We start from the raw sequence: 55,861 nt of genomic DNA on the forward strand, positions 1-55,861 counted from the left end.
TGCTGCCCCGGCTGTGGCCCGATTTCGCTGCCACATAACCCTTCTCGAACATCTCGGCGCGCCCGATGTTCGGGTAGTGCCGCCGTTTCGTCCGGCCGTCGTCGGGCTCCCTCGACCAGCGCACGAACCGGTCCACGGCGCGTTGCGGACGATAACCGTCCCACAGGAGCAGTCCGAAGCCGAGGGACGCGGCCTTCTCGTGCGCACTTGTCAGAGCCGCGCACAACGCCGTGGTGCCGACGATGCGATTGACCAGGTACCCGTCCACGGGCTTGCCGGTGAAGTTGTCCCAGGTGGCGTACTTGGCGTCCCAGCGGATTCCCGGCACCACCTCGTCGACGAAGGCGAAGTCCTCGTTCACTGGACCTTCCCCGTCATCGCCAGCGACACGGCCCGGTCGAGCACCTCGGCGAACGACAGGCCCGCGGCCGCCATCATCCGCGGGTAGCGGCTGTAGGCGGTCAGTCCGGGGAAGGTGTTGACCTCGTTGAGGGCCACCGTGCCGTCGTCGGTGAGGAACATGTCCACCCGTGCCAGGCCCCGGCATGCGAGGGCGCGATAGATCGCCTTCGCCGTCTCCTGCACCAACTCGCGCGCGTCCGGCGAGATGTCGGCCGGCACGGTCACCGTCGAGTTCTCGGAACCACTTTCCGGGTCGACTTCCTGGTGGATCCGGAAGAACCCGTGCGACAGCGTGATCTGGTCCACTTCACCGACGGTCAGCTCCAGCTCGTTCCCCAGCACCGCACACCCGACCTCGCTGCCGACGACGGCGTCCTCGATGAGCACCTTCTCGTCGTACTTCCGCGCGACTTCGACGGCACTCGCCAGCTCTTCGGGCCCGGACACCTTGCTGACCCCGAACGACGACCCCGACCGGGCCGGCTTGACGAACACGGGGTAGTTCAGCTCGCCGGGGTTTTGGTGTTCGGCGGCAACCCGGCACGTCGGCGTCGCGATCCCCGCCGCCGCGACGACGGTGTAGGCCAACGACTTGTCGATACACAGCACGGAACTGGGCACGTCACACCCCACGTACGGGATGCCGGACAGCTCCAGCAACCCTTGCATCGCCCCGTCCTCGCCGTGACGGCCGTGCAGAACCGGCAGCACGACGTCCAGGTCGATCACCTCGTAGCGCCCCTCCTCCAGCACGTGCAACCCGGGCACGCTCCGATCGGGCGACAACGTGACGGGGCGGTATCCGCCCGTTTCCCAGCCGTCACCGGGGCCCGCGCACAGCCGCCACGCGCCACCCTGGGTGATCCCGATCCAGAACGCCTCGTACTTGTCGGCGTCCAGGTTCCTGGCCACCTCCTGCGCGGATTTGATCGACACGGGGTGTTCTTCGGACGTGCCCCCGAAGATGATGCCGATTCTGATTCTGTTCACGCCACGTCCCCGCTTTCGAAGTTCAAGCAATTGGCCAGACTGTTCTCGACGGTGTCGCTCAGCGCGTGATCCGTGTAATAGGCGGTGTGCGGACTGATCAGCACATTCGGCATGCGCTGCAACCGCACCAGCGCTTCGCTTTCGATCACCTTGTCCCGGCAATCGGCGTAGAACACTCCCTCTTCCCCTTCGAGGACGTCCAGCGCCGCACCACCCAACCTGCCACCTTCCAGCGCCGCGAGCAGCGCGGCGGTTTCGATCAAGGCCCCTCTCCCGGTGTTGACCACAACCGCGCCACACTTCAGCTGCGCGATCCGCGCCCGGTCCAGCAGGTGATACGTCCCCGCATCCAGGGGCGTGTGCAACGTGACGATGTCGCTCAACCCCAGCAACTCCTCCAGCGGCACGTAATCCGCCGAACTCCGCGGCCGGCTGTCATACGCGATGACGTTGCCCCCGAACCCGCGCAACCGATCGATCACCGCCGCCCCGATCCGCCCCGTCCCGATCACCCCGACGGTCAGATCCCGCAGCTCTTTCCCCCGCACCTCGGCCAGCCGATAATCATGCACATCCGCCCGCCTGATCACGGCTTTCGCATTCCGCACCGCCATCAACATCAGCATCACCGCGTAATCGGCCACGCTGTCCGGCGAATACGCCACGCCCTCCACGGTGATCCCGACGCTCTTCGCATACTCCACGTCAATGTGGTCGAACCCCACACTCCGCGTCGACACATACCTCACCCCGGCCCGGCTCAACGCGAGCAACGCGGAATTCTGAACCTTCGTCTTGTGCCCCACGCTGACACACCGATTCCCCACCGCCAGCGCCGTATTGGCTTCGCTGAGTGCCTCCGCCGTGATCCCCAGCGCCACCCCGCACTTCTCCGCCAACGCCCGGAACAACGCCGCCTCATCCGGCTCACACCCGTAAACGGCAACCCCGGTCCCCACCGCGGCAGCCGCCCCCGGCCGCACCGCTTCCCTGTGCCTCATGCGGCCCAGTCAACGCACCCCCACGTTGCGGCCCCGTATCCACTTTCCGATACACCGGCGATACACCGAGGCCCGCGCCGCTCCCCCCGTCACGACCCTGTGACATGCAACCACCATCGCCGCACTTCGAAGCTGTCCGCAACGATGCCGTCGCAGGCGGGCTGCCCGAACTGGGTAGCCGACGGAACAATCCCTGACACTCAAATGGGAAGCCGCGCAAACCACCACGACTTACCTCCCCGACGCAACCGCAGCGGGGGGTCCGGGGGGCGAAGCCCTCCCCGGGCGGGGCCTGGGGGTTTGCACCCCCAGAAAACAAAACGGAGCGAGCCAGTTCGCGTTTTCAGCGAACACAACTCGCCCCGAGTGACATGGAGCTGAGGGGAATCGAACCCCTGACCTTCTCGATGCGAACTATCAGCACGAACGCCGTTGCCGGTCTTTGCCGAGGTCAGAGGGTCGTCGCTGGTCGATCGCGGGCGCTGAGCGTCGGTGCGGTTGCTGTACTTCGCTGCTGTACGGCAACGAACCGACCCGGGAAGCAACTCTGGGTCGGACGGAGGTAGGTGGGCGAGCTGCCCTGGTGACGCGGGTGGCCGGCAGGGTTCGAGCCATGGCGGGCGGAGTCACCGCCACGCTGCTCGTCGTGGGGCCGGTCTGAGAAGGCCGGTGAACAACCGGGGATGTGGACACCGCGTCGGTGATCACTACTAACCTCGGTGTAGCTGTGGCCACTCGAGCAGGAAGGCACGACATGCCGGCAGACGCTGCTGACTTGAACACTCCGGTCGGGGTCGATCCGCATCGGGCCAGCGTGGCGCGGATGTACGACTACGCAATGGGGGGCAAGGACTGGTACGAGGTCGACCGCCTCGAGCTCGAGCGGCTCAAGACGGTCATGCCGGAAGCGGTGGACCTTGCGCTGGAGAACCGGCGGTTCCTGATCCGGATGTGCCGGTTCCTCGCGGAGCAGGCGGGGCTCACGCAGTACCTGGACCTGGGATCCGGTCTGCCCACGGCGGAGAACGTGCACCAGGTGGTGCAGCGGGTCGACCCGCTGTCGAAGGTCGTCTACGTCGACCACGACCCGGTCGTGACCGCGCACGGCCGGGCGTTGCTCGAGGAGAACGACAACACCCGCTACATCGCCGGCGACATCTTCGATCCGCGCGGCATCCTCGAGGACGAGACCGTGCGCAGCCACCTCGACTGGAACCGGCCGATCGGGCTGCTGTTCATCGCGAGCCTGCACCACTTCAAGGGTGACCGGGCGCGCCCGGCCGAGGTCACCGGCGAGTTCATCGATGCACTGCCTTCAGGTTCCTACGTGGCGATCTCGCATGCCTTCAACCCCGGTGACGGTGCGGACAGCGAAGCGATGCGGGCATTCGAAGCGGCCGTCGCCCGCGGCTCGCTCGGCGGCGTCACGGCACGGACCGCGGAGGAGATCGTCGAGCTGTTCCACGGGCTCGAACTCGTCGAACCCGGGCTGGTCGAGCTGGTCAACTGGTGGCCCTCTGGGCCGCGCCTGAAGCCGTTGAACGTCGCCCAGCGACTGATGGCCGGAGCCGTCGCCCGCAAGCCCTGACCGACTCCGCGCCGATTCTCCGGTGTGGCGGCACCGCTTTAGGAGAGCGGTGCCGCCGAACGGCCGGTAGCGCCTCTGACCAGGGATAACGCCGCGTTCTAGCCGCCCGGGGAGGTCATTTCGGGGTGTCCTCGCGGTAGCAAGGCCGCCTTGCGCCCGGTCAGCACCCCAGCGCAGAACGAGTGGGAGCGCCGCCACCGCGCGAACGCCATCACCGGAATCCCTCACGGCGCGTGTGGTAGCCGAGATCGAAGCCAGTCACGGGTGAGATTTCTGCCATCCAGAGCCGGACCAAGGTCGAGTATCCCGCGCACGTCCCGATCGCAGGCGTCGCCGGTCAGCGGCGCGCAGCGTAGATGCGGTTGCTCACCGTTTCCGCCGCCAGGGTCCACGTGCGCAGGCCTGATTCGGCGGCAATAGCGCGCATAGCGTCCTCGCCGGCGTGGTTGCCGAGGGCGTGCGGGCCCTTCTGGGCCAGCGCGGCGGGCAGGCAAACGGCGACGGAGGTCGCGGCGAAGGAACGGCCCACGGGGTTGATGGTGTCCTCGACGTTGCCGGACACGTTGGGTTCGACGATCATGCAGGTGCCGTCGTCGGCGAGGGCCCGCTCGGTGCGGCGGAGGGCGGCGCCGGGGTCGCCGAGGTCGTGCAGGCAGTCGAAAAACGTGATCAGGTCGTACCGCTCGCCGGGAAAGTCCCCCGCCGCGGCGACGTCGAAGGTGGCGCGGCCGCCGAGGCCTCGTTCGGCGGCCAGTTTCCGCGCCGCCTCGATGGACGGACCGTGGAAGTCGTAGCCGTGGAACTCCGACCGCGGGAAGGCTTCGGCCATCAGCAGCGCGGAATACCCGTGCCCGCAACCGATATCGGCCACCGACGCCCCACGTTCCAGCTTCTCGACGACACCTCCGAGCGCCGGGAGCCACTCCTGCACGAGTGACGCCGTGTAGCCCGGCCGGAAGAACGCCGCGACTCCCTCGAACAGCTCCGGCGCGTGCTGCGCCCAGCCGACGCCCTCGCCGGTGCGGAACGCCTCTGCGAGCGCGTCCTCGGTGGCGAACAGCGCCTTCAGCATGGTGAACGTGCCCATGGCATAGGTCGGCGAGGACGCGTCCGCGAGGACGGCCGCGTGCTCGTCCGGGAGCTCATACGTGGCGCCACCCGGGTCGTAGCGGACGTACTCTCCGGCGACCTGGACGGCCAGCCACTCGCGCACGTACCGCTCGACCAGACCCGATCTTTCGGCCAGCTGCGCGGACGTCAGTGGTCCGGCGCCGGCCATTGCCGAATACAGGCCGAGCCGCCCACCGAGCGACGTGGACAACCCCGCCTTTGCCGCGCCGCTGTCAACGACGACCCGCCGCTGGAAATCCGCCACACGGTCCTGATCCAACGAACCTGCGTCGGTCATGTCAGTCATCTCCTGTCTGCGCCAGGTCGGGCTTGCCCAACTCACGTTACGCAGCTGCCCACAGCCGAGCGCACAGCTGCGCAATAGGTTCACCACGTCCGGCCACGCGCTCGAGCCGGACAAACCCGGCTGGTCGTCCTCGCGGTTGGTGCGCCGCGCCGCCGAGGCCAAAAGATCAGATCAGCCCAGGGAACGGCGGATCTCGCAACGACGTGACCAGGAATTACGCACCGCCCACGGCCTGCACGACGCACTCCAGGCGCTCATAACAGCAGGCACGGTCGCGGTGTTTCCTCTGCTGGGTATGAGCGGCGATCAGGCTGTCCCGCCGGCGCAACGTCCGGGTCCCGCGGCATGAGCAAGCTCACCCACGAGACGCTGTTGATCCCGTCGTTTTGACGCGTCCGCAAGGTGGTGGGCAGGTCGCCGGTCGAGGACCGGGCTGTGTTCACGGCGGCGGTGTACGTGCTGACCAGCGGGTGCGCGTGGCGGATGCTGCCACCGTCGCTCGGGGTCACGGTGCCGACCGCACATCGCGGGTTCGCCGAGTGGACCAAAGCCGGTCTATGGCCCCGCCTTCACCGGTTCGTCCTGGACGACCGCGCAGGCCTGCCCCTGGCGGTCGCGGTGTCCGCCGCCAATACCAACGACTCCTACGCCCTAGGTCCATTAAGGACGGCGGAAATCGTCGAGTCCTGCCTGCTTGGGTTGACGAATACATCAATCGACTCGTGGAGGAAGCGGCCCGATATGGCGAGCAAGGGACGCGCCAACGGCGAGGGGTCGATTTACCCGTTCCGCAACGGGTTTGCCGCGTATGTGTGGGGTCACCACTCCGACCGGCGAAAGGAAGCGCAAGTACGCGTACGGCCCGACGCGCGAACTGGTCCACGAGAAGTGGCTCAAGCTTCATCGGACGGCCAAGAACGGCCCTGTGGCGACCTCGGTGCCGCGCTTGCGCGAGTATCTGAACCACTGGTTGACGGAGGTGATCAAGCCGAACCGCGCGCCTCTGACGTACGTCAACTACGAGCTGTTCACCCGGCTCTACATCAACCCGGCATTGGGCGACCAACGGCTGGACAAACTCGGTGTGCGCTGAGCGCTCGCCTGTGCTGCAAGGACGCGCCGTCTGCCCGGACGGTCTCCGACATCCGCGCGTGCCTGCGCGCGGCGCTGAACCACGCAATCCGCGAGGAGTTGATCAGCAGGAACGTCGCGGAGCTGGTGACGCTCCCGACCGTCCGCAAGCGCAAACGAACAGCCTGGACGAGCGAGGAGGCTCGGAGGTTTCTCGAATCGGCCCGAGACGCCCGGGACGCGATGTACGCCGGGTACGTGCTCGCCGTTGTCCTGGGCCTGCGCAAGGGCGAGATCCTGGGGCTCACGTGGGACGCACTCGACTTCGACAACGGCGAGCTGGCCGTCAGTCACCAGCTCCAGCGGGCCAGCGGCGAGCTGCTACACCCGGAGACGAAGACCGCCGCCTCGGACGACACCGTGCCGCTGCCGTCCATCGTCGTCGCCGCCCTGGAGAAGCGGCGGCGGGAGCAGCGGGCAGACCAGAAGGAGGCTGAGCTGGCCTGGCACCCGAACGACCTGGTGTTCACCACGAAGTACGGGCTGCCGATCGACCCCCCGAACTTCAACCGATCCTGGGACAACCGAGTCACGCTCAGGGGTTCGGAAGATCACCGTGCACGATGGACGGCGATCCTGCGGCACGCTGCTGGTCGACCTGGACGTGCACCCCCGGGTGATCATGCGCATCCTGCGGCACGCGCAGTTCTCGATGACGATGGAGATCTACTCGCAGGCGTCCTCGAAGAAGACGCGGGACGCGCTCAAACGTCTTGGCGAGAGCCTCGACGAGTAGCGCCATTGCTGTACTTTGCTGCTATCAAGGCAACAAAAGAGGCCGTCCACTCTACAGTGGACGGCCTCTGACCTGCGGTGGAGCTGAGGGGAATCGAACCCCTGACCTTCTCGATGCGAACGAGACGCGCTACCAACTGCGCTACAGCCCCTTGTTCAGTGCTCGTAGAGCGTATCAGCTACCCCAAGAGCACCGAACGCCGGGGGTCACTCCCCGACCGCCCGGCGGTACGGGCTGGTCCCCGGCTCGTCGAGTTCCTCGAAGGCCGGGTCTTCGTCGTCGAGGTCGACCACGACGGCCTGGCGGCGGATGCGGGACATGGGGGACGGCTTGCGTTCCACGATCTCGCGGGGCGCCGGCGAGACGACCTCGACGTGGTCGTCCTCCTCTGAAGCAACCGAAGCCGCCGGAGCCGAAGCCGAGGCCGAAGCAGCAGGACGCCGCGGCGCCGGAAGGGGCTCGCGAGCTTCTCGAGAGCCTTCCCGCGCATACCGCGCCATCCGCCGCTGCCGGATGTCGTTTTCGATGCGGACCTGGCGGCGCAGGTACGCGAGGTAGCCGACCAGGATCACGTCGACCACGGCGTTGCCCCACCACACCACCGACATCACGAAGCCCGCGAAGGCGGCCGACGCGACGGCGAGGATCAGCAGGATCACGACGATCCGCTGGCGGAACGCGTACTTCGCCCGCGCGGCGATCTCTGCCGCTTCCGGGTCGAAGCCGCCGCGGCCCGGGCGGTAGCCGGGGCGCGAGCGGGCGGGCTCGTCGCGCACTTCGGCGGCCGGCTGGGGCAGCGGCTCGGGTTCCGGTTCTTCCTCTTCGAGGTCGGCATCGAGCTCCGCCTCGAGTTCGGCGAGGTCGTCCTCCACCGAAGGTTTCGCACTTTCGGACACGGCGAACTCCTCCTGTCCTTCATTGCGAGCTCCCCCGCTGCGCACGACGCGCGCTGCGAGCGCGGACGACGGCGTCCGTGCAACCTGCTGGCGCTTGCGAGCCACCATGGGCACGAGAACGACGAGCCATGCCGCGGCGAGCGCGACGATGATCACCGAGCTGGGCATCTCCCGTCACCTCCCCCGATCCTCTGCTGTAGTCACGCTAGCCACAACAGTCACACAGGAGACGCAGACTCGCCGGGTTCGATCACGAAATTGCGTCACCGGATTAGGTGAATCTCACAGTATGTGGTAACGCGTGATCGGAACCGGACCCGTAGTCACCATCAGAGCAGGTCGGCGCGTCCCATGGCCACGAGCCGGGAGACGAGGCCGTCGCCGATCTCCTCTTTCGTCACGGCGAAGCAGAGGTGGTCGCGCCAGGCGCCGGCGACGTCGAGGTAACGCTCGAACATGCCCTCCTGCCGGTAGCCGGCCTTGGTGAGGACGCGGATGCTCGCGTTGTTCTCCGGCCGCACGGTCGCCTCGAGCCGGTGCAAGCCGGACGCTTCGAAGGCGTGATCCGTCACGAGGGCGACAGCCGCCGTGGCAACCCCGCCGCGCACGATGTCCGACGACACCCAGTACCCGATCCAGGCCGATCGCAGCGAGGCACGGATGACGTTACCCACCGTGATCTGCCCCGCGAACTTTCCGTCGACCGTGATCGTGAACGGCAGGCACTGCCCGCGCCGCGCGAGGCCGCGCAGGGCCGCCCACTGCGAGGGCCACGACCAGAACGCGTTGCGGTCGGGCCACGGCCCGATCCCCGTCGGCTCCCACTGTTCGAGGTGGTCGCGGTCGCGCAGGCGGATGCGGCTCCACTCGCCGGCGTCGCGCAGCCGTACCGGTCGCACACTGACGACCCCGGCCGGCACGCGCAGCCCACCGAGCTTCGCGGGCCAGCCCGGGTGGCGGCTTTCGACCGGGTACGAGTACGAGCCCACTACGCCCGCTGCGCGAGGAACGTGACCTTCACCTGCTCGCCCGCGGCCACCTCGGTGAGGTCCTCGTCCACGGTGATCAGGCAGTTCGCCTCCGCCAGCGACGCCAGCAGGTGCGCACCCGACGTGCCGAGCGGCTGCACGAGGTACTCGCCGTTGGCCTCGTCGCGCAGCAGCTGGCCGCGCAGGTAGCCGCGCCGGCCCTTCGTCGACGTGATGGGCGACAGCAGCCGCGCGCCGACGATGCGCCGGTGGGGGTTACGCGTGCCGCGCGCGGCCCGGATCAGCGGCCGGACCAGGACCTCGAACACCACCAGGGCGCTCATCGGGTTGCCGGGGATGAGGAACGTCGGCACGGAGTCCGGGCCGAGCCGCCCGAAGCCCTGCACCGAGCCCGGGTGCATCGCCACGCGCGTCATGTCGATGTGGCCGAGGTCGGACAACGCGGCGTGCACCTCGTCGCCGGAAGCGCCACCCGCACCGCCCGCGACCACCACGATCTCCGACATCAGCAGCCGGCCCTCGACGATCTCGCGCAGCCGCTTCGGGTCGCTCGGCACGATGCCGACGCGGCTCACCTCGGCGCCGGCGTCGCGCGCGGCCGCGGCCAGCGCGTAGGAGTTGACGTCGTAGACCTGCCCCACGGACGGCGTGCGGTCGACGTCCACGAGCTCGTCGCCCACGGACACGATCGACACGCGCGGACGCGGGTAGACCAGCACCTTCGCACGCCCGACGGCGGCGAGCAGGCCCACCTGCGCGGACCCGATGGTGTCGCCCTTTCGTACGGCGACGTCGCCGATCTGCACGTCTTCGCCCGCGCGGCGCACGTACGCGGCCGACGGCACGGACTTGTGCACGGTGAGCTTGGCCTGGTGCCCGTCGGTGTACGCGGTGGGCACGACGGCATCGGCGAGCGTCGGCAGCGGCGCGCCGGTGTCCACGCGCACCGCCTGCCCGGGCTGCAGCCGCCGCGGCTGGCGGGAGCCGGCCTGGATCTCGCCGACCACCGGCAGCTGCACCGGCTCGTCGCCGGCGGCGCGGACGTCGACGCTGCGCACCGCGTAACCGTCCACGGCGGCCTGGTCGAAGCCGGGCAGGGCGTGCTCGGCGACCACCTCCTCCGCGCACAGCAGGCCCTGCGCCTCGGAGATCGCCACGCGGACCGGCCGCGGCCGGACGGCGGCGTCCAGCGTCAGCGCGATCTGCGCGTCGACAGAGCGCAGCTCCGCCTCCGCGGGTTCCGGGGCCTCTTCGGCCGGGGCAGCGTCGAGGGAGTCCGTCATGGGCGTTCGGTCCCGATCCGTTCGGTCAGCCACGTCCGTAACGATGGCCCGTATTCGGGCGTTTCAAGCGCGAAATCGACGGCGGCGCGCAGGAAACCACCCGGATTACCCAGGTCGTGTCGTCCGCCGCGGTGCACGACCACGTGAACGGGGTGGCCTTCCTTGATCAGCAGCGCCACGGCGTCGGTCAGCTGGAGCTCGCCGCCGGAGCCCGGCTCGATCCGGCGCAGTGCGTCGAAGATCGCGCGGTCGAGCAGGTACCGCCCGGCCGCCGCGTAGGTCGACGGCGCGTCTTCCGGCCGCGGCTTCTCGACCATGCCGTGAACCTGCTTCACGTCCGGGTCGTCGGTGTCGGAGACGTCGAACACGCCGTAGGGCGAGATCTGCTCCTTGGGGATGTCGAACGCGCAGAGCACGCTGCCCCCGTGCTGCGCGCGGACGGCCGACATGCGGTTGAGCACGCCGGTGGGCAGTACGAGGTCGTCGGGCAGCAGCACGGCGACGGCCTCGTCCTCGTCGGTCAGGTTCGGCTCGGCCTGGGCGACGGCGTGGCCCAGGCCCAGCGCCTGCTCCTGGATGGCGACCTCGACGTCGAGCAGCCCCGGCCCGCGCCGCACCTTCTCGAGCAGCTCGGTCTTGCCCTTGGCCTCGAGCGTCTTCTCCAGCTCGGGCTGCGCCTCGAAGTACTTGACGACGGCGTCCTTGCCGGGCGAGGTCACGATCACCAGGCGTTTCGCCCCCGCGGCCGCGGCTTCGCTCGCGACGAGCTCGATGCCCGGCGTGTCGACCACGGGCAGCAGCTCTTTCGGTACCGCTTTCGTCGTCGGCAGGAATCGGGTCCCGAGTCCGGCCGCAGGCACGATGGCTGTTCTGAACGTCTGGGAGGTTGAGGCGCCCGTCATGGGCGCAAAGCCTAACGTGGTCGCATGCTGGCACCGGGCAATGAGCACCTGAGCAAGGCGGAGTGGCGTGCACGAGTTCTTCAGGCGCGCGCCTCAGTGAGCCCTGCGGAGCACGCGGCGGAGGCCGAGGCGCTGGCTTCGGCGGCCGCTTCGGTGGCCGCGGGGACGGTGTGCGCGTACGTGCCGTTCGACACCGAGCCGGGGTCCGTTTCGCTGCTCAACGCCCTGGTCAAGGCCGGTTCGCGCGTGTTGCTGCCGGTGATCCCGGATGTCGTCGGGCCGCTCGACTGGGCTGTCTACTCGGACGAGTCGACGCTGGTGCCCGGCCGGCTGCGCGGCATCCTCGAGCCGTCGGGGCCGAGGTTGGGGGTCGGCGCCGTGTCGGAGGCCGACGTGGTGCTGGTGCCCGCGCTCGCCGTCGACCGCCGCGGGGTGCGGCTCGGACGTGGCGCTGGTCACTATGACCGTTCGCTCACTTCGGGCGGCGCGGACCGGTTCGCCGTGGTCCGGGCCGAGGAGCTGGTGGATTCGCTCCCAGGTGAGGCGCACGACGTCCCGATGACCGGGGCATTGACCCCCGCCGGTCTGGTCCGGTTGCCCGCTCTCACAGTGATGTGACGCAGGGGGAATTGCGCACGGGGAATGCCGTCCAGCACAATTGGGTTGGCACTCTTGTCTCACGAGTGCCAGTTGCATGAAGGAGCTCCAGTGCCCACGTACCAGTACGCCTGCAAGGAATGCGACCACCGCTTCGAGGCGGTGCAGTCCTTTTCCGACGCCAGCCTGACCGTCTGCCCCCAGTGCTCCGGTCCGCTGCGCAAGGTCTTCAGCTCGGTCGGCGTGGTCTTCAAGGGCAGCGGGTTCTACCGCACCGACTCGCGCGACTCGTCGAAGTCTTCGACCACGGCCGCCGCGCCGGCGAAGTCCGAGACCAAGACGGAGACGAAGAGCGAGTCGAAGACGGACTCTTCATCGTCCTCCTCCACCACGACGAAAACCGCTTCCACCGCCTCCTGACCCCTGAGTTGTCCACAAGGGGGTAGTTGTCCACAGGTCGCGGAAGTTCCTCTTTCCGCTGGTCACCACCGTCCCTAACGTCGGTTTCGTGCGGCACCGCGCCGCACGGGATCCGACGAGGGGACGACCGTGGACACCCTGCTCATCCGCCTGACCGATCTGCACTTGCTGCGCGGCAGGCGCGCCCGGCTGCTTCGCCGGTTCCTGGCCGCGGCCCTGCTGCTGGCCGGCGTGCTCGTCCTTCTGCACCCAGCTTCGGCGCGTGGTGCACCTTCCACAGCCACCGTGGTGGCCGCGCGGGATCTGCCCGCGGGCTCCGTGCTGCGCGCCGCCGATCTCCGGCTGGCCGACCTTCCCGACGACGTCCGGCCCGCCGGCGCGCTCGGCGACGTCGGCGCGGCCGTCGGCCGGCTGCTGTCCGGCGCTGCCCGTGCGGGTGAGCCGCTGACGGACGTCCGCCTGTTGGGGACGGCCCTCCCCGCGAAGGGGGATTCCGGCACGGTCACGGTCGCCGTCCGGCTGGCTGACGCGGGCGTCGCGGAGCTGTTGCGGCCGGGTCAGCACGTCGGCGTCGTGGCGGCTCCCGATGCGACGCACACCGCCGCTGAGCTGGTGAAGGACGCCACGGTGGTCACTGTGCACCGTCCCGACAGTGGGGGTCAGGGGGTGATCGCACCCGACAAAGGCCCACTGGTGCTCCTCGCGCTGCCCGTGAGCGTGGCCAACGAGGTCGCTGCGACGTCGCTGGAACGACCCGTTACGGTTACTCTCCGCTAACCCGTCCCTGTTCCGATGGGCGACGGACCCCCCGTCTGAACCTCTCGAGGAGTGGCACATGCTGAAGGGCTTCAAAGACTTCCTGATGCGCGGCAACGTCGTGGACCTCGCGGTCGCGGTCGTGATCGGCGCCGCGTTCACGGCGATCGTCACGGCGTTCACCAACGGTTTGATCAAGCCACTGATCAACGCCATCGGCGGCAGCGACGCCGCGCAGGGTCTGGGGTTCTACATCTTCAGCGGCAACAAGGGCACGTTCCTGGACTTCGGATCCGTGATCAACGCGGCGATCAACTTCGTGATCGTGGCCGCGATCGTGTACTTCCTGTTCGTGCTGCCGGTGAAGCACCTGCAGGAGCGTCGCAAGCGCGGTCAGGAGCCGGGTCCGTCGGAGCCCACCGATGTCGAGCTGCTCACCGAGATCCGTGACCTGCTGCGCGAGCAGGCCACCAGGTCGGACGTCTGAGGGTCAGCGGTCGTGGTGCGGTGGCCGGTTCTCCAGGTACCAGGAGTCCGGGGTGTCCCCGCTCAGGCCTCGCTCGTCCGAGGTGGTCTCAGGCAGCACGTCACCGAAGATCTCGTCGACCCGGCGGCGCTCGGCCGCGGTGTCGGAGGGGCGGGATTCTTCACGTGGCATGACCCCATCGTCCCACCCGCTGTTTGACAACTGCAGAGAGATGCGAATCGCCTGGCCCTCGTCGTGGCGGGCCAGGCGGGGCGGCCGGGGTTCAGACCTCTTCGAGGCCGGAGAGCTCGTCGATCACGTGCGGCACGAGCGAGGACAGGGTCGCCATGCCGTCGCGCACCGCGGCGCGCGAGCCGGCGAGGTTGACCACCAGCGTGCTGCCCGACACCCCTGCGAGGCCCCGGGAGATGCCGGCGTCGACCGCACCCGCGGCGAGGCCCGACGCGCGCAGCGCCTCGCCGATGCCCGGGATCGGCCGGTCGAGCACGCCGGCGGTGGCGTCGGGCGTGCGGTCCCGCGGCGAGACACCGGTACCGCCGACGGTGATCACGAGGTCGGCACCGCCGATCACGGCGGTGTTGAGCGCGTTGCGGATGCCGGCGGTCTCGGCCTCGACCACCACGACGCCGTCGACGATGAAGCCGGCCTCTTCGAGCAGCTCGGTGACGAGCGGTCCGGTGTTGTCCTCGTGCTCCCCGTGGGCGACCCGGTCGTCCACGATCACCACGAGGGCCCGGCCCAGCCGCTGTGCGCTCCGTTCCATGCCGACACCGTATCCGGTGACGGCACCCGGCCGCCGCCGTGGGCGGGTGATTCCTGACGATTCGGTGACGTGGTCCGGCCGGGGCGGGCGTGGTCCGGTCCGTGCGCCCTAGCGTCGGCAGGGTGCGAGTACTGATCACCGGTGGAGCCGGGTTCATCGGGTCCCACATCGCCGACCGGCTGGCCGACGCGGGCGACGAGGTCGTCGTGCTGGACACCCTCCTGCCCACCGCCCACGGCACGCCCACGCCGCCGGAGTACACGGGCCGCCACCGGTTCGTGCGCGGCGACGTCACCGACCCGGACGAGGTCGCCGAGCTGCTCCGGGGCATCGACGCGGTGTGTCACCAGGCGGCCGTCGTCGGGCACGGCGTGGACCCGTCGGACGCGCCTTCGTATGCGCTGAACAACGACTACGGCACGGCGGTGCTGCTGGCCGGGATGCACGCGGCCGACGTCCGCAAGCTCGTGCTGGCGTCGTCGATGGTGGTCTACGGCGAAGGCCGCTACTCGTGCCCTCGCCACGGGATCGTGCCGCCGTCGCCGCGACGGCAGTCCGATGTGGACGCCGGCCGGTTCGAGCCCACATGCGGCGACTGCGGTGCGGAACTGCACTGGCAACTTGTGCCCGAAGGTGCACCTCTTCTGCCCAGGAGTACGTACGCCGCAACGAAACTGGCGCAGGAGCACCTCGCCGGCGCGTGGGCACGGCAGACGGGCGGCACGGTGTGGGCGTTGCGCTACCACAACGTGTACGGCCCGCGGATGCCGCAGAACACGCCGTACGCCGGGGTGGCGTCGCTGTTCCGTTCGTCGCTCGAGCGCGGTGAGGCGCCGACCGTGCTGGAGGACGGGCGGCAGCAACGGGATTTCGTCCACGTCCACGATGTCGCCCGCATCAACGCCCTGGCGCTGCACGCCGACGGGCCGAGCGGGGACATCACGCCGCTCAACGTCTGCTCGGGTGACCCGCACACGGTAGGCGACCTCGCCCGCGAGCTGGCGCGCGCGTACGGCGGGCCGGAGCCGCGGATCGTCGGCGGCGCGCGGCCCGCGGACGTCCGGCACGTGGTCGCCGATCCGGCGCTGGCCAGGAAATTGCTGGGATTCACGGCGGAAACCACGTTCGAGGACGGCATCACCTCGTTCGCCACCGCGGAGTTGCGCGCGCCCGTCGGCGCCTGAGATCCCGCTTGAGACGAAGGTCACTTCCCGGAATTATTTCCTGCCACCGTGATCTTGGTCGTGTGCATGCGGTCCATCGAGGTGGGGAACATCGAGATCCATGCGCTGGCCGACGGCCGGATCCGGCTGCTGGCGCCGTTCTTCCCGGGACTCGACGCGGGGAGACATCCCGGCGCGTTCGCGGAAGACGGCACCGTCCACGTGCCCACGGGTGCGTTCCTCGTCCGCGGCAACGGCCGGACGATCCTCGTCGACGCGGGGCTCGGCCCGCGCGAGATCGAGTTCCCGGAGGGCCTGCGGCCCGACGACGGTGACATGGGCGCGGGCGGCGGCCTGCCCGTCGCGCTCGCCGAGGCCGGATGCTCGCCGGCCGACATCGACACGGTTCTGTTGACGCACCTGCATTCCGACCACGTCGGCTGGCTGGCGCCGCAGGGGAAGCCGTACTTCCCGAACGCCACGGTGCTCTACGGCGCGCAGGACTGGGCCGCGCTCGTGGAGCCGGTCGGGCGCCACGACTGGACGCGGATCGGGCTGGAAACCGTGCGTGGCCACGGACACCTGCGTGCGCTGAACGGCGACGTGGAGATCGCGCCGGGCATCACCGCGCGGCACGCGCCCGGGCACACGCCGGGTCACTACGTCGTGGACATCACCGCGGACGACCGCCGGGTCGTACTGCTCGGCGACGTGCTCCACACGCCGGCGCAGCTGGTCGACTCGAACATCCGGTTCATCAGCGACAGCGATCCGTCGCTCGCGCTGCTGACGCGTCAGCAGTGGCTGCGGCAGGTCGCGGGCACCGACACGATCGTCGCGCCCGCGCACTTCCCGGGGATGCAGTTCTTCCGCGTGACCGCGGACCGGGTGGCGGAGCCGGTGGAGGCCGTCACCGTCGGCTGAACTCGTCCGTCCACTATGGCCGGACGGTGGTGGCCGGACGGTCAGACGGAAGCGGCGATCTTGGCCAGCGGCAGCCGGACCTCGAACCGGCAGCCGGGGCCGTGGTTGTGCACCCCGATGTGACCGCGGTGGGCCTCGACGAGGCCCTTGGCGATCGCCAGGCCGAGGCCACCGCCGGAGGTCGTGCCGCTGCGGTCGGGGGTGCGGGCCTGGGTGCCGCGGAACGCGACGTCGAAGACGCGGCCGATCTCGTCGTCCGGGATGCCGCCGCAGGAGTCGTCGACGGCGAGGATGGCCTGGTCGCCGTCGATGTCGAGCTGCACGGCGACCGTGCCGTCGGGCGGGGTGTGGCGGATGGCGTTGGAGACGAGGTTGCGCACGATCCGCGCGAGCTCCGGGTCGCTGCCGGACACGACCGGCCACGCCTCGGCGTTCTCCAGCACGCGCACGCGTTTGCGCTCGGCCACGGGTGACTGCGCGGCGACCGCGTCGCTCACGACGTCGCGGAGCGGCACGGCGGACATGGTGAGTTCGAGTGCGCCCGCGGTGATCCGGGAAAGCTCGAACAGGTCGCCCACCATGCCGGAGAGCCGCGTGGTCTCACCGCTGATGCGCTGGGCGTAGTCGGCGACCTCGTCGCGCTCGGAGACCACGCCGTCGGCCAGCGCCTCCGCCATGGCCTGGATGCCGGCGAGCGGGCTTCGCAGGTCGTGGCTGATCCACGCGACGAGCTCGCGCCGGGACGCTTCGGCGGCGCGTTCGCGGTCGCGCGCTTCGCGTTCCCACACGCTGCGGCGCGCGATCGCGCGGCCGAGCACGATCGCGGCGGGCACCGTCACCAGGGCGACGAGCAGGCACACCAGCAGCTCCGTCATCAGGGCCTCGGTGAACATGAAGCCGCTGATGCCGATGACGCCGACGAGCAGGGCGATCACCGGGATGAGCACGAGCACCGTCATCGTGGTGGCGAGCGAGCGGTTGCGCAGCGTGTAGAGAACCAGCCCGCCCACCGCGGCCACCGGAAGCGCGAACAGCAGCGCGAACGGCAGGATGTGCAGAACGTGGATGAGCATGTCCAGGGCGGATTCACCGGTGTTGATCATGACTGCTCCCGGTCGTAGCGGTAGCCGACGCCCCAGACGGTGGCGACCCGCGTCGGCTTGGCCGGGTCGCGTTCGATCTTTTCGCGCAGCCGTCGCACGTGGACGGTCACCGTGGACTGGTCGCCGAAGTCCCAGCCCCACACCTTCTCGAGCAGGTCGGCGCGGGAGAAGGCCACGCCCGGGTGGCCGAGGAAAAACGCGAGCAGGTCGAACTCGCGCGTGGTCAGCGGCAGCTCGGCCCCGCCGAGGGTGGCCTGGCGGGCGGTCATCTGCAGGCGCAGGTCGCCGTCGACGAGCTCGGGTGCGGGAGGCGCGGCGCGCGGCATCCGGGCGCGGCGCAGCACCGAGGCCACGCGCAGCGCCAGCTCCTTGGGGCTGAAGGGTTTGGTGACGTAGTCGTCGGCGCCCAGCTGGAGGCCGGCGATGCGGTTCTCCTCCTCGCCGAGGGCGGTGAGCATCACGATGGGTACGTGGCTCACCTGACGCAGGCGGCGGCAGACCTCGAGGCCGTTGATGCCCGGCATCATCACGTCGAGCACCACGAGGTCGGGGTTGCGCTCGGCGAACAGGGCGAGGCCCGCGGCGCCGTCACCCGCGACGTCGACCGTGAAGCCGGCGACCTCGAGGTAGCGCCGGACGACATCGCGCACCGTCTCGTCGTCGTCGACCACGAGCACGCGCCCGGCCTGGTCCTCCATGCCTCACCTCACCAGCTCGTCAGAAGAAGATGGTTGACCGCCAGCGCGGTCACCGCCTGCCCGGCCAGCCACCAGCGGCGGCCGGGTGCGGGCAGCAGGGCCGTCATCGGCAGCAGCCACGCGCCGAACGGTAGCCAGATGCGTTCCACCTCCGCCTTCGACAGGCCGGACACGTCGGCGAACACGATCGTGACCACGGCGGCGATGCCGAGTAGCAGCACCGGGTCGCGCAGCAGGCCGCGACGCGACTCGGGCAGGAACGCCCCGGTGACCCCGCGGCGAGCGGCGGCGACCACCGCCGGGCCGGCAGCGACGGCGACGGCGGCCAGGTCGGCCCACACCCAGTACGAGTATGGCCGAAGCGTGGCGATGCCCTGGTAATAGCGCTCGACGACGAGGTGGTAGCCGTCGAGCCACCAGAACCCGGCCAGCGCGAAGGCGGCCACCACGGCCAGTGCGCCGACCACGGCGAGGGCGGTGGCGCGCCACTGGCGGCCGAGCACGGCGACGGCGAGCGCGACGAGGCCCAGCAGCACGAGGCCGTAGGAGAGGAAGGCGCCGTAGCCGAGGAGCACACCCGACGCCAGCGCGGTGGGCACGGCGTAGCGGCGGCCGCGGGTGAAGCCGACGGAGGCCAGGGCGAGCAGGGCGATGCCAGTCGCCGTGACGCCGGCGAAGAGGCCGTCGGCGGAGACGCCCAGCCACACCGCGCCCGGGGAGAGCACGGCGAACGGGAGCACGGCGCGCGCCGCGCTCTGGCGGCCGAGCAGGGCGACCGTGGCCGGCACGGCGACGGCGACGAGGGCGGCGACCAGGATCACGGCGGTGGAGGCCCAGGCGCCGCCGCGCAGGCCGAGGTGGTCGAGCCAGACGAATACCAGCGTCGCGCCCGGCGGGTGGCCGGAGACGTGCGTGGTCCACGAGTTCGGCTGGAAGTCGAGGATGCGGGAGCTGAACTCGCGCAGGAACCGCGGGATGTCCGTGATGCCGGGCACCTCGTGGAGGTACTCCTGCGGGGTGGTCAGGCGGCCGGTGAAGCCGCGCGACCAGCCGTCGATCATGGCGAGGGAGAAGATCCAGGCGAGTGAAGTCGCGTACCCGGCGGCGAGGGCCCGTCGCCAGGACAGCCGGGTCGCGACCGCGGGGCCCCACAGGACCACGGCGGCCGCGACCAGCACGGCGAACACCGAGCCCGGGCCCACGTGGGGCAGCCAGTGGGCGAAGATCGGCGCGGTGGGCGCGTAGATCACCACGCCGGAGTTCGGCCGGTTGTAGTAGAGCCCGACGGCGGCTGCGGTGGCGACCAGCACGAGGGCGGCGCCGACCGCGATCGCGTCGCCGCGCGTACCGGCGCGGCGGGGCTCGGGTGGTGGCGCGGGCGGCTCGGCGAGCCGGGCAGCCGAAGTCGACTCGCTCATCGACCGCACGATAACCCCCGTCGCGGTCTCGCACGGGGCTGGAAGACGCAGCCGTGAGAACTCGGTAAGAAGTGGGCTCGCGTCATGATTCGGTAAGCACCACAAGGGTTCTCGACCGTCCTTTACGGACCTAGCGTACGCCTGGTGAGCGATCTTCAGGTAGACGTCGTGCTCCCGTGTCTCGACGAGGCGGGCGCGCTGCCCGGTGTGCTGGCCGCGCTGCCGGCGGGGTTCCGCGCGATCGTGGTGGACAACGGTTCGTCGGACGGCTCGCCCGACGTGGCGGCCGCGCTCGGCGCGAAGGTGGTGGACGAGCCCCGCCGCGGGTACGGCGCGGCCGTGCACACGGGGCTCGAGGCCGCGACGGCGGACATCGTGTGCTTCGCCGACGCCGACGGTTCCCTCGACCTCGGTGACCTGCCGCGCCTGGTGGCCGCGGTGGAAGGCGGCGCGGACCTCGCCGTGGGGCGCCGGGTGCCGACGCACGCGGGTGTGTGGCCGTGGCACGCGCGGGCGGGCAATGCGGTGCTTTCGCTGTTGCTGCGCAGCCGCGGGCTGCCGGTGCGGGACATCGCGCCGCTGCGCGCGGTGCGGCGGGACGCGTTGCTGGGGCTGGGCGTGACCGATCGCGCCTTTGGTTATCCGCTGGAGCTGCTGATCCGCGCGCAACGTGCGGGCTGGCGGGTGCGGGAGTTCGACGTGACCTACGGGGAGCGCGCGAAGGGCACGAAGTCGAAGGTGTCCGGGTCGGTGCGGGGCACGCTGCGCGCGGTGCGCGACTTCGGGCGGGTGCTGGCCCGATGACCTCCCGGTTCTGCGTGCTCGTGGTCGCCAAGGCGCCCGTGCCCGGCTTCGCGAAGACCCGCCTGTGCCCGCCCGCAACGGCGCGGCAGGCCGCGGAGATCGCCGCGGCGGCGTTGCTGGACACGCTCGACGCCGTGTGCGCGACGCCCGGCGCGCTGCTGGTGGTCGCGATGACCGGCGACCTCGGCTCCGCCGCGCGCGGGAGCGAGATCGGCCGGTCGCTGCGGCGGGCGACGGTGATCGCCCAGCGCGGCTGGGACTTCGGGGCGCGGCTGGCCAACGCGCACGCCGACACGGCGTCGGTGCACGCCGGGTTGCCGGTGCTGCAGATCGGCATGGACACGCCGCAGGTGTCGCCGGAGCTGCTGGGCTCGTCGATCGAGCCCGTGCTGCGCCGCATGCACGACGCGGTGCTGGGGCCGGCCGAAGACGGCGGCTGGTGGGGGCTCGGACTCAGGGACCCGCGCCATGCGCAGGTGCTGGCGGGCGTGCCGATGTCGCAAGCGGACACGGGCGTTCGCACGGTTCGGGCGCTGGCATCGGTCGGCCTGTCGGCGGGGCCGCTGCCAGAACTGTCCGATGTGGACACGATGGGTGACGCCGTGCGCGTGGCCGCGGAGGCGCCCCGCGGGCGGTTCGCGGCGGCCGTGCGCGCGGTCGAGAGACGGGAAGTGGCGTGAGGAAACTGAGTACCGGCACGGAGTTCGACCGCGGGCTGCTGGGGCAGCACTGCTGGCTGGAGCTCGCCAACGGCGACCGGGTCGACCTGCCCGTCGACCGCTGGACCGAGGGCTGCGACCTGGGCGACACCGTGCTGCTCGACGCGTGCGACGGCCCGACACTCGACATCGGCTGCGGCCCGGGCCGGCTCACGGCGGCGTTGGCGAAACGCGGTGTGGTGGCGATGGGAGTGGACAGCTCGCCCACCGCCGTGCGGCTGACGCAGGAGCGGGGCGCGGTGGCGTTGCGGCGCGACGTCTTCCAGCCGCTGCCCGGCGAGGGGCGCTGGCACCACGCGTTGCTGGCCGACGGGAACATCGGGATCGGGGGTGACCCGGTTGTGCTGCTGGACCGGATGCGCGAGCTGATCGCGCCGGACGGGGACGTGCTGGTGGAGCTGGAGCCGCCGGGGCGGGGCGTACGGCGGGAGGCCGTGCGGCTGCTGCCGGGTTCGTCGGGGCCGTGGTTCGGCTGGGCGTGGGTCGGGGCCGACGCGATCGCGGAAGTGGCCATGCGCGCGGGGTTCCACGTGGACTGGACCACGAGCCGGGGCCACCGCTGGTTCGCCAGGCTGGAGCGGGCATGACCGACGAGAAGCCCACCGACGACACTTCGCCGGACGGCATCTGGACAGAAGGCTCCGTGGACACCGAAGAGCCCGAGGCGCCGCGGGAGCACCGGCTCGCCGCGGCATGGAAGCGCTTCGACGAGCGCGTGTCCGAGGCACAGGTGCGGTTCGGTGAGCGGGCCGCGCAAGCGCGGGCGGGAGCGGCGCGCGCGAAAGTGCGGGCGGAGCAAGCGAAAGCGCGCGTGGACGAGCGGATCGAGAAGCTGCCGATCCCGCGTGAGGAGCAGTTCAAGGGCGGCGCGCACGGCGAACGCGTGACGGCGCGGATCGGCGCGCTGCTGGGGCTGGCGTTCCTCATCTGCTTCGTCACGGGCCTGCTCAGCCACCTGATCCAGCACCCGCCGGGGTGGTTCTTCTGGCCGAGCCGTCCGGTGTGGCTGTACCGGCTGACGCAGGGCGCGCACGTGATCTCGGGTATCGCGGCGATCCCGTTGCTGCTGGCGAAGCTGTGGAGCGTCTTCCCGAAGCTGTTTGAGCGGCCGTTGGTGAAGTCGTTGCCGCACGCCCTGGAGCGGGTGTCGATCCTGGTGCTGTCGGGGTCGGCGTTCTTCGAGCTGAGCTCAGGGTTGCTGAACGTCGCGCAGAACTACCCGTGGAACTTCTACTTCCCGGAAGTGCACTACGCGGTGGCGTGGGTGGCGATCGGGTCGGTGGTGGTGCACGTGGCGGTGAAGCTGCCGATCGTGCGGCGGGCGTTGACCCGCGAGACGCTGCCGGCAGCGCAGGCCGAACAACCGCCGGCCAAGAAGCCGGTCTACGGGTTCACCCGCCGTGGTTTCCTGCGGACCACGTGGATCGCGACGGGGGTGGCGGTGCTGTCCACAGCGGGCGCGACGGTGCCGTGGCTGAAGGACATCTCCGGGCTGTCGTGGAAGACCGACAAGGGCCTGCAGAAGCTGCCGGTGAACCGCACGGCCGTCGCGGCGCGCGTGACGCGGACGGCGGTCGACCCGAACTGGCGGCTGTCGGTGGTGACGCGGGGCGGGACGAAGCAGTTCACGCTGGCCGACCTGCGGGCGCTGCCGCAGGTGAGCGCGGATCTGCCGATCGCGTGCGTCGAGGGCTGGAGCCAGATGGCGAGCTGGCGCGGGATCTCGTTCCCGACGCTGCTGCGCGCGGTCGGGGCCGAGCCGGGCGCGGAGGTGCGGGTGTCGTCGCTCGACAAGACCGGTCTGTACGGCGCCAGCACGCTCCCGGGCGAGCACACGGCCGACGACCTGACCCTGCTGGCGCTGGAGCTCAACGGTGAGGTGCTCGACGTCGACCACGGCTACCCGTGCCGGGTGATCGCGCCGAGCCGTCCGGGCGTGCTCCAGACGAAGTGGGTCGAAAAGCTGGAGGTGCTGTGAAGGTCATCCGGATCCTGCTCGCACTGGCAGGCCTGGCGGCGCTGGGCTTCGGCGCGTCACTGTTCGTCGACTACGCGGCACCCGCGTGGCCGGAGAGCTTCAAGACCGTGCTGTGGATCGGCGGCGGCCCGATCGTCAACGACGCCGTGTTCGCGCCGGTGGCCGGCGTGCTCGGCCTGCTGCTCTCGCGGGTGCTGCCGGCGGCGTGGCGGGCGCCCGTGCAGGTGGGCGCGGTGCTGACGGCTGTGCTCGGGTTCATCGCGTTCCCGTTGCTGTGGCGCACCTACGGCGTCATCCCCAAGCCGGGCCTGCACGACGGCAACACGTGGGCGGGCCTGCTGCTGACGCTGGCCGTGGTGTGGGCCGTCGTGATCCTCACCGGCGCGGCCCGCACGGTGCTCGCGCACCGCAAGCCGCGCCGCCCCGCGACGAAGAGCGCTGCCGCCCAGTAGGCCGGGAAGACGCCGGAGACCTCTCCGTACCGCCTCCGACTCGGTACGGAGAGGTCTCCGTGGGGCGTGAGGTGCCCACGAGGTGCGCGGGCCAAACGTCGATAACCCACGAATTTTCCTTACCGGGCAAAGAGCCTGGTCACAGTGTTGGAATTCGCTGAGGAATCTTCCGGACAACGCGTTCGGCCGCGCGTGGAGCGCCCGCAGCCGAGCGCGGCCGTACCGCTCGCGGTGACCGGATAACCACGCCGGCTTGGCCGGCCAAGGGTTCTTCGAGCCGCCGAACGCAGCGGGCCGCGAAGCCCCGGGCCCGCGCGCCGGTCCGGCAGCGGCCGGCAACCTCAGCGAGGCCGCTGGCCCGAGGCCTCTGAAAGCCCCGCCAACGCGCCCCCGCTTGGAGCGCTGCAAGCCGGGTGCAGCCCTGCCGCTCGCGGCGACCGGATGACCGTATCGAGCTTGCCGGCCAAGGGTTCTTCAAGCCGCCAAGCACATCAGGCCGCGAAGCCCCACGACCTCGCGCGGGTCCGGCAGCGACCGGCAACCTCAGCGAGGCCGCCGGCCCGAGGCTTTGAAACCCCGGCAACGCGGCCAGCCACGCTTGGAGCGCCGCGAGCCGGGTGCAGCCCTGCCGCTCGCGGCGACCGACGAAGAGGCCGGCCAAGCTTGCCGGCCGAAGGTTTCTTGAGCCGCAGGCGCATCGCCCACAACGACCTAGGATCGCGCGCCGGTCCGGCAGCGACCGGCAACCGCAGCGACGCCGACGGCCCGAGGCCTCTGAAAGCCCCGCCAACGCAGACAGCCACGCCTGGAGCGCAGCGAGCCGAGTGCAGCCATGCCGCTCACCGTGACCGACGAAGGTGCCAGCCAAGCTTGCCGGCCAAGGGTTCTTCAAGCCGAGCGCATCGGGCTGCGGAGCTGCCGGACCGCGCGCCGGTCCGGCAGCGACCGGCTACCGCCGCGAGGCCGTCCGCCCAGGGCTTTGAAAGCCCCGGCCACGCTTGGAACGCTGGGAGTCGGGTACAGCCATGCCGCTCGAGGTGACCGACGAGGGTGCCGGCCGAGCTTGCCGGCCAAGGGTTCTTCAAGCCGAGCGCATCGGGCTGCAGAGCTCCGGACCGCGCGCCGGTCCGGCAGCGACCGGCTACCGTCCCGAGGCCGTCGGCCCAAGGCTTTTGAAAGCCCCGGCCACGCTTGGAACGCTGGGAGTCGGGTGCTGCCGTGCCGCTCGAGGTGACCGACGAGGGTGCCGGCCGAGCTTGCCGGCCAAGAATTCTTCGAGCCGCCGGCGCATCGGCCCGCGACGACCCAGCACCAGTTCGCGGAACTCCGCCGCGCGCTTGGCCCGGCAGCGACCGCCGCAAGGCCGTGCGTCCGTGGGCTGTCGAAGGCCCCGGCAACGGAGACGGCCACGCGCGACCGGCATCGAGTGCCCGGTCGCGCGTGGCCTTCAAGGGTCCGGCCCCTGCCCAGGGGGTCGAGCCGTGGTTGGTCTCGGCCGCGCCCGGCGGCCGAGCGATCAGTTTGCCGGTACGGGCTGGCCGCCGAGGGTCACCTGGACGGTGCGGCCGTCGGAGAGGGTGAAGGTCGCCTTCTCGTCGGGGGCGCGGGTGCGGACGGCCGCGATGAGCGTGTCGGCGCTGTCGATGGTGCGGTCGTCGATCTTCGTGACGATGTCGCCCGCCTTCAGGCCCGCCTTCTCGGCGGGGCTGCCCGGCGTGATGTCGCCGAGCTGGGCGCCGCCCTGCGGGGCGTCGGCGACCTTGGCGCCGATGAACGTCTGCGTGGCGTGGCCGGTCTTGATGATGTCGTTGGCCGTGCGGCGCGCCTGGTCGATCGGGATGGCGAAACCGATGCCGACGTTGCCGCCCTGCGACGCGCCGCCCTGGCCGCTGTTCGGGCTGTAGATGGCGGAGTTGATGCCGATGACCTGGCCGTTCATGTTCGCGAGCGGGCCGCCGGAGTTGCCGGGGTTGATCGCCGCGTCGGTCTGGATGGCGTCCATGACCGTGGTCTGGTCGGTCTCGTCGCCGCCGGCCTGCACCGGCCGGTGCAGGGAGCTGACGATGCCGGAGGTGACCGTGCCGCTGAGCTCGAACGGCGAGCCGATGGCGACCACCGGCTGGCCGACGCGCAGGTCGTCGGACCGGCCGAGCTCGACCGGGGTCAGGCCGCTGACGTTGTTGACCTTCACCACGGCGATGTCGGTCGTCGGGTCGCGCCCGACGACGCTCGCGGCGGCCTTCTTGCCGTCCTGGAACACGGCCTGGATCTGGCCGCCGTTGGCGGCGACCTCGACCACGTGGTTGTTGGTGAGGATGTAGCCGTCGGTGCTGAGCACGAACCCGGAGCCCTCGCCCGCGGCCGTGCGGCCGGAGACCTGCAGCTCGACGACGCTCGGCGACAGCTTCTGCGCGACGGACTCGATGGAGCCGGACGGCGCGTTGCCCGTCTGCTGCGCGGGCTTCGGCTGGTCGAGCGCGTTGACCGACGGACCGGACGAGCCGCCCGTGAGGTAACCGACGGTGCCGCCCGCGACGCCGCCGATGACGAGCGCGATCGCGGCGACGCCCGCCAGCAGCTTGCCCGGGCCGGACTTCTTCGGCGCGGGGGCCGGCGGAACGCTGTACGTGCCCGGAGCGGCGTACTGCTGCTGCGTCGTCCCACCGGTGGGCGGGTACGGGTTGTTGTAGCCCATCGGACCGGTCTGCGCACCCTGCGCGGACCACGGGTTCGCCGTGGCGTACCCGGGGTTCTGCTGCTGCGCCTGCTCGCCGTACGTGGGCTGCTCGCCGGAGGCGGGCGCAGGCGCGGGCGACGCGCCGGGGGCGGTGGGCTGACTCCAGGCCGCCTGACCCTCGGTGCCCGGCTGGGCACCCGGGTTCTGGCGACCCGCCGCGGAGTCGTGCGCGTGGGGGTCGTTCTCGGTCATGTCCTCACCTAAGCGGCCGGGCCTGAGAGGTTCCTGAGCCGAACCTGTGTTTCGGAGATGAGTATGCCGCGCCCGGTACTCAGCCCGCCGCGCGAAGGCGCTCGGCGATCTGCTCGGGCGTCGCGTCGTTGATCCACACGGCCATGCCGGACTCGGACCCCGCGAGGTACTTGAGCTTGTCCTTGGCCCGCAACACGGAGAACAGCTCGAGGTGCAGCCACGCAAGGTCGCGGTCGCGGCGCACGGGTGCCTGGTGCCACGCGGCGATGTAGGGCAACGGGCGGTCGTAGAGCGCGTCGCAGCGGCGCAGCACGTCGAGGTAGACGCGGGCGAAGTCGTCGCGCTCGGCGTCGGTGAGCGCGGGGATGTCGGGCACCTGACGGTGCGGCACGACCTGGATATGCACCGGCCAGCGCGCGGCCGGCGGCACGAACGCCGTCCAGTGCTCGCCCTCCACCAGCACGCGCGAGCCGGATTTCTGCTCCGTCGCCAGCACGTCGCCCATCACCGGGCGGCCGTGCTCTTCGCGGTACGCGCGCGCGACGTCGAGCATCCGCTCGGTTTTGGGCGTGACGAAGGGGTAGCCGTAGATCTGGCCATGGGGGTGCGAGAGCGTCACGCCGATCTCTTCGCCGCGGTTCTCGAACGGGTAGACCTGTTCGATGCCCGGAGTCTCACCCAGTGCGATTGTGCGGTCGGCCCACGCGTCCACGACCAGGCGCACGCGTTCGGGGCTCAGCTGCGAGAACGAGCCGCCGTGGTCGCTGGAGAAACACACGACCTCGCAGCGCGCGCGGCCCGGCGCGGTCGGCACGAGACCGAGCTCGTCCACAGTGGACGGATCGCCGTGCGCGTTCTGGGAGAACGAGGGGAAGCGGTTCTCGAACACGACCACGTCGTAGTCCGGTTCCGGGATCTCGGTCGGGCGCCCGGGTCCCGAAGGGTCGAGCGGGCACAGGTCGGCCGGCGGCTTGTACGTGCGCGTCTGCCGGTGCGCGGCCATGGCGACCCACTCTCGGGTCAGCGGGTCGAGGCGGATTTCCGACGCGGCGGCCACCGGCGGGAGGTCGCGGGTGTCCTCGGCGGTGCGCTCGTGCTCGCCGTCGTGGTCGAAGTAGATGATCTCCCGGCCGTCCGCCAGGTGTCGCAAGGTGCGTTTCACGCGTCTTCTGCCTCGAGGTTCTCCGCCGTTTCGGCGATCATCAGTTCTCCGACCCGCTCGGTGAGGCTCTCCCTCGCCGAGTCGGGAAGTCCGTCGTCGGTCACCACCACGTGGGCCTCTTCGAGGTCGGCGATCGTGGAGATGCCGACGGTGCCCCACTTCGTGTGGTCGGCGAGCACCACCAGCCGCCGGCCGGCCTCCACGAGCGCGCGGTCGGTCTCGCTCTCGGTGAGGTTCGGGGTGGTGAAACCGGCGCCCTCGGCCATGCCGTGCACGCCGAGGAAAACGAGGTCCAGGTGCAGGGAACGCAGGCTGTGCACGGCGACCGGGCCGACGAGCGCGTCCGACGGCGTGCGCACGCCACCGGTGAGCACGACCGTGCGGTCGGGTTGCGTGGACGCGCGCAGCACGTCGGCGACCTGGATGGAGTTGGTCACGATGGTCAGCCCCGGGATGGGGTCGAGCGCGCGGGCCAGCGTCCACGTGGTGGTGCCGGCGGACAAGCCGATCGCGGTGCCGGGCTTCACCAGGCCGGCGGCGAGCTCGGCGATGGCTTCCTTCTGCGCGCGCTGGCGCACGGACTTCGCCTCGAAGCCGGGCTCGTCGGTGCTCTTGCCGACCACCGACGTCGCGCCGCCGTAGACCTTCTCGACCAGGCCGCGGCCGGCGAGCACGTCGAGGTCGCGGCGCACCGTCATGTCGGACACGCCGAGGCGTGCGACGAGGTCACTGACCCGGACCGCACCGGTCCGGCGGGCCTCCTCGAGGATCACCGCCTGTCGCTGACGTGCGAGCACCACCACTCCTCAAGCACGAACCATCAACCACACAAAATCCTACACGATCAAACATGCAGTGCGTGGGACGTGCCACCCGGGGCGTCCCCCGGACGGGCGAGGAGTCAGCCGGGGGCGCCCGGCAGCCGGATCGTGAGGAGCGCACCACCTTCCGGGGCGTGCATGGCGTAGACCGCGCCGCCGTGGCGCTCGGCCGCCTGCTTCACGATCGACAGGCCGAGGCCGGAACCCGGCAGCGTACGGGCTTCCGACGAACGGTAGAAGCGGTCGAACACCTTGGGCAGGTCCTCGTCGGCGATGCCCGGGCCGGAGTCGGCGACCTCGACCACGGCCGTGCCGTCGCCGAGGGGCCGCAGCGTCACCCGCACGCGCGAACCGGACGGCGAGAACTTGACGGCGTTGTCCAGCAGGTTGAGCACGGCCCGTTCGAGCGAGCTGTTGTCGCCGGTGAGGACCCACGGCTGCAGGTCCACTTCGAACTCGATGTCCCCGGCGCGGCGGCGGGCGCGGTCGAGCGCGCGCTCGACGACCTCGACCAGCTCGACGCGTTCGGTCTGCTCGCGCGGCTCGTCCTGACGGGCGAGCTCCACGAGGTCGCCGATGAGCTGGGTGAGCTCGTCGAGCTGCCCGCGGATGTCGGCCTCGATGTCGGCGCGATCCTCCTCCGGCAGCGAGCGGGCGCCCGGCCGGCTGGCCGAGAGCAGCAGCTCCAGGTTGGTGCGCAAGGAAGTCAGCGGCGTGCGCAGCTCGTGGCCGGCGTCGGCGACGAGCTGGCGTTGCCGCTCCTGGGAGTCGGCGACCGTGCCGAGCATCGTGTTGAAGCTCTGGGTGAGGCGGGCGAGCTCGTCGTCACCGCTCACGGGGATCGGCCGCAGGTCGCCGGTGGCGGCGACGCGCTCGGCGGCCGACGTCAGGCGATCGACCGGCCGCAGCCCAGTGCGCGCGACGGCCGTGCCGGCCCCCGCGGCGACCACGATCCCGGCGCCGCCCACGAGGAAGAGGACGACGGCCAGCTCGTTGAGCGTGCGCTTGGTCGGCTCCATCGACTGCGCGAGCACCATGGCCTCGCCGTGCCCGGACGGCAGCGCGACCACGCGCGTGTCCGTGGCCACGTCGGTGCGCAGCGACCGCGGCGACTCCCCCGTGGCCACCGCGAGCTCCAACGGCCCGTACGGCGGCGGCGAGCCGGCCTGCGGGTAGATCAGCTTGTTGCTGTACGCGTTGAGCTGGCCGATCTGCAGGTCGGCGCTCGCCAGGAACGCGCCGGGCACCTGTTCGAGCTGCGTCTGCACCGGCGGCGAGTTCACGGCCGCCTGGGCGCGCGCGAGCAGGTTGTCGTCGAGCTGCTGGTAGAGGTTGCTGGACACGATCATGTACGCGCCCAGCGACACGAGCGCCACGGCACCGGCCACGCAGGCGGCGGCCAGCAGCGTCACGCGGCCGCGCAGCGAGAAGCGGCGCGTGCCCCAGCGGTCGCCGCGCGGGTCGGTGACGTCGACGGTCGGAACCGCGGTGCTCGTGGGGGCGTCGGTCACGGCGGGGTTTCGCGCAGGACGTAGCCCACTCCCCGCACCGTGTGGATCAGCCTCGGTTCGTTGCCGGCTTCCGTCTTGCGACGCAAATAACCGACGTAGACCTCCAGCGCGTTGCCCGACGTCGGGAAGTCGTAACCCCATACTTCCTCCAGAATCCTTCCGCGGGTCAGCACGTGCTTGGGGTACGAGAGGAACAACTCGAGCAGCGCGAACTCGGTACGGGTGAGGCTGATCTCGCGGCCGCCGCGGCGGACCTCGCGAGTGCCGGGGTCCAGCGTGAGGTCGGCGAACGACAGCACCTCGCTCGTCTCGCCCTGCTGCGTGTCCGGCACGGCGCGGCGCAGCAGCGCGCGCAGGCGGGCGAGCAGTTCTTCCAGGGCGAACGGTTTGGGCAGGTAGTCGTCGGCGCCGGCGTCGAGGCCGGAGACCCGGTCCGAGACGGTGTCGCGCGCGGTCAGCACGAGGATGGGCAGGTCGTCGCCGGTGCTGCGCAGCCGGCGGGCCACCTCGAGCCCGTCGAGGCGCGGCATCATCACGTCCAGCACCATCGCGTCCGGCCGGTTCGCGATGATCGTCTCCAGGGCCTGCGCACCGTCGCTGGCGAGCTCGACGGTGTACCCGTTGAACTCCAGGGACCGCCTGAGCGACTCACGGACGGCTCGATCGTCGTCCACCACAAGGATGCGCATGACGTCAGTCTTACGCAGAGTGCTGAGACCCGCCTAAGAACACACGCAGAACTCACAAAGAGTCGGTATCACCAGGCCGGGCCACGGGCGCGTTCCAGTGCCGCCACAGAGCCACCAGCCGAATCGTTACCACCACGGCCGCCGCGACGACCGTGACCGCACTCGACGGCAGTGGCAGAGCGTGACCGATCGCGACCAGCACCGCCCCGGCGAGCGCGGCGACGGCGTAGATCTCCTTGCGGAGGACGAGCGGGATCTCGCGCAGCAGCAGGTCACGCAGTGCGCCGCCGCCGATGCCGCTGGTCATGCCGATCAAGCACGCGGCGTAGGCGGTGGCGCCGGCGTTGAGCGCGATCGTCGTGCCGGCCGTCGCGAACACGCCCAGGCCCAGCGCGTCGGCGAGCAGCACCGCGCGTCTCAGCCGCGCGACCTGGGGGTGGAACGCGAACACGACGAGCGCCGTGGCCGCGCAGACGGCCAGGTACGGCCAGTTCCGCAACGTCGTCGGCGGGTGGATGCCGAGCAGGACGTCGCGGATGATGCCGCCACCCAGCGCCGTCGTGAGGCCGACGACGATCACGCCGAACACGTCGAGGCGCGCCCGCACGGCGGCCAGCGCCCCGGACGCCGCGAACGCCACCAGCCCGAGCAGCTCGAGCGCGGTGAGCACCATCGGCTACTGGTCGAGCAGCCCGCCGCGGTAGGCCAGCAGCGCGGCCTGCACACGGTTGGCGGCGCCGATCTTGGAGAGCACCGCGGACACGTACCCCTTCACCGTGGCCTCCGACAGGTGCAGCCGCCCGCCGATCTCGGCGTTCGACAGCCCCTGGCCGATCAGCGCGACGACCTCACGTTCCCGTTCGGACAGGCTCGCGAGGAGCTTGCGCGCCGGCTGCGCGGCCCGCTGCTCGTCGCGATGGGACTGAACCATGCGCGCCGCCACGCCCGGGTCGAGCACGGCGCCGCCTTTGGCCAGGTCACGGATGGCACGCAGGAGAGCCGACGGGTCGATGTCCTTCAGCAGGAAGCCGTTGGCGCCGAGCCGCAGCGCGAGGCTCACGTACTCGTCGATGTCGAACGTCGTCAGCATCGCGACCATCGGCGGGTCCGGCAGCGCGAGGATGGCCCGCAGCGCGCGGATCCCGTCGTCGGGCGCGCGCATCTTGATGTCGAGCAACGCCACGTCGGGGTGGTAGCGCCGCGCCACCTCCACCGCGGATCTGCCGTCGCTCGCCTCGCCCACGATCTCGATGTCCGAGGCCCCGGACATCATGGCGCGCAGGCCCGAACGAACCAGTTCCTCGTCGTCCGCGAACATGAGCTTGATCAACGAAGCCCTCCGGCAGCCGGTGGTCGAAGCGGCTCCCCGCTTCCCGTTAAGGAAGATTACCTACTGTTGTTCAAGGTTTCGAAACCAGACACGACCAGGTGACGCGACTGGTCCGGCCGGGTCCCGGATCGTGCTGGTCTCCGCCCGCCGGGGTCCCCCACACGGGTGGGGCCGGTCGTCGGTTGACCTACGGCCGTGAGCTTCAGAGGTGAATGTCCAGACCGGACGGAGGGGCGGAAGAGCAAGTACTCCTCCCGCCACTTTCAACCTATAGCGCACCCCCGCTCTTGTGGCAAGACCCCGGTCGTCGTTCACAATCGTCCGCCTCGGCCGGAATTCTCCGGCCCTGGAAAACGGGGGAACAAGAGTGGGTGGAACCGAGCTCGTGCTGGATTTCCGCGAGATCGACCGCAGTCAGATCGACCTCGTCGGAGGCAAGGGCGCACACCTGGGGGAGCTTTCGCGGATCGAGGGCGTGCGGGTGCCGCCCGGGTATTGCGTGACGACACGTGCGTTTCGGCGGGTGCTGGCGGAGGTGCCGGCGTTCGACAGCGCGCTGGACCGGCTGGCCCGGCTGGATCCCGACGACCGGGACCAGATCGCCGAGCTGAGCGCGCAGATCCGTGCGGTCGTGTCCGCGGCGGCCGTTCCGGACGACGTGGCGGCGGCGCTGATCGCGCCACTGGAGCCGGGAGCCGCGTACGCCGTGCGGTCCAGCGCGACGGCCGAAGACCTGCCGACGGCCTCGTTCGCCGGCCAGCAGGACACGTACCTCAACGTCGTCGGGCCGGCGGCGGTCCTCGAGCACATCCGGCTCTGCTGGGCCTCGCTGTTCACGGACCGGGCCGTGACCTACCGCCTGCGCAACGGGTTCGACCACGGCCGGGTCCACATGGCCGTGGTGGTGCAGCGGATGGTGCTGCCGGAGGCGTCCGGGATCCTGTTCACGGCCGACCCCATCACGTCGAACCGGAAGGTCACGACCGTCGACGCCGGGTTCGGCCTCGGCGAGGCGCTCGTCTCCGGGCTGGTGAACGCCGACAGCTACCGGGTGCGCGAAGGGGAGATCGTCGAGAAGACGGTGTCGGCCAAGCAGCTCGCCATCCACGCGGTGCCCGGTGGCGGCACGCGCGAAGACGCGATCGCGCCGGAGGAGCAGGAGCGGCCGGCGCTGACCGACGAGCAGGTGCTGGAACTGGAACGGCTGGGCCGCCGCATCGAAGCCTACTTCGGCCGGCCTCAGGACATCGAGTGGTGCCTGGCCGAGGGCGACTTCCAGGTCGTGCAAAGCCGGCCCATCACCACGTTGTTCCCGATCCCGCCCGCTGCCGACGAGGGCAACCACGTGTACCTCTCGGTCGGGCACCAGCAGATGATGACCGACGCGATGCGGCCGCTCGGCCTGTCCGTGTGGCAGCTGACCACGCCGCGGCCGATGGCGGAGGCGGGCAGCCGGCTGTTCGTCGACGTCACCCCGGGCCTGGCGACGAAGGCCGGGCGCGCCGGGTACCTGGAGATGATGGGTGCGTCGGATCCGCTGATGCGCGACGCGCTGCAGACCGTGCTCGACCGCGGTTTCCTGCCGGAGCCGACCGACGGCGGCGCCGCCCCGCTGCCGTTCGGCGTCGCACCCGAGCCGATCGAGACCGACTCCGCGATCGTCCACGAGCTGATCGCGGAGAACCAGGCATCGCTGGCCGCGCTCGAGCGTGGCATCAGGGAGAAACGCGGCGCGGAGTTGTTCGACTTCATCCTCGCGGACCTGCAGGAGCTGCGGCGGCTGTTGTTCAACCCGCGCAGCCACCAGGCGATCATGGCCGGGATGGACGCGACGACGTGGCTGAACGACCGGCTGCGCGAGTGGCTGGGCGAGGAGAACGCCGCAGACACGCTTTCGCAGTCCGCGCCCGACAACGTCTCGTCGGAGATGGGCCTCGCCCTGCTGGACGTCGCCGACGTCCTCCGTCCGCACGCGGCGGTGGTGGCGTTTCTGCGGACCGTGCGGAACGAGGGCTTCCTGGACGAACTTCCCGCGTTGCCGGGCGGAAGTGAGGCGCGAAAGGCGATCCAGGCCTATTTGGACACTTACGGTATGCGCTGTGTTGGCGAAATAGACATCACCCGGCCACGGTGGAGCGAACGTCCCAGCACGCTGCTGCCCGTGTTGCTCGGCAACGTCGACAACTTCGAACCCGGTGCGGCCCGCCGGCGTTTCGACCAAGGGCTGCGGGAAGCCGGGCAAAAGGAACAGGAACTGCTTTCGCGGTTGCAGGTTCTGCCCGACGGCGGCCGCAAAGCCGAAGAGACCAAGGCGATGATCGACCGGCTGCGCACCTTTGTCGGCTATCGCGAATACCCCAAGTACGGGATGATCAGCCGCTATTTCCAGTACAAGAAGGCGCTGCTGGCCGAGGCCGAGCGCCTCGTCGCGGCCGGCGTGCTCGAGGCGCCGGAGGACAGCTTTTCCCTGCGGTTCCAGGAACTGCACGAGGTCGCGCGCACCGGAGTCGCCGACGCCGACCTCATCCGCCGGCGCAAGGAACAGTTCGCGGCGGACCAGGCGCTCACCCCGCAGCGGGTGCTCACCTCCGAGGGCGAGACCGTCTCCGGGAGCTACCGGAGTTCGGACGCACCGGCCGGCGCGCTGCCCGGCCTGCCGGTGTCCACGGGGACGGTCGAGGGCCGCGCCCGCGTTGTCCTGGACCTCGCCGAAGCCGATCTCGAAGCCGGCGACATCCTCGTGACCGCCTACACCGACCCCAGCTGGTCACCGGCGTTCGTGACGATCGCCGGCCTGGTCACGGAGGTCGGCGGCCTGATGACCCACGGCGCCGTGGTCGCCCGCGAATACGGACTGCCGGCCGTCGTCGGCGTCAACCGGGCCACGCGGCTGATCCGCGACGGGCAGCGGGTCCGCGTGAACGGCACCCACGGCTACGTCGAGCTCCTCGACTGACGCCGGAGCCGTCGGGGATCCCCCGATCCCCGACGGCTCCACGGCTTTGGTCAGCGGTTCTGCACGTTGTCGTTGAACTGCTGCTGGCAGCTCTGGATCTGCGAAGAGTCGGTGCCGGCCTTGTTCAGGCAGTCCTGCAGGTCGTTGAGCTGGCTGCCGAACGACGCGAAGATCGAGCCGATCGCGATGAGGATCACCGCACCGATGACCAGGCCGATGCTGCCGGTCACGATGCCGGCGATGGCGGCGCCCTTGTTGGTCGCCTCACGGCGGTTGGCGCGCTTCACGCCGAGGATGCCGAAGATCAGCGCGAGAACGCCCAGGATGATGCCGCCCCACACCGTCCAGCACAGGACGAGGGCGATGATGCCCAGCACGAGGGCCGTGACGCCGAACCCGTTGCGCGGCGCGCCGCCGACGGGCTGCTGCTGCCCGTAACCGGCGCCGACCGGCGGAGCTGCGAACGGGGCACTCTGGCCGGCGGGGTACTGCTGGTACTGCTCAGGGTTGTCGGGCGTGCTCACGTACTTCACCTTTCCAGTGATGGGAACCGGAACTTTACGGCCCGGCGCACGCCTTATCGGGCGGATTGCCTGATCGTTACCAATCGTGCGGATCAAGGCCGACACGATCACCCGGAACCCGACATTTCCCCTGGCTGCGTGACAATCGCGCCGGCGTCGTCCTCGGCTGGCGCCAGGCGTCGAGCGCCGCGCGGCACAACGCCGTTCGCTCGACGTCGGCGGGGATGCCGAAGCTGCCGTCGGGCTGCTGCCGTGCCCGCAGGTGGTGCACCGCCGCGGTGATGACCGGACCGCGCAGGCCGTCGCGCGCCGCGGCCGACAGCAGGGTTGCGGTCCGGCCCAGGTCGCCGCGCCGGAACGCGATCACGAGTTCCTCGGGCAGCTCCGGGGCCGGGCGCGTTTCCCCGGACACCGGCACAGCGAGGGCGAGTTCGGTGACGAGCGTGGTGTGGTAGCACGTCCCGAACACGTACGCGGTGGCTTTCCGCCCGGTCAGCCGGGCCGCGACGGCCGGGTCGTGGAGCGGGCCCGCGACCGCGCCGTCGGCCCGCGCGGCGGTGGCGAGCCGGTGCCGGGCGGGCCCGTTCGCGAAGCCCATCAGCAGCGTGGTGTGGAAAAGCTCCGCACCCAGGTCGAAGTCGCCGTCCGCGAGGTGCGCGGCCAGCATCAGCCGGGTCGTCCGCGCCAGCGCAGCGTCCGTGGGCAACGCAGTCCGGCCGAACGCCGTGCCGTAGAAAACCGCGTGGGTCAAGGCGTAACAGTCGGCATCGGTCATCCGGAACGGATCGAGGTGTTGCCCTTCCCGCCACCGGTGGAACAGGCGGCGTGCCGAGGGCAGGTGGGGGTTCGCCAGCCCGCCGAGGTCGGTGACGTACCTCAGTTCCAGCGCGCCGATCCCGTCCTGGTTCGGCCGGACACCCGCGTCGAGCAGCGCCTGCGCCGCGGCCAGCAGGTCCGGACGGCGGGCCCCCAGCCGATCCATCAGCGCGAGCAGCCAGACGTGGTAGGTGAAGTAGGCGTCGCCGCGGTAGAGCCCGGCCCGGAACTCCGGCGTCGCGGTCAGCCGGCCGGCCAGCTCGAGCGCGGCGTCGGTGAGCGCGAGCCCGGGCACCTGGTCGCACAGCAGCAGCAGCTCCAGCAACGGACCACCGGCGAACGGCCGGGCCGGCAGGAACTCGTTCCAGACCCGTGGCTCGAACCACTCGAGGTGCGCCTCGAGCCAGTCGCACGAGTTCATCGCCCCACCCGCAGCCGCAACACGACCGAGAAGACCACGGCCAGTCCTCCGGTCACGGACAGGTCGAGCCACCACGGCAGGGCCCCGCCCGCCGGCACCAGCAGATGCCGCACGCCGTCGACCGCGTACGTCATCGGGTTGACCTTGAGCGCGACCGAAAGCCACGCGGGTCCGCCGTCCGGCCTGAACACCGAGCCGGAGAGGAACAACAGCGGGTACATCGCCAGCTGCACCGCCGACTGCAGAGTCTGCACCCGGGTGATCGCGGTTGCCAGAAACGCGCCGAACAGACCGAAAATCGCTCCGACGAGGGTGAACGCCGCCACACCGACGGGATAGGACAGCACGGTGAGCCGCAATCCCAGCAAGGGCGCGAACACCAGCATGACCGCGCTTTGCGCACCGGCGGTCACCGCCGTAGCGAGGACCTTGCCCAGCGGCAGGCACAGCCGCGGGACCGGCGCCACCAGCATCTCCCGCAGCGCACCGTACTCGCGGTCGAACGCGTAGCTCAGCCCGGAGCTCACCCCGAGCGTCACCACCTGGATCGCGATGATCCCGGGGAACACGTACGCGCTGAACGGGACACCGTCGACCGAGCCGATCATCCCGTCGAAACCGACCGCGTAGACGAGCAGGAAGAACACCACCTGCACGGCTTGCGCGACGAGCGTGCCGGGATGGCGTGCCTGCCGGTACAGATCACGCCCGGCGACCACGGCCAGCGCGCGGCAGAACTCGGCCCATGGTGCCCGAGCGGACTCCACCGTCGCCGGGACGGGCACGCGGATTTCCTGCACAGTCATGGTGTCCGCCTTCAGGATTCGGTGGTGGCGAAGTAGACGTCGTCCAGCGAGGGCTCCCGCAAGGCCACCTCGGTGACCGGCACGGTGACCGCCCGCACTACCTCGGCGATCCGCCGTTCGGGCTGTGTGCAGCGCACCAGCAGACCGTCCGTTGTGGACGAGACATCGAAGCCCGCGCGGATGAGCTCGGCTTCGGCCACGACGTCGTCCGCAGTGGACAGGCGCAACGCGGTCGCCGCCAGCTCGGCCTTGAGCACGGCCGGCGAACCACCGCGCACCAGGAGTCCGTTGTGGATGATCGCCACCTGGTCGGCGAGCTCGGCCTCGGCCAGGTAATGCGTGGCGTACAGGACGGTCACGCCCTCGTCGTCACGAAGCCGGCGCAGGTCAGCCCACAGCGCCCGGCGGACGTCGGGGTCGAGGCCGGTCGTCGGCTCGTCGAGGATGACCAGGCCGGGGCGGTGCAGCAAGGCCCGCGCGATCTCCAGCCGGCGTGCGAGCCCGCCGGAGAGCTGTTCGACGGGGTCGGCGCGCCGGTCGGCCAGGTCGAACTGGCGCAACACGTCGTCGATGCGCGCTCGCGCTTGTGCCCGCGGCAGCCCGAAGAGGCGGGCATGGAACCAGAGGTTGCGTTCCACCGGCAGATCGGGGTCGAGTGTCTGCTCCTGGAAGACCATGCCGATCCGCCGCCGCACGGCGACGGGGTCCACCGCTGCGTCATGCCCGAACACCTCGATCCGGCCGGAGTCCGGCGGCACCGCGGTCGACAGCGCTTTGAGCAGCGTGGACTTCCCGGCGCCGTTCGGGCCGAGCAGCGCCACGATCTCGCCGCCCCGCGCGCCGAGCGACACCCCGTCGACGGCGGTCCGCCCGCCGTAGGTGACCACGAGATCACGCACGTCGAAGGCAGGCGTCATGCCGACACCTCCGCACCCGCGCTGAGCCGCTCCAGCAACACTTCGGCCGGTGGCACGACGATGCTCGGCACGATCGCGCGGCTCGCCACCTCGTAGGCGGCGCCCGGGATCGGGTCGACGACGTCGTGGCCGTCCTCGCGCAGCAGCGCGACGTTGCGCTGCACCGCGGGCCGCTGCCACATCACCGGGTTCATCGCCGGCGCGAAGGTGACCGGGCAGTCGGCGGCCAGCACGGTCGTGGTGAGCAGGGTGGGTGCCAGGCCGTGGGCGACGGTGCCGAGCAGGTTCGCCGTGGCGGGCAGGATCAGCGCGCGGTCGGCCCACCGGCCGAGCGCGACGTGGCCGCCCGCCGGGTCCTCGTCGGTGCAGACGCGATCGCAGAGCACGGCGAGGCTGCCCGCCGGCAGGAAGCGGGCCGCGGTCGTGGTGAGCACGGCGACGATCTGCCGCACCCCGGCGGCGCGAAACGCGTGCAGGTAGGCGGGCAGACTCAGCACCGCGACCGAACCGCTCACTCCGAGCAGGAGTTTCTCCGGTGGACCGGACATGGCGACCTCCTCAGGTCAGCATCAGGGCGGTGTCCCACGCACCCGCCGCGGGCAGCAGAGCGCAGGCCACGCCGGCCGCGCCTTCGAGCATCCCGGCGACGTTCAGCCGCCGGTATCCCGTCGCGTCCAGCCAACCCCGCGGCGAATCCGGCACGAGGTGGGGGAAGACGAACGGGGCGGCCGGGTCGGCGAACGACAGCACCCGGGCGGTCAGCCGGGCGCAGCCGTCGAGCAGCACCGGGTCGCCGGCGGCGGTGCCGACGCGGCGCAGGATCTGCAGCAGCCCGGCGTAGCCGTGGCAGACCGTCGGGCCGTCGAGCCGCCACGACTGCTCGTCGCGGGCCAGGACGGCGCGCAACGCACCGACGGCGGCGGCGCACCACCCCGCTTCGCCCAGCACCGCGCCGGCCCGGTGGAGCGCGGCCGCGACGCCGGGAGCGCCGTAGCACCACGCCTCGCGGGTGAACACGTCGGCGGCGGGCGAGAGTTCCTCGTCCCAGCCGAGCCGGCACGGCCAGTACGCGCCCGCCTCGCCGGTACGACGCTGGGCGAGCAGCCAAGATCCGATGCGCCGCATGGCGGCACGCTGTCCGGGCACTTCCACGTCGCGTTCGAGCGCCGCGGCGAAGAACGCGAGCGGGCCGGGGATCCCGTGGGCCAGGCCGAGGTTGAAGTCGCCGCGCGGATACCGGCGGGCGTCCTCGGCGACCGGCTGCAGCTGCGACGGGATCCACCAGCCGGGCACGGTGTGTCCGTCCACAGTGATCGGTTCGGTCAGCTTCACCAGGTACCGCAACGTGTTCTCGACCACGCCGGTTTCGCCGACGTCCAGCAGCAGCCGGGCGGTTCCGGACAGGCCGTTGATCACGTCGTAGTGCGCCCACGAGACGCCGGGTTCGGTCCGCGCGGCGCACGCGTCGAGCCGCGTCTGCTGATCCGCCGCGACCCAGGCGGCGAGCTTCCGGCGCAGCGTTCCGTAGTTCGGGCTCAGCCGGTGCACGGCGGTGAGCAACGCCGCGGGCCCGGCGTAGAGGCCGTTGGCCGGTTGCCCGGACATGAGCTGCGCAGCGCGTGCGACGTGCCGGTGCGCCACAGCGAACCAGCGTTCGTCGGCCGCCGCGAGTTCGGCGTACAGGAGGGCGATGCCGGGCAGGCCCGCGGCGAGCGCGACCGGAGCCCACATCGAGGCGCCGTAGATCGGCTCGACGTTGTCCGGCCGGCTCGCGATCTCGGCGACGGAATCCGGCTCGGCAAGCCGGTCTGCGACGAGCAAGACGGCTTCTTCGGCGTCGGTCAGGCACGCGGTCATCGGTGGTGCCTCCGCCGGTTCGCGTTGTCCTGCACGGCACCACGCGCGAGCCCGAGCACGATGGCTTCCCGGCTGGAGGAGCCGCCGAAGAGCCGGTTGCAGGTCATGTGCATCAGGCTGCCGACGATCCGTGCTTCCGGTGCCGCACAACGGTCGCCGAGCTCGCGGATGAGCCGCCTGTAGTCGCGGGCCGCGGCGTCGCGCGCGCTCAGCGCGGCCAGGACGGGAGCGCCGGCTTCGCCGAGCCCGGCCCAACCACCTGCGGGGTCGATCAGGCGTTGCCACCGCGCCGCGTCTTTTCGGTACTCCGCGGGCAGTTCGCGGCGGCTGCCGGTGATCGCGAGCCACGATTCGGCCGCGTCGCCGGTGTCGGTCACCCAGCGCGCTCCCGGCGACGGCGCCCCGAACGCCTTCGCCAGCGCGGCCACGGAAATGGCGCCGAGCGTGTCCAAGGAGAACAGTCCCTGCTTGGCCAGCCGCAGGAGCGTGATCGCCGCTTCGCTGTCCGCACCGAATAGGCGCTCGGCGGCAGCCTGCGCCGCGGGCCCACCGTACCGCTCCAGCTCGGGGTCGTACTGCTCGATGCTGGAGCTGCCTGCGAAACCCGTCCGCTGCCAGGCGGCGAGCACCTCGGACGCGGCAGGCAGGAGCTCGGACCACAGGCGCGCGGGCTCGCCGTGGAACCGCAGCCGCAGGTGGTGGCCGTCGGAATCGGTGTAGCGGATGAAGAACCAGCGATCGACGCCCGCCTCCGCGGCCGGCGTCAGCAGCCGGGGGAGCTCGTCGCGCAGCAGGTCGTCCTGGACGCGGCAGGACCCGCGGACCAGCAGGTACAACCAGTCGCCCGCCAGCCGCGCCGGTTCGGGCCGGGCGACTACGTGGGCGACGTGCGGTGGCCGGCCCCGCTCGGGCCGCGGCACGAGCGAAACGACGACCTCGCGCGTGTGCCCGTCGCCGACCGAATCTTCGCCGCCCGCGATTTCCTGGGCCACCAGCTCGGGATTGCGCGCCAGTTCGTCGCGCAGCAGCTCGCGGTGCCACGGGTCGCCGAGGTTCAGCAACAGCCGCTGGTCGGTGCTGACGACCAGCACCCGGTCCGGCACCTGCCAGCGGGCCTGCCAGTCGGCGACGGCCCGGTCGATGTCGTCCTGCCCTCGCAACCCGTCGAGCCGCCAGGTCGCGGGCGCAAGCACCGTGCGGCGGTAGCGGATCCGCGGCAGGAACGGCGCGTTCGCCATCGGCCCCCAGTTCCACGGTTCCCACAGCCGCTGCCCTTCCAAGCCCACCTCGAACAGCAGGCGGATCACGTTGGGCGCCTGCACGGCCGGGCTGACCATGTTGGGCAGCACGGGAACCAGCTCACGGCCGGTCGGCACGTGCACGGCGTAGAGGCGTTCGAGCGTCGCTCCGACGGCGATCTCGGCGACCGGGATCTCTTCGGTCCCTGGCGCGTCCGGCAGCCCGGCGGTGATCCGCCGCCCGGTGGCTCCGACGGTGTGCGCGAGGTTCGCCGCACGGCCCGAGCGGGGCATGAACGCCAGGTCGGCGTGGACGGCCCCGGGCACGTGCACCAGCTGCTCGCCGTCGCGCCAGTCCGGCAGGAGGTCGTGGAAGCGGCCGGATGTCGCGCCCGCGTGGTGCGAGCCGGGGCTGGGCGAGACGACGACCCGGAACCCGCCGTCGGCCTGGTCGACCACATGCACGTACAGCTCGCAAGAGTTCGGCAGGTCTGCCGGATCGGCGTCGTCATAGGCGAGTTCGCGCACCAGCTCGTCGGTGAGCACGGCCTCGCGCGAGTTCTCCCGGACGGCGGCCATCGCCAGCTCGCTGATCAGGCGGTCGCGTTTCGTGCTCGCCGGTTCGGGCGTTTCCTCCGGCGCGGCCTCGCTTTCCGGCCATTCGTAGCCGGCGGGCGCGCCCAGCGAGCGCGTCGGATCGAGCAGTTCGAGCACCGGAACCAGCCGGTCGGCGCCGTAGCGTTCGAGGAACCGGCCGTGGAACCCGCGCAGCGGACGCATGCCCAGGCGCGGCGGGGACAGCCGCCACAGAACCTCGGCGGCGCGTTCGACCTCGGTGCGGACTTCCTCGGACAGTCGCAAGCGGACGTCCACCCGGGTGTCGACGTGCAGGGGTGTCGCGAAGTCCTCGATCTCCCGGGCCGCGGCGAGCAGCCCGGTGAGCTCGACCGTGCCTTCGCCGGGCGCGAGCGCGTCGTACTTCCCGCGCAGCCGGTCCAGTTCCTGAAGCCGGGCGCGGAGGTCGCCGTCCGGGAGTCCGCTCAGGACGTGGTGCAGCGGATCGGTGCCGTCCAGCGGCGGGCGCAGGTCCGTGATCAGCAGCTCCTGCTCGACGAGCGTTCGCACGAGCCGCCAGACGGGCGCCTCGGCGCCGTCGGAGAACTGCCCGGCGAGCCTGCGCACCAGTTCGGCGGCGGGGACGGGCGACGCCGCGGCCCGCAACGCGGCGGCGACCACGGGCGAGCGGCGCGCGGACACGATCGTGCGCGTGGTCTGGCCGGGTGCGGCGCCATGCCCTGACGGCGTCTCCAGCAGCACGCGGTCACCCCGGCCGGTCAGCGCCTGGTGGCTGCGGACGCGCAGGCCCCGCAGCACCGCGGGATCCGTTTCGGCGCGGTGCACGATCCGCAGGAGCCAGCTCATATCGGCGTGTGTGCGGTGGCGGTCCGCCGTTCCCCGTTCGAAAGCCGCGTCGCCGAACTCGCCTGAGGCGACCCCCGCGAACAGGCCGAACGGCGTCGGCCGCGTCCGCATCCGGATGTCGTAGCGCAGCACGGAAAGCGCGGCCCGACGCAGCTGTTTCGGTTTCAGGGCCGCGACTTCGCCGGCGGCGACGCGCTCGAGCACGGCGCCGAGGCTCGGGCTGGCCAGCGTGATCGCCTCGACCAGCCGGGGCTCGGCGACCGCCGCGGTCAGCAGGCCGGCGTAGGTGTCCGGGCCACCCGGTGGCGATTCGGCCAGCAACGGCGACCGGACGAGGAAAGCAGGCCAAGCGCGGAACAACGGATCCATCGGTTCCCCCGGAGACGGACGGACGGTTCGGGAAGGCGCCGGGCCGAGTCCCGGCCCGGCGCCACGGGATCAGCAGCAGAAGCTGCAGTTGCTGCCGCCACCCGGGCTGGTGCAGCCGGGGGTGCACAGCGAGATGCTGGTGATCGCCGGCGTCACGCTCATCTGCTCGACACCCACCTCAAGGTCGAGGTCGAACAGATCGACGTCGTCGATCACCGCGGCGGTGGTTTCGAAAGTCGGCATGGTTACTCCTTGCTCGGAATCGGGTGAGTTCTTCCCCTCGAGGTGGCGGACGCCCCTGAAGTCCGCCCTTTCAAAACAAGCCAGACCGCGAAACGCGCCTCAAGCCCTTCGGCGACAACTGGCAGTCACCAGGCGGCCGGGCAGTCCTCCGGTCGGGGGCACTCGAACGAACGCCGTGAACCGCCGGCCGCTTCGCTGCTACACCTATGTATGTGTGGTCGGACGAGCAGCTCATGTCCTCCGTCGCAGGCGGCGACCAGCATGCTCTTCGCCACCTGTACGAACGGCACAGCAGCGGGATGTTCCGCCTGCTGCGCCGCCTCACGTCCGACGCCGGGGCAGCCGAAGAGATCCTCCAGGAAGCCTGGCTGGCAGTGTGGCAGTCGGCAGGCAGCTTCCGCGCCGAATCTTCCGTCCGCGGCTGGCTCTACGGCGTGGCCCGCCGCCAAGCCCACAATCGCCTCCGGCGCGCCACGCTGGTGGAAGTCGGCCTCGACGAAGCCGCCGCCGTCCCCGACGAAGCCCCCGGCGTCGAGGACCGCGTACTGGCCGGCGTCGAACGGGCGGCCCTGGTGGAAGCGATCACCGAGCTGCCGGAACACCTGCGCGAAGTCCTCGTGCTGGTGCTCGGAGAAGACCTCTCGTACCCGGAGGTGGCGACCGCGCTGGGCATCCCGGTCGGCACCGTCAAAAGCAGGATGTCGCACGCCCGGCGCCACCTGAGCGCGCGGCTCAGCCCGTCTCCGGCCCGCAGGAGCACACCATGACCCACCCCACCGACGACGAACTGCGTCTCATCGACCGGCCCGAGGGCCACCTCGCGGAGTGCCCCGCCTGCCACCGGCGCTGGGACTCCTGGCGCTCACTCACCGCGGCCACGCGCCAAGCCGCGCTGGTCCTGACGCCTGAGCTGGCGCCGCCGTCGTTCGACACGCTGCTGCCGGATCTGGTGTCCGGGGCCGATGCGGTGCTGCCGGACCTGACGCTCGCTTCCCACGCACCGGGGCCGGACCTCGCGCCCGCATCCGACGCACAGGGGCGGGACCTCGCACCCGAATCCGGCTCGCGTCTACCGAACCTGGCAGCTGCGTCCGACGCGCTGCCGCCGGAAGCGGCGACCCCGCACCGACCGCGAGCGAGCGCGCTCCCGAACGCGGCACCCAGGCCGGCTCCGCGCCGATCTTTGCGGACGAGCGCGCTGCTGGTCTGGTGGCAACTCCGCCTGATGCCCCGCCGGCTGCTCCCGCTGAGCTTCGTCGGCCTCGCCGCCGCCGTCGGGATCGCGCTGATCACCCCGGACCCGTTGCCGGCGTCGCGCTACTTCGCGGCCGGCGTGGTCCTCGTCGCGCTGCTGGGGTCGCTGGCCACAATCTCGCGCCGCGGCGACCCGCGGGGCGAGCTCCTGTTCGCCCTGCCGACGTCACCCGTCACCGTATTCATCGCGCGCCTGGTGGTGGTGCTGACCGTCGACCTTCTGCTGGCGCTGGCCGGCTCGGTCGCCGTCCATGCGGCGGGCATCGGCAGCGGCGTGTTCGACCTGGTCACGGGCTGGCTCGGCCAGTCGCTGCTCGCCTCGGCCATTGCCGTCGCCGGCACCGTCCGCTGGTCCTCCGGCGTCGGCGCCGCGGCCGCTGTCGCGGCCTGGTGCCTCGGCTCCCTGACCACCCTCGCCCGCGGCGGCCTCGCTGAACGCATCGGCGCAGCCGCCGCACAAATCTGGGGCACCACCCCCTGGACACTCGCCCTCGTCCTGCTGCTGTTCGTTCTGGCCGCCCGCCAGCTACGCCTGCCCGAACGCCGCCGGGAATTCGCGTGAACCACTTCGCCGGCACCCTCGGTGCACCACCGCCCGCGGAAACACGAAGCGGCGCGGGCCAGGCAGAATCACTCGACCTCGCGGCCGCGGCAGCGCCAACATCAGCCCAAATCTGCGTGGCTCCTCGCCTCCCTCTCCGAAGGCATCGGTGCTGCCGAAACCCGGGCCACCGTGTCCTCGGCACTCACCCCCGTTCCGCTCGCGCTGGCTGGCCGCCCCGCACGGCCGCGCGCACGCCGTCGGGAATTTACGAGAGCCTCGCCGACCCCCACCCACCACAGCACCACCGAATACACCAATGCCGCAGTCACACGAAACCGGGACACCGCACCGTCGACACTCACCCCCGCGCTGTCCGTCCTGGCCACCCGCCAACTGCCCCTGCCCGAATGCCGCCGGGAATTCGCGTGAACCACCCGACCCTCCCCCGCTACGTACCAGGTATGGACCACCTCCAGCTGTGGCGTTACGAGGCGAAGCGGGCGGGGCGGCACGTCCTCGCCGCACCGCCCTTGGTTGCTGCGCTGGTGCTGGGCAGTGGGCTCGGCCTGCGGGGTGCCGGGTTCGCCGGCGCGTGGGTAGCGCAGGCGGTGCCACCGTTGGTGGCCGGGGTGGCGGCGGCCGCGGTCGCCGGTGGGGAGCGGGCGGTGGAGCTGCACCTGAGTCTGCCGACGCCGCTGGGCACGACGTTCGCGCGGCGGCTCGGCCTGCTGGGCGCGGCCGTGGTGCTGGGGGCGGTGATCGTGGCGGCCGGGCTGGTGCCGAGTGCCGAGGCGGTCACGCGGTTCGCCACGGTGTGCGCGTTCGGCCTCATGCTCGGTGCGGCGGGCACGTGGGCCGCCGCGGTGCTGCGGTCGGTGGCCGCCGCGTCCACGGTCGTGCTGTGCGCGTGGTTCGCGCAGCTGTTCGTACTCGACCGGTTCTTCTCCGCCCCGGCCGGCCGGATCGGTGCGCTGCTCGTGATCGCGACGCTGTTCGCGGTGCCGGCCGCGCGCCGGATCATCGAGGGCCGGGGCCTGCTCGGCGGGGGACAAGAATGACCACTACCTGGAGTGCAGTACAGGGCTCGGTGCGCTACGAGGCCCGCATGGCCGCGCGTGGACGCGTGCTGTGGCTGTCGCTGCTGCCGCTGACGGCGCTCGCGGTTCTGCTGGCGCTCTCCTCGCCCATGGTGACCGGCATGGCCGATCCCGTGGGCCGCGTCGGGATGACGCTCGTGGTGGTCAACACCTTCGCGGTGGCGGGCCTCGGTGTCGCTCTGGCCGGACGGCTGAGCCAGCACACCCGGCCCGGCCTCACCGAAGTCCTCGACACAACCCCGGCCGGCCGCACCACGCGCATGGCCGGGAATCTTGCCGGCGCGCTGGCCGTGGCGCTCGCACCGATCGCCGGCGTCGTCGTGCTGATCGGCATTGTCGTCAGCGCACAGGCCGGCTCGGTGGCGCCGGTGGTCAACTCGCTCCTCGGCATCGTGATCATGCTCGTGCCCGCGGCACTCGCGATCACCACACTCGCCGGCCTGCTCGGACTCCTCATGCCCGTCGTGCTCGCCCGGGTCGTGGTGGTGGCGCTCTGGCTGTGGGCCACCCAGCTCAGCCCGGGATTCGTGCCGGTGCCGACCCCGACCGGCACGGTGCTCTCCCCGCTCGGCGGCTACCCGGCAGTCGCGTGGCTCGGCGCGCGGCACGTCTGGGCCGCACGGGGGCGCACCGGATTCCTCAGCCCACCGGCGGGCGCCGGGTCGGCCCTGCTGAACATCGCGCTCGTCCTGCTGTGCGCAGTGGTGTTCTTCTGCGCGGCGCGGCTGGTGCTGGCCTGGCGAGCGGACCGCCACGACGGACAGGACGGAGCGATCCGGTGAAGATCGTCATCGAGGGACTCACGAAGATGTACCGCCGCGGCGAAGCGGCGCTGGACGGCATCGACCTGCGCCTCGGCGAAGGCATGACCGGCCTGCTCGGACCCAACGGCGCGGGCAAGACCACGCTGATGCGCGTCCTCACCGGCATCCTGCACCCGACCGCCGGCCGGGTCCGCGTCGGCGACCACGACCTGGCGACGTCGTCCGGCCGCACCGCCGTGAAACGCATGCTCGGCTACCTGCCGCAGGAGCTGTCGCTGTATCCAGATCTCACCGCCCGCGAATTCCTCGACTACGTCGCGCTCCTCAAAGGCGTTGACGACAAGCACCTTCGCCACACGCAGGTCGACGACCTGCTCGGCCAGGTCGGGCTCGACGAACACCGCGGTCGGCGCATCAGCGGCTTCTCCGGCGGCATGAAACGCCGCCTCGGCATCGCCCAGGCGCTGCTGGGTGATCCGCGGCTGGTGATCGTCGACGAGCCGACCGCCGGGCTCGACCCGCAGGAACGCATGCGGTTCCGCGCTTTGCTCGCGGGGCTCGGTGGAGACCGGATCATGATCCTGTCCACACATATCCTCGACGACGTCGCCCAAACCTGTCCGGAAGTCTGCGTGCTCAGCCAAGGGCGGGTGCTTTACCACGGCACCACCGCCGGCCTCACCGGCGCGGCGGCAGACCGGACTTTTCAGTTGCAGAGCGAAAAGCCGCCGTCCGGTGGCACCGTCGTCAACGCCGTGTCCGGGCCTGGCGGCACCGTGTACCGGCTGGTCGGCACGCCCCCGCCCGGCGCACAACTGGTTGCGCCCACGCTCGAAGACGGTTACGTCGCTCTTCTGCAATCGCACGAGCAGTCGAAAATCTGAGGTGTAAATGTCCAGGATCGCCACTGTGGCCGGCTTCCTCGCCGCCGCGTTCGTGCTCACCGCTTGCGGCTCGGGCACCCGGAACCCGGCCTCGACCAGCGCCGTTCCCCTGCCGCCTCCGACATCGAGCCGGCAAGCGGTCACCCAGGCCAATTTCGGATATTTGTGGCCATTGACCGTCGACAGCGGAACACTCGAATGCCACAGCGCCGACCAGGTGGTCTTCGTCGCACCCGACGGAAAGTCCTATGCGCTCAACGACAAAGCCGCAGCGGCTGGAGTACCGGCGATCGAGCCGTTGCGCAAAGAGGGCAGCACCGGCGGGAAAATCAGCCTGGGCTCCCTGCTCAGCACCGGGGTCGGGCTGTGCGGGAAGCGGTGACCGTGCCCCACCATCCTCGCCCGCCACACCGCGTGCTCAATTCGGGAAAAGCAACTCCACTTTCACTCTAATGAGTCTTGGAGGGGGGTCGTGAAGTGCTATCTTCACTAGTGGTTGATTGACACCCAACAGGACGGGGGGCCTGTGGTGGATGCGTCATACTATCTAGTGATAAAAGCGCACGCCGGGTTACGTTTCAGTCCCGTCGGTAGCCGAGAAGACTGGGCCGGAGCCGGTGTCACGCTCGACTTTCTCGAACCACCATCGTTGGTGGTACTGCCACCGGACGGAACACCGGTTCTGGTTCCGGCGGCGAGCGAACCCGATGTAGCTCTGATCCGGTCGTTGCGGCACAAGGATTGCCTGCGGCAGATCATCGCCGTTGTCGACGACCTCGACGGGCACCAGACGTTTCGCGCGATCGACAGCGGAGCCAGCGCGGTGCTGAACGTCCGGCTGCCACACGAAAAACAGCTCGGCGCAGTTCTCGCCACTTGCTCTGGTCAGCCCCGGCGCGGACCGCGGCTCACGGAGGTGCGCGCGCTCGAACCCGCCGCGAACACCGAAGCCGCCGACCCGGAAGATACCGGCCGGCTCATGCGGATGCTGTGCGGCACCAGCAGCATCTCGGCCATCGCGCGCGAGTTCTACTGCTCGGAGCGTTCGATGTACCGCCGGCTTCGCCGGTTGTACGAGCAATTGGGGGTATCCGGGCGTTCCGAGCTGAAATCCCGCATGGCCGATCGGAGCGCGATGCTGGTCGCGGTGGCCCGCCACTGATTCCGGAACCGACCGGACTGCCATGATCGCTTCCGAAGCTGCCACAAGTCGCCGAAGGTGCTGTGCACGCGATGATCACGTCTTCTACTGGACGGGCAACTTCCGCCCGGAAAGGAGAATCCCGTGCAGAATCCCCTTGCCCTGCCCGTCGTCGCGGCGACCGCGATCGCCACCATGGTGCTGCCCGCCGCGACGGCGAGCGCCGCACCGCTCGCGCCGCCGTCGTGCTCGATCAGCGTGGACTACCCCCACGGTTCGCACACGGTGCCCGGCGCGACAAACGTCCACGGTGTGTTCAGCTGCAACACCAAGGTCACCGGCATGACGATCCAGGTGAAGCTGTGGCTGCGCACCGGATACCAGCAGTACCAGCTGGTCGGTGACAGCGGCGTCCAGCGCAATTCCGGCAAGAACCAAATCAAGTCCAACGCCGCCTGGAACCAGTGCCACGACGGCTGGGTCATGCACGGCGAAGCGTTCGGCGTGGCGACGCAGGTGCCCTACCAGCCGGTCACCGCGCACACCAGCGGCAAAGACGTCGACGTCGTCGGCTGCTGAGGTCCCGCGGTGAGGTGCCGGCCAGGGCGCCTCACCGCAGCCGCGGTTCGGTGAGCCAGGCCGTCGATTCGCAGTTCCAGCCACGCAACGCCGACGTACCACGGTCCGTGGCGATCGGCACGTCCTGCGTGTACACCAGCCCGCGAGCACTCAAGTGCACGGCATCGAAATCCTCGGCGACGGCGAGCCAGTCCACCCGCGGGAACCCGCTGCCGCCCAGCGGGTACTCCGCCAGAAGCACGGCGAAGTCCGCCGCGCGTTCGATGCGGTGGATCCGCGCGGCCGTGAGGTCGACCGTGACCCAGTGCTCGCGACGCGGCGGAACCTCGCCCGCCGCGCGCGTTTCCGGGGTTCCGACCAGACTTTCGCTCCGCGACCAGCAACTCGTGCCGTCCGGCAAACGGGACGACGTCCACCACGCGCCACGCGGCTTGTCGTCCAAAACCCTTGTACTGCCAGGCTCGGGGCGGACCAGCGCCACGCGCGGTGGTTCCGGCGCCACCGAGAAATGGGCCTGGGCCTCGCTGGGTGTCGGCTCGGCGAACCAGCCGCCGGACAAGCGGTTCTCGAGCTCCTCGGCCACGGGCCGCGGGTCGACCTCCGGCCCGGCTTCGGGGCCGACCCATTCCGCCGTCGCGGCAATCACCTCGAACAAGTCTACATCGGACAGCTCGACGAGCGGGAGCCCGGCGCGGACGAGCGCACGGCAGACCGCGGAGAACAGCGGGGGCTTCTCGACCATGTCCGCAGGGTACCGGACCACCACGATCGAGTGCCGCGAAAAAGGCGTGAACCACCTCCACCCCTCACCGCTACATACCGGACGACACCGAATTCGGCGGAACGGAGGAGCCATGACTTCCGGCGCGGATGTGCCCGACAAACCGGCGGCGCGGGACCACCCTGCACTGTGGACGGTCGTCGGCACCGAGCTGGCCCGTATGCGGCGGGGATTCCTGCCCTGGTACACGATTCTCGCGCCGATCGCGATCGCCGTGCCGCTCTACCTCGGCTCGCTGTTCTCGCCCGAAGGCGCCTCCGGCGACACCTGGGGCGTGTTCAGCCGGGTGACGCTCGAGTTCTGGGGTGCGCTCGTGCCGATGAGCGCGGGGCTCACGGCGGCGCTGGCCGTGCGCGCGGACAACGAGGCCTGGCGGCTGCTGCTGTCGTACGCGGTGCCGCGGTGGCGGTACTTCGCGGGCAAATTCGGGGCACTGGCCGTGCTCAACCTGATTTCGAGCACCATCCTCCTGGCCGTTCTCGCGGGCGGAGCGGTGCTGAACGGGCAAGTCGGCGAAGTTCTCGGCACGATCACCGCCGCGGCCTACCTGCCGTGGCTCGCGGGGCTGGCGACGTCGGCGCTGGCACTGCTCGTCTCGGTGCTGTGGGGGCTCGGCCCCGGCATCACCGTCGGCGTGGTCGGGCTGCTCGCCGGCACCCTGACCGCGGACAAGTCCTTCTGGTTTGCGATTCCCGTCGCCTGGCCGATGCGGGTGCTCCTGCCCGTGGCCGGCATCAGCCCCAACGGCATCGCGCTGCCGCCGCACAGCCCGCTCGCCGATCCGGACGTGATCCCCGTGGCCGTGGCCCTGTCCGTCGGGCTGCTGGCCGTCCTGCTGGCCGCCGGGTGCCGGCACCTGAGCCGCAAGGAGGTGTGATCGATGTTGACTCTCGAGATTTCGGGACTGCACAAGCATTACGGCGCGCACCGCGCGCTCGATGGCGTCGACCTGCAGGTGCGGTCGGGTGAGGTCTACGGGCTGCTCGGGCCCAACGGCGCGGGCAAGACCACACTGATGAAAACCGTGCTCGGCCTGCAACGCCCGACCAGCGGCGATATCCGGCTGTTCGGACGGGCGTACGACCGCGGGCTCCTCAGCGACGTGGGTGCGCTCGTCGAGGCCCCGGGCCTGTGGTCGCACCTGAACGCCGTGGCGCACCTGCGCATCCACGCGAAGCTGCGGGGCGTGTCCACGGACTGGATCGAGCCGGTGCTGGCCCAGGTCCAGCTGACCGACGTGCGCACCCGGCGCGTTTCGCAGTACTCACTGGGCATGCGCTGGCGCCTCGGCCTTGCGATCGCCCTCCTGGTGCGGCCGCGATTCATCGTGCTCGACGAGCCGACGAACGGCCTCGACCCCGTCGGAATCCGGGAAATGCGCGCGCTGATCCGGTCGCTGGCCGGATCGGGGGTCACCATCATGATCTCCAGCCACCAGCTGTCGGAGATCGCGCAGATCTGCGACAGCGTCGGCGTTCTCGTCGCGGGCCAGACCCGGTACGAGGGCGAGGTCCAGGGCCTCGCCGTGAACGGCGACCTGGAGGAGGGCTTCTTCCGCATCATCGAAAACGTCGGCGGCGGCGTCCGCTGACCGCACCGGAGCCGGACCCGCCGCGCCGTCCCCCAGGACGCGGCGGGTCCACGCCGGAGCTTGTCGCGTGCGACTGTCCGCTGTGTGATGACGAATTGCGGGGCGTCCTCGAGAATGGCAAGCCGGTCATCATCCTGATGCACGGCGTTGGCGACGCGCTGGTGATCGATATTGGCTACTACCAGCAAGGTTCGCATATGCAATCGCTTGTTGGTGAGCAGCATCGGTGGTCATTTGCCGTCGATAGACGAGGGTAAAGCGAGGGCAGGACATTTTTGCGCTCATCCGGGCCGTTCTTGGGCCCGTTGTCCCGTGAAAGACCATCATGTCTCGTAAGTGGCCAGCTGCGTGCAACACTGGTCGCTGTGTTGGACGAGGCGAGTCGGCAGCGACGGCGTGCCCTGGTTGTGGCCGTCGTGTGGACCTTCGTGGCGGCGAGCCTGTTGACCTTTGTTGCGCACTTCGACCTTGGTTCGGGTTGGCTCCTCGCCCTACCAATTGGCGGCACCTCGTTTGCCTCGGGCAAGTGGCGGTCATACCTGAAGTTCCGACGCGAACCGCGCGAGCAGCAGAAGGCTTCGGGGTAGGCGGAATGCCCCGCCCGGCGACTGTCGCCCGGCGCGGAGCGGCAGGGCAGGTGTTGATCTAGAGCTGAATCCACGTCCCCTCACCCCACCGTGCACCTGCGGGACCTGAGGGGACGAGACTCTGATGCTCTCTGACCTGCGTAGTTTCAGTCGTCGTCGGTCGTTGCCGGCAGGCCTTGGGTGGTGCGATGTGACATGCATGTGGCATGCGATCCACGACGCGGATGCCGCAAAGACCTGCGACCGAGTGTCAACCTGGAAGATTGGAAGCCCCGTAGCCTGAATCCGGTACGTGGTCGACGGTTGAGTGGTACGGATCGCGACTGCCAAGGGGATCACCCGAGTCTTGCTGCCTCCGGGTAGCCTTCATGGCTTTCAAGGCGGACTTCCGTGTCGGCGTTTTATCCCGTTTCCACCACTTCTGTTTCATCTGACACCTCACTCGGCCGAGGCACGACGTTACGGCCCGACCGCCGAGGAATGAACCTGCTTCCCCAGAAGAGACGAACAGCATCCGCAGGTCGGCGTGTCATTCGTCCTGCTGCCGAAGCGGACAATCCCCTACTGGCAACGTGGTCCTTCAAGGACCACCTGCAAGTGGGTGGCCTCTTCGCCATCTCGTCGACCTGGCGTAGCCCGATCACGTCGTGTCAAGGGGGCACTTCCGTGCGGTCTGGACCGTGCCTGCTGAACTGCCCCCTTGACGCAGCGTGATAGCCCTCGGCGAGATGGCGACAGGTCACTCACGAACGCGACTTGCCCGCGCTTCTCGACCATCTCGGAGACCTGCCCGTCCGGCGAGGACATGTTCTTTCTTCTTGTCGTCGACCCTCCGGTGCAGCCGCCGGCCGGTCGCGTGGGTGCCGGAGGCGGGCCCCGCGCGTGCCGGCCGATAGCGGCGCGGCCCCGGAGGGGCCGCCTTGATTGGGACACGTCGATCAACTTCGACGCTGGGACGGTGCGGTTTCACGGCACCGTGATCCGGGTTACCAGGCTAGGACTATTCGTTCAGGAGCACACGAAGAGCCGCGCCGGGATGCGCACCGTACGGCCCCGGTTTGGGTCATGGACATCCTGAAGAGGCGCCACGCCGATGCCGCGCCCGCGTGGGTGTTTCCTTCGGCTGCGGAGACGCTCAGAGATCCGGACAACACTCGCGCGCGGATCCGCAGGGTGGTCGCCCAGACGCCATTCGAAGGGTTGCACCCGCACGACTTCCGGCACTACGTCGCTGGCGTCCTCGACGATGCCGGTTGACGGCGCGCGAGATTGCCGACTACGTCGGGCACGAGCGCATCAGCACGGCCCAGGAGGACTACATGGAGCGCGGGTTGAAGGCGATCACGTCGGACCAGCGCCGGCGACTCGCCCGAAGATTGAACTTCCCAGACACGAGGATTAAGCATGGGCTCCCGGCAAACAAATCCCCTGGCCACACCCGTGACCAGGGGTTTTGTGCCCCCGGCAGGATTCGAACCTGCGACACCCGCTTTAGGAGAGCGGTGCTCTATCCCCTGAGCTACGAGGGCATGCGGACGTACCTTAGCACCCCGGGAGTACCACTCCCGAAGCTCAAGCCGCCGCAGCTCAGGCCGATCGCGTGGGCCATCGCGGCGAAGGGCAGAGTGATCTACGCCGAATTCGTGATGGCGACGCCGTGGGCGGCCCCGCGGGCTCGCCCGACAACCACGACGTCGGACGTGCGGTAACGACCCTCGACGGTCGAGGCGGTAACGCGGTCGTCGGGCTCTCGGCGAGGTCGACTTCGGGCATCCTCCCGCGGCGATTGCTCGGTCCAGCCGAACAAAGTCGTGCCATTCAGGTCCACCCCGGCCTCGGCGGCGATGCCTTTGTCCGCCGCAGGCGCGCGGCAGATATCAGGGATCGATTGGCGCGGGTCAGCGAAACACCGTGAGCCTCAGCCTCGACAGCCTCCGGGGACAGGTCGGATTCAAGCCAGGCCGAAAGTGATCGTCACCACTGCCCTGGGCAGGAGCAGACGTTAGGCCGTCTCCTCCGCGGCGACGTCCTCGGCGTGAACAGCAGCATCGCCAGCAAAGTCGTGGTGTGGCAGAAGTAGGTAGAGGGAGACCAAGACGTCCGCTTCCGCCGGCGGCTCCGTGACGCACCACCGCGGCGATTGGTCGTGGAACCGTTCCGCGGTCAGCGCTACGGCCGGTCCGCCTCGACGCGACATTCGGGGAAGTACGCGTGACAAGGACGAAGATGCCGACCTGTCGTGCGGACTCATACAAGCAGGGTGGGCGGCGCATCGCCGGCATTGATCAAGGTGCGGGAAACTGAGTTCGCCCGTTGGACACCGAGGGCACGCGGTCGTGGTATTACCTCGACGAAACAGGGCCGCAGGTGCTCGGTCTGGTCGAATGCACGTACGGGCGCCCGCAGTCGGGCCCGGCCCCACCGGGAAACTGGCCACTCGACCCACTGGTGGAAGACGGGTTGTCTCGGTCGAGACAATCTGAAGCTCCTCGTGGACCCGCCGAGCAGCCTGTAGCTGAGCGGCGCCCAGCACGAAGGTGGGATCAACGACGACCGAGCGGTCGCTCACCGATCACTCAACCCGATCCACGTAGGCAACGTGACGTTCAGCGAATACCAGATAACGGAGTAGGGCATGACGCTGCATGGTCGGGGCAGGTACGTGACGACCATGTCTACCTACAAAGCGTTGGACATCGCGCAGATCCACCGCTCCAGAATTCGACACACCAAGCCTCACGGACACGCCAACGGAGTATCGTAACGTCCACTGGCGGTTTTTTCACATTTCCCGACTTGGACGCCCCCAACTTTGCAGGCGCACCAATTACTTTTGAATGCCGTCAATCACGGATCGAACGTTCGCCGCAGTGGGATGCACCTGCCCGTACGACGAGATTAAATTCGTAAGCACCGGCGGCGAGGTGCACATTCCAATCTGTCGGCGTAGTTCCGTTGGCCGCGGATCCCGATCGCCATATACTGTCAGTTCGTCGGCAAGAAGCGCCCCC

General features: G+C 70.4%; 55 protein-coding genes, 2 tRNA genes and 1 pseudogene (1 of these 58 running past the window's edge). 27 read left to right on the forward strand and 31 right to left on the reverse strand.

Translation table 11 applies throughout. The features are described from left to right. The 3 genes in view from vanX to AB0878_RS35165 are tightly spaced (each overlapping or abutting the next) and all read right to left on the reverse strand, a layout consistent with a single transcriptional unit that may run on beyond the window. A protein-coding gene (vanX, locus tag AB0878_RS35155) for a D-Ala-D-Ala dipeptidase VanX (RefSeq protein ID WP_366584683.1) crosses the window boundary here: on the reverse strand, positions 1–361 show its 5' portion. Its footprint begins 272 nt before the window's first position; only the first 361 of its 633 coding nucleotides appear in the window; it begins with the start codon at positions 359–361; the stop codon falls past the left edge of the window. Next, positions 358–1,392, reverse strand: a complete 1,035-nt coding sequence (gene vanA / locus AB0878_RS35160; RefSeq protein ID WP_366584685.1) for a D-alanine--(R)-lactate ligase — start codon at positions 1,390–1,392, stop codon at positions 358–360. The genes vanX and vanA overlap by 4 nt, the downstream gene beginning before the upstream one ends. After that, entirely contained in the window at positions 1,389–2,393 is a 1,005-nt protein-coding gene (locus AB0878_RS35165; RefSeq protein WP_366584687.1) for a D-isomer specific 2-hydroxyacid dehydrogenase family protein, read from the reverse strand. Before AB0878_RS35165 ends, vanA begins: the two co-directional genes overlap by 4 nt. 754 nt (positions 2,394–3,147) lie before the next feature. Between AB0878_RS35165 and AB0878_RS35170 the strand changes: the two genes are divergently transcribed. After that, complete coding sequence (locus AB0878_RS35170) at positions 3,148–3,981, forward strand: SAM-dependent methyltransferase (protein WP_366584830.1); 834 nt, start codon at positions 3,148–3,150, stop codon at positions 3,979–3,981. 337 nt (positions 3,982–4,318) lie between these two features. Here the strand turns inward: AB0878_RS35170 and AB0878_RS35175 are convergent, their stop codons facing one another. Then, entirely contained in the window at positions 4,319–5,389 is a 1,071-nt protein-coding gene (locus tag AB0878_RS35175) for a class I SAM-dependent methyltransferase (RefSeq protein ID WP_366584689.1), read from the reverse strand. A 401-nt stretch (positions 5,390–5,790) separates the two neighbouring features. Between AB0878_RS35175 and AB0878_RS35180 the strand changes: the two are divergent. The 3 genes and pseudogenes from AB0878_RS35180 to AB0878_RS35190 form a co-directional block, all read left to right on the forward strand. Beyond that, a pseudogene (locus AB0878_RS35180) lies at positions 5,791–6,061 on the forward strand (transposase); the annotation flags it as partial. A gap of 145 nt (positions 6,062–6,206) precedes the next feature. Next, on the forward strand, positions 6,207–6,491 hold the full coding sequence (locus AB0878_RS35185) for a hypothetical protein (RefSeq protein WP_366584691.1): 285 nt from the start codon (positions 6,207–6,209) through the stop codon (positions 6,489–6,491). Between the two features lie 98 nt (positions 6,492–6,589). Further along, on the forward strand, positions 6,590–7,336 hold the full coding sequence (locus tag AB0878_RS35190; RefSeq protein ID WP_366584832.1) for a tyrosine-type recombinase/integrase: 747 nt from the start codon (positions 6,590–6,592) through the stop codon (positions 7,334–7,336). 7 nt (positions 7,337–7,343) lie between these two features. On the opposite strand, the gene AB0878_RS35195 is transcribed toward AB0878_RS35190, so the two are convergent. From AB0878_RS35195 to AB0878_RS35215, 5 genes are all read right to left on the reverse strand, one after another. Further along, positions 7,344–7,416: transfer RNA gene (locus AB0878_RS35195), tRNA-Ala, on the reverse strand. Positions 7,417–7,471: 55 nt separating this feature from the next. Continuing rightward, positions 7,472–8,329 (reverse strand): gephyrin-like molybdotransferase receptor GlpR, encoded by an 858-nt coding sequence (glpR, locus tag AB0878_RS35200; protein ID WP_366584693.1) that lies wholly within the window; start codon positions 8,327–8,329, stop codon positions 7,472–7,474. A 161-nt stretch (positions 8,330–8,490) separates the two neighbouring features. After that, positions 8,491–9,150, reverse strand: a complete 660-nt coding sequence (locus tag AB0878_RS35205; RefSeq protein ID WP_366584695.1) for a GNAT family protein — start codon at positions 9,148–9,150, stop codon at positions 8,491–8,493. Next, on the reverse strand, positions 9,150–10,433 hold the full coding sequence (glp, locus tag AB0878_RS35210) for a gephyrin-like molybdotransferase Glp (RefSeq protein WP_366584697.1): 1,284 nt from the start codon (positions 10,431–10,433) through the stop codon (positions 9,150–9,152). The genes AB0878_RS35205 and glp overlap by 1 nt, the downstream gene beginning before the upstream one ends. Further along, a complete protein-coding gene (locus tag AB0878_RS35215; RefSeq protein ID WP_364049271.1) occupies positions 10,430–11,335 on the reverse strand; it encodes a UTP--glucose-1-phosphate uridylyltransferase in 906 nt (301 codons plus the stop codon). Before AB0878_RS35215 ends, glp begins: the two co-directional genes overlap by 4 nt. 24 nt (positions 11,336–11,359) lie before the next feature. Here AB0878_RS35215 and AB0878_RS35220 point away from each other — a divergent pair, with 24 nt between their 5' ends. The 4 genes from AB0878_RS35220 (at position 11,360) to mscL (ending at position 13,595) form a co-directional block, all read left to right on the forward strand. Then, on the forward strand, positions 11,360–11,953 hold the full coding sequence (locus AB0878_RS35220; protein WP_366584699.1) for a 5-formyltetrahydrofolate cyclo-ligase: 594 nt from the start codon (positions 11,360–11,362) through the stop codon (positions 11,951–11,953). A 90-nt stretch (positions 11,954–12,043) separates the two neighbouring features. Further along, positions 12,044–12,352 (forward strand): FmdB family zinc ribbon protein, encoded by a 309-nt coding sequence (locus AB0878_RS35225; RefSeq protein ID WP_366584701.1) that lies wholly within the window; start codon positions 12,044–12,046, stop codon positions 12,350–12,352. Positions 12,353–12,481: 129 nt separating this feature from the next. After that, complete coding sequence (locus tag AB0878_RS35230) at positions 12,482–13,129, forward strand: SAF domain-containing protein (protein ID WP_366584703.1); 648 nt, start codon at positions 12,482–12,484, stop codon at positions 13,127–13,129. A 58-nt stretch (positions 13,130–13,187) separates the two neighbouring features. Further along, complete coding sequence (gene mscL / locus AB0878_RS35235) at positions 13,188–13,595, forward strand: large-conductance mechanosensitive channel protein MscL (RefSeq protein WP_366584705.1); 408 nt, start codon at positions 13,188–13,190, stop codon at positions 13,593–13,595. A 3-nt stretch (positions 13,596–13,598) separates the two neighbouring features. Here the strand turns inward: mscL and AB0878_RS35240 are convergent, their stop codons facing one another. Further along, a complete protein-coding gene (locus AB0878_RS35240; RefSeq protein WP_366584707.1) occupies positions 13,599–13,766 on the reverse strand; it encodes a hypothetical protein in 168 nt (55 codons plus the stop codon). Positions 13,767–13,857: 91 nt separating this feature from the next. Further along, complete coding sequence (locus AB0878_RS35245) at positions 13,858–14,358, reverse strand: MogA/MoaB family molybdenum cofactor biosynthesis protein (protein WP_328604492.1); 501 nt, start codon at positions 14,356–14,358, stop codon at positions 13,858–13,860. Between the two features lie 122 nt (positions 14,359–14,480). Here AB0878_RS35245 and AB0878_RS35250 point away from each other — a divergent pair, with 122 nt between their 5' ends. Together AB0878_RS35250 and AB0878_RS35255 are read left to right on the forward strand one after the other, a co-directional pair. After that, positions 14,481–15,542, forward strand: coding sequence for an SDR family NAD(P)-dependent oxidoreductase (locus tag AB0878_RS35250; RefSeq protein WP_366584710.1), 1,062 nt, complete (start codon positions 14,481–14,483; stop codon positions 15,540–15,542). Positions 15,543–15,590: 48 nt separating this feature from the next. Further along, positions 15,591–16,445: an MBL fold metallo-hydrolase gene (locus AB0878_RS35255; protein WP_366584712.1), complete on the forward strand. Its 855-nt coding sequence runs from the start codon at positions 15,591–15,593 to the stop codon at positions 16,443–16,445. A 41-nt stretch (positions 16,446–16,486) separates the two neighbouring features. On the opposite strand, the gene AB0878_RS35260 is transcribed toward AB0878_RS35255, so the two are convergent. From AB0878_RS35260 to AB0878_RS35270, 3 genes are read right to left on the reverse strand one after another with little or no spacing between them, the layout of a single operon-like run. Next, positions 16,487–17,548: a HAMP domain-containing sensor histidine kinase gene (locus AB0878_RS35260; RefSeq protein ID WP_366584714.1), complete on the reverse strand. Its 1,062-nt coding sequence runs from the start codon at positions 17,546–17,548 to the stop codon at positions 16,487–16,489. Further along, positions 17,545–18,246, reverse strand: coding sequence for a response regulator transcription factor (locus tag AB0878_RS35265; protein ID WP_366584716.1), 702 nt, complete (start codon positions 18,244–18,246; stop codon positions 17,545–17,547). The genes AB0878_RS35260 and AB0878_RS35265 overlap by 4 nt, the downstream gene beginning before the upstream one ends. 8 nt (positions 18,247–18,254) lie before the next feature. Beyond that, the gene (locus tag AB0878_RS35270) at positions 18,255–19,664 is read right to left on the reverse strand and encodes a hypothetical protein (protein WP_366584718.1); all 1,410 of its coding nucleotides are present in this window, start codon (positions 19,662–19,664) and stop codon (positions 18,255–18,257) included. Between the two features lie 144 nt (positions 19,665–19,808). Between AB0878_RS35270 and AB0878_RS35275 the strand changes: the two genes are divergently transcribed. Genes AB0878_RS35275 through AB0878_RS35295 form a run of 5 tightly spaced genes read left to right on the forward strand, consistent with a single transcriptional unit; the run spans position 19,809 to position 23,617 of the window. Further along, positions 19,809–20,468, forward strand: a complete 660-nt coding sequence (locus AB0878_RS35275; protein WP_364182131.1) for a glycosyltransferase family 2 protein — start codon at positions 19,809–19,811, stop codon at positions 20,466–20,468. Next, positions 20,465–21,148, forward strand: a complete 684-nt coding sequence (locus AB0878_RS35280; protein WP_366584720.1) for a DUF2064 domain-containing protein — start codon at positions 20,465–20,467, stop codon at positions 21,146–21,148. Before AB0878_RS35275 ends, AB0878_RS35280 begins: the two co-directional genes overlap by 4 nt. Continuing rightward, complete coding sequence (locus AB0878_RS35285; RefSeq protein WP_366584722.1) at positions 21,145–21,774, forward strand: class I SAM-dependent methyltransferase; 630 nt, start codon at positions 21,145–21,147, stop codon at positions 21,772–21,774. Before AB0878_RS35280 ends, AB0878_RS35285 begins: the two co-directional genes overlap by 4 nt. Further along, complete coding sequence (locus AB0878_RS35290; RefSeq protein WP_366584724.1) at positions 21,771–23,165, forward strand: molybdopterin-dependent oxidoreductase; 1,395 nt, start codon at positions 21,771–21,773, stop codon at positions 23,163–23,165. The genes AB0878_RS35285 and AB0878_RS35290 overlap by 4 nt, the downstream gene beginning before the upstream one ends. Further along, positions 23,162–23,617, forward strand: a complete 456-nt coding sequence (locus AB0878_RS35295) for a hypothetical protein (RefSeq protein ID WP_366584726.1) — start codon at positions 23,162–23,164, stop codon at positions 23,615–23,617. Before AB0878_RS35290 ends, AB0878_RS35295 begins: the two co-directional genes overlap by 4 nt. A gap of 1,516 nt (positions 23,618–25,133) precedes the next feature. Here AB0878_RS35295 and AB0878_RS35300 read toward each other — a convergent pair. The 7 genes from AB0878_RS35300 to AB0878_RS35330 form a co-directional block, all read right to left on the reverse strand. Further along, positions 25,134–26,546 carry a trypsin-like peptidase domain-containing protein gene (locus AB0878_RS35300; RefSeq protein ID WP_366584728.1) on the reverse strand — a complete coding sequence of 471 codons (1,413 nt, stop codon included), beginning with the start codon at positions 26,544–26,546 and terminating at the stop codon, positions 25,134–25,136. A gap of 79 nt (positions 26,547–26,625) precedes the next feature. Next, on the reverse strand, positions 26,626–27,708 hold the full coding sequence (gene galT / locus AB0878_RS35305) for a galactose-1-phosphate uridylyltransferase (RefSeq protein WP_366584730.1): 1,083 nt from the start codon (positions 27,706–27,708) through the stop codon (positions 26,626–26,628). Beyond that, positions 27,705–28,505, reverse strand: coding sequence for a DeoR/GlpR family DNA-binding transcription regulator (locus tag AB0878_RS35310; RefSeq protein ID WP_220244421.1), 801 nt, complete (start codon positions 28,503–28,505; stop codon positions 27,705–27,707). Before AB0878_RS35310 ends, galT begins: the two co-directional genes overlap by 4 nt. A gap of 104 nt (positions 28,506–28,609) precedes the next feature. Next, positions 28,610–30,040 (reverse strand): HAMP domain-containing sensor histidine kinase, encoded by a 1,431-nt coding sequence (locus AB0878_RS35315; protein ID WP_366584732.1) that lies wholly within the window; start codon positions 30,038–30,040, stop codon positions 28,610–28,612. Continuing rightward, entirely contained in the window at positions 30,037–30,729 is a 693-nt protein-coding gene (locus AB0878_RS35320; protein WP_364049308.1) for a response regulator transcription factor, read from the reverse strand. Before AB0878_RS35320 ends, AB0878_RS35315 begins: the two co-directional genes overlap by 4 nt. Positions 30,730–30,781: 52 nt before the next feature. Next, on the reverse strand, positions 30,782–31,402 hold the full coding sequence (locus tag AB0878_RS35325) for a trimeric intracellular cation channel family protein (RefSeq protein WP_360593816.1): 621 nt from the start codon (positions 31,400–31,402) through the stop codon (positions 30,782–30,784). A 3-nt stretch (positions 31,403–31,405) separates the two neighbouring features. Further along, positions 31,406–32,059: a response regulator transcription factor gene (locus AB0878_RS35330; RefSeq protein WP_366584735.1), complete on the reverse strand. Its 654-nt coding sequence runs from the start codon at positions 32,057–32,059 to the stop codon at positions 31,406–31,408. Between the two features lie 367 nt (positions 32,060–32,426). Between AB0878_RS35330 and rph the strand changes: the two genes are divergently transcribed. Next, entirely contained in the window at positions 32,427–35,015 is a 2,589-nt protein-coding gene (gene rph, locus AB0878_RS35335) for a rifamycin-inactivating phosphotransferase (protein ID WP_366584737.1), read from the forward strand. Positions 35,016–35,065: 50 nt separating this feature from the next. Here rph and AB0878_RS35340 read toward each other — a convergent pair whose 3' ends face one another. The 8 genes from AB0878_RS35340 to AB0878_RS35375 all read right to left on the reverse strand — a co-directional run bounded on the left by AB0878_RS35340 (position 35,066) and on the right by AB0878_RS35375 (position 43,628). Then, positions 35,066–35,539: a DUF4190 domain-containing protein gene (locus AB0878_RS35340; protein WP_366584739.1), complete on the reverse strand. Its 474-nt coding sequence runs from the start codon at positions 35,537–35,539 to the stop codon at positions 35,066–35,068. Positions 35,540–35,615: 76 nt separating this feature from the next. Then, the gene (locus AB0878_RS35345) at positions 35,616–36,776 is read right to left on the reverse strand and encodes a hypothetical protein (protein WP_366584740.1); all 1,161 of its coding nucleotides are present in this window, start codon (positions 36,774–36,776) and stop codon (positions 35,616–35,618) included. Continuing rightward, the gene (locus AB0878_RS35350) at positions 36,773–37,582 is read right to left on the reverse strand and encodes an ABC transporter permease (protein ID WP_366584742.1); all 810 of its coding nucleotides are present in this window, start codon (positions 37,580–37,582) and stop codon (positions 36,773–36,775) included. Before AB0878_RS35350 ends, AB0878_RS35345 begins: the two co-directional genes overlap by 4 nt. An 11-nt stretch (positions 37,583–37,593) precedes the next feature. After that, positions 37,594–38,499: an ABC transporter ATP-binding protein gene (locus AB0878_RS35355; RefSeq protein ID WP_366584744.1), complete on the reverse strand. Its 906-nt coding sequence runs from the start codon at positions 38,497–38,499 to the stop codon at positions 37,594–37,596. Next, a complete protein-coding gene (locus tag AB0878_RS35360) occupies positions 38,496–39,047 on the reverse strand; it encodes a flavoprotein (protein WP_366584746.1) in 552 nt (183 codons plus the stop codon). The genes AB0878_RS35355 and AB0878_RS35360 overlap by 4 nt, the downstream gene beginning before the upstream one ends. A gap of 10 nt (positions 39,048–39,057) precedes the next feature. Then, on the reverse strand, positions 39,058–40,356 hold the full coding sequence (locus tag AB0878_RS35365) for a lanthionine synthetase C family protein (protein WP_366584748.1): 1,299 nt from the start codon (positions 40,354–40,356) through the stop codon (positions 39,058–39,060). Then, positions 40,353–43,385: a lantibiotic dehydratase gene (locus tag AB0878_RS35370; RefSeq protein ID WP_366584750.1), complete on the reverse strand. Its 3,033-nt coding sequence runs from the start codon at positions 43,383–43,385 to the stop codon at positions 40,353–40,355. Before AB0878_RS35370 ends, AB0878_RS35365 begins: the two co-directional genes overlap by 4 nt. A gap of 69 nt (positions 43,386–43,454) precedes the next feature. Then, positions 43,455–43,628, reverse strand: a complete 174-nt coding sequence (locus AB0878_RS35375) for a gallidermin/nisin family lantibiotic (protein ID WP_366584752.1) — start codon at positions 43,626–43,628, stop codon at positions 43,455–43,457. A 233-nt stretch (positions 43,629–43,861) separates the two neighbouring features. On the opposite strand from AB0878_RS35375, the gene AB0878_RS35380 reads away from it, so the two are divergent. The 8 genes from AB0878_RS35380 (at position 43,862) to AB0878_RS35415 (ending at position 49,891) form a co-directional block, all read left to right on the forward strand. After that, the gene (locus AB0878_RS35380; RefSeq protein WP_366584754.1) at positions 43,862–44,395 is read left to right on the forward strand and encodes a sigma-70 family RNA polymerase sigma factor; all 534 of its coding nucleotides are present in this window, start codon (positions 43,862–43,864) and stop codon (positions 44,393–44,395) included. Further along, positions 44,392–45,444, forward strand: a complete 1,053-nt coding sequence (locus tag AB0878_RS35385) for a hypothetical protein (RefSeq protein ID WP_366584756.1) — start codon at positions 44,392–44,394, stop codon at positions 45,442–45,444. The genes AB0878_RS35380 and AB0878_RS35385 overlap by 4 nt, the downstream gene beginning before the upstream one ends. A 443-nt stretch (positions 45,445–45,887) precedes the next feature. Then, entirely contained in the window at positions 45,888–46,484 is a 597-nt protein-coding gene (locus AB0878_RS35390; protein ID WP_366584758.1) for a hypothetical protein, read from the forward strand. After that, on the forward strand, positions 46,481–47,305 hold the full coding sequence (locus tag AB0878_RS35395; RefSeq protein WP_366584760.1) for a hypothetical protein: 825 nt from the start codon (positions 46,481–46,483) through the stop codon (positions 47,303–47,305). Before AB0878_RS35390 ends, AB0878_RS35395 begins: the two co-directional genes overlap by 4 nt. A 26-nt stretch (positions 47,306–47,331) precedes the next feature. Then, entirely contained in the window at positions 47,332–48,171 is an 840-nt protein-coding gene (locus tag AB0878_RS35400) for an ATP-binding cassette domain-containing protein (RefSeq protein WP_366584762.1), read from the forward strand. Positions 48,172–48,196: 25 nt separating this feature from the next. Beyond that, a complete protein-coding gene (locus AB0878_RS35405) occupies positions 48,197–48,553 on the forward strand; it encodes a DUF2511 domain-containing protein (protein ID WP_366584764.1) in 357 nt (118 codons plus the stop codon). A 147-nt stretch (positions 48,554–48,700) separates the two neighbouring features. Beyond that, positions 48,701–49,333, forward strand: a complete 633-nt coding sequence (locus AB0878_RS35410) for a hypothetical protein (RefSeq protein ID WP_366584766.1) — start codon at positions 48,701–48,703, stop codon at positions 49,331–49,333. A gap of 123 nt (positions 49,334–49,456) precedes the next feature. Next, positions 49,457–49,891, forward strand: a complete 435-nt coding sequence (locus AB0878_RS35415; protein WP_366584768.1) for a hypothetical protein — start codon at positions 49,457–49,459, stop codon at positions 49,889–49,891. A gap of 31 nt (positions 49,892–49,922) precedes the next feature. On the opposite strand, the gene AB0878_RS35420 is transcribed toward AB0878_RS35415, so the two are convergent. Further along, complete coding sequence (locus AB0878_RS35420) at positions 49,923–50,633, reverse strand: hypothetical protein (protein WP_366584770.1); 711 nt, start codon at positions 50,631–50,633, stop codon at positions 49,923–49,925. 112 nt (positions 50,634–50,745) lie between these two features. On the opposite strand from AB0878_RS35420, the gene AB0878_RS35425 reads away from it, so the two are divergent. The 3 genes from AB0878_RS35425 to AB0878_RS35435 all read left to right on the forward strand — a co-directional run bounded on the left by AB0878_RS35425 (position 50,746) and on the right by AB0878_RS35435 (position 54,107). Then, positions 50,746–51,549, forward strand: coding sequence for an ABC transporter permease (locus tag AB0878_RS35425; protein ID WP_366584772.1), 804 nt, complete (start codon positions 50,746–50,748; stop codon positions 51,547–51,549). 3 nt (positions 51,550–51,552) lie between these two features. Then, complete coding sequence (locus tag AB0878_RS35430) at positions 51,553–52,263, forward strand: ATP-binding cassette domain-containing protein (protein ID WP_366584774.1); 711 nt, start codon at positions 51,553–51,555, stop codon at positions 52,261–52,263. A gap of 1,652 nt (positions 52,264–53,915) precedes the next feature. Beyond that, positions 53,916–54,107 (forward strand): hypothetical protein, encoded by a 192-nt coding sequence (locus AB0878_RS35435; RefSeq protein WP_366584776.1) that lies wholly within the window; start codon positions 53,916–53,918, stop codon positions 54,105–54,107. 199 nt (positions 54,108–54,306) lie between these two features. Here the strand turns inward: AB0878_RS35435 and AB0878_RS35440 are convergent. Further along, positions 54,307–54,379 (reverse strand) — tRNA-Arg (locus AB0878_RS35440). Positions 54,380–55,861 lie beyond the last annotated feature (1,482 nt).

Source organism: Amycolatopsis sp. NPDC047767 (genome assembly GCF_040704195.1).
Lineage (GTDB): Bacteria > Actinomycetota > Actinomycetes > Mycobacteriales > Pseudonocardiaceae > Amycolatopsis.

Bases quoted from the DNA above. Each gene is read 5' to 3' on its own strand.
- AB0878_RS35425 (WP_366584772.1), top strand. From the start codon at position 50,746: ATGACTTCCGGCGCGGATGTGCCCGACAAACCGGCGGCGCGGGACCAC.
- AB0878_RS35185 (WP_366584691.1), top strand. From the start codon at position 6,207: ATGTGTGGGGTCACCACTCCGACCGGCGAAAGGAAGCGCAAGTACGCG.
- AB0878_RS35290 (WP_366584724.1), top strand. From the start codon at position 21,771: ATGACCGACGAGAAGCCCACCGACGACACTTCGCCGGACGGCATCTGG.
- AB0878_RS35165 (WP_366584687.1), bottom strand. From the start codon at position 2,393: ATGAGGCACAGGGAAGCGGTGCGGCCGGGGGCGGCTGCCGCGGTGGGG.
- AB0878_RS35370 (WP_366584750.1), bottom strand. From the start codon at position 43,385: ATGGATCCGTTGTTCCGCGCTTGGCCTGCTTTCCTCGTCCGGTCGCCG.
- AB0878_RS35245 (WP_328604492.1), bottom strand. From the start codon at position 14,358: ATGGAACGGAGCGCACAGCGGCTGGGCCGGGCCCTCGTGGTGATCGTG.
- AB0878_RS35435 (WP_366584776.1), top strand. From the start codon at position 53,916: ATGGACATCCTGAAGAGGCGCCACGCCGATGCCGCGCCCGCGTGGGTG.
- AB0878_RS35345 (WP_366584740.1), bottom strand. From the start codon at position 36,776: ATGAACTCGTGCGACTGGCTCGAGGCGCACCTCGAGTGGTTCGAGCCA.
- mscL (WP_366584705.1), top strand. From the start codon at position 13,188: ATGCTGAAGGGCTTCAAAGACTTCCTGATGCGCGGCAACGTCGTGGAC.
- glpR (WP_366584693.1), bottom strand. From the start codon at position 8,329: ATGCCCAGCTCGGTGATCATCGTCGCGCTCGCCGCGGCATGGCTCGTC.
- AB0878_RS35350 (WP_366584742.1), bottom strand. From the start codon at position 37,582: ATGACTGTGCAGGAAATCCGCGTGCCCGTCCCGGCGACGGTGGAGTCC.
- AB0878_RS35365 (WP_366584748.1), bottom strand. From the start codon at position 40,356: ATGACCGCGTGCCTGACCGACGCCGAAGAAGCCGTCTTGCTCGTCGCA.
- AB0878_RS35300 (WP_366584728.1), bottom strand. From the start codon at position 26,546: ATGACCGAGAACGACCCCCACGCGCACGACTCCGCGGCGGGTCGCCAG.
- AB0878_RS35260 (WP_366584714.1), bottom strand. From the start codon at position 17,548: ATGATCAACACCGGTGAATCCGCCCTGGACATGCTCATCCACGTTCTG.
- AB0878_RS35420 (WP_366584770.1), bottom strand. From the start codon at position 50,633: ATGGTCGAGAAGCCCCCGCTGTTCTCCGCGGTCTGCCGTGCGCTCGTC.
- AB0878_RS35375 (WP_366584752.1), bottom strand. From the start codon at position 43,628: ATGCCGACTTTCGAAACCACCGCCGCGGTGATCGACGACGTCGATCTG.
- AB0878_RS35265 (WP_366584716.1), bottom strand. From the start codon at position 18,246: ATGGAGGACCAGGCCGGGCGCGTGCTCGTGGTCGACGACGACGAGACG.
- AB0878_RS35430 (WP_366584774.1), top strand. From the start codon at position 51,553: ATGTTGACTCTCGAGATTTCGGGACTGCACAAGCATTACGGCGCGCAC.
- AB0878_RS35320 (WP_364049308.1), bottom strand. From the start codon at position 30,729: ATGCGCATCCTTGTGGTGGACGACGATCGAGCCGTCCGTGAGTCGCTC.
- AB0878_RS35175 (WP_366584689.1), bottom strand. From the start codon at position 5,389: ATGACCGACGCAGGTTCGTTGGATCAGGACCGTGTGGCGGATTTCCAG.
- AB0878_RS35170 (WP_366584830.1), top strand. From the start codon at position 3,148: ATGCCGGCAGACGCTGCTGACTTGAACACTCCGGTCGGGGTCGATCCG.
- AB0878_RS35385 (WP_366584756.1), top strand. From the start codon at position 44,392: ATGACCCACCCCACCGACGACGAACTGCGTCTCATCGACCGGCCCGAG.
- AB0878_RS35270 (WP_366584718.1), bottom strand. From the start codon at position 19,664: ATGAGCGAGTCGACTTCGGCTGCCCGGCTCGCCGAGCCGCCCGCGCCA.
- AB0878_RS35395 (WP_366584760.1), top strand. From the start codon at position 46,481: ATGACCACTACCTGGAGTGCAGTACAGGGCTCGGTGCGCTACGAGGCC.
- AB0878_RS35400 (WP_366584762.1), top strand. From the start codon at position 47,332: ATGTACCGCCGCGGCGAAGCGGCGCTGGACGGCATCGACCTGCGCCTC.
- AB0878_RS35240 (WP_366584707.1), bottom strand. From the start codon at position 13,766: ATGCCACGTGAAGAATCCCGCCCCTCCGACACCGCGGCCGAGCGCCGC.
- AB0878_RS35355 (WP_366584744.1), bottom strand. From the start codon at position 38,499: ATGACGCCTGCCTTCGACGTGCGTGATCTCGTGGTCACCTACGGCGGG.
- AB0878_RS35220 (WP_366584699.1), top strand. From the start codon at position 11,360: ATGCTGGCACCGGGCAATGAGCACCTGAGCAAGGCGGAGTGGCGTGCA.
- glp (WP_366584697.1), bottom strand. From the start codon at position 10,433: ATGACGGACTCCCTCGACGCTGCCCCGGCCGAAGAGGCCCCGGAACCC.
- AB0878_RS35390 (WP_366584758.1), top strand. From the start codon at position 45,888: ATGGACCACCTCCAGCTGTGGCGTTACGAGGCGAAGCGGGCGGGGCGG.
- AB0878_RS35380 (WP_366584754.1), top strand. From the start codon at position 43,862: ATGTCCTCCGTCGCAGGCGGCGACCAGCATGCTCTTCGCCACCTGTAC.
- AB0878_RS35360 (WP_366584746.1), bottom strand. From the start codon at position 39,047: ATGTCCGGTCCACCGGAGAAACTCCTGCTCGGAGTGAGCGGTTCGGTC.
- AB0878_RS35215 (WP_364049271.1), bottom strand. From the start codon at position 11,335: ATGACGGGCGCCTCAACCTCCCAGACGTTCAGAACAGCCATCGTGCCT.
- AB0878_RS35325 (WP_360593816.1), bottom strand. From the start codon at position 31,402: ATGGTGCTCACCGCGCTCGAGCTGCTCGGGCTGGTGGCGTTCGCGGCG.
- AB0878_RS35280 (WP_366584720.1), top strand. From the start codon at position 20,465: ATGACCTCCCGGTTCTGCGTGCTCGTGGTCGCCAAGGCGCCCGTGCCC.